Annotated in this window: 51 protein-coding genes, 1 tRNA gene and 1 riboswitch (2 of these 53 running past the window's edge); of the genes, 27 read left to right on the plus strand and 25 right to left on the minus strand. The window is 69.4% G+C overall.

Annotation, left to right across the window (positions count from 1 at the left end; genetic code table 11):
• From C3488_RS00295 to C3488_RS00315, 5 genes are all read left to right on the plus strand, one after another.
• Positions 1 to 1,586: the 3' portion of a copper resistance CopC/CopD family protein gene (locus C3488_RS00295; protein WP_258053236.1), read on the plus strand. It extends 475 nt beyond the left edge of the window; the window shows 1,586 of its 2,061 coding nt (coding positions 476-2,061); its start codon lies beyond the left edge, outside the window; the stop codon is at positions 1,584 to 1,586.
• Between the two features lie 8 nt (positions 1,587 to 1,594).
• Entirely contained in the window at positions 1,595 to 2,845 is a 1,251-nt protein-coding gene (gene efeB / locus C3488_RS00300; RefSeq protein WP_103837235.1) for an iron uptake transporter deferrochelatase/peroxidase subunit, read from the plus strand.
• A gap of 102 nt (positions 2,846 to 2,947) precedes the next feature.
• Positions 2,948 to 3,880, plus strand: coding sequence for a prephenate dehydratase (pheA, locus tag C3488_RS00305; protein ID WP_103837236.1), 933 nt, complete (start codon positions 2,948 to 2,950; stop codon positions 3,878 to 3,880).
• A gap of 520 nt (positions 3,881 to 4,400) precedes the next feature.
• On the plus strand, positions 4,401 to 5,678 hold the full coding sequence (serS, locus tag C3488_RS00310) for a serine--tRNA ligase (protein ID WP_103837237.1): 1,278 nt from the start codon (positions 4,401 to 4,403) through the stop codon (positions 5,676 to 5,678).
• The gene (locus tag C3488_RS00315) at positions 5,675 to 6,511 is read left to right on the plus strand and encodes an HAD family hydrolase (RefSeq protein ID WP_103837238.1); all 837 of its coding nucleotides are present in this window, start codon (positions 5,675 to 5,677) and stop codon (positions 6,509 to 6,511) included. The genes serS and C3488_RS00315 overlap by 4 nt, the downstream gene beginning before the upstream one ends.
• 16 nt (positions 6,512 to 6,527) lie before the next feature.
• Here the strand turns inward: C3488_RS00315 and C3488_RS40335 are convergent.
• The 6 genes from C3488_RS40335 to C3488_RS00340 form a co-directional block, all read right to left on the minus strand.
• Positions 6,528 to 6,631: transfer RNA gene (locus tag C3488_RS40335), tRNA-OTHER, on the minus strand.
• Positions 6,632 to 6,908: 277 nt separating this feature from the next.
• Positions 6,909 to 7,124: a hypothetical protein gene (locus C3488_RS00320; protein ID WP_103837239.1), complete on the minus strand. Its 216-nt coding sequence runs from the start codon at positions 7,122 to 7,124 to the stop codon at positions 6,909 to 6,911.
• Between the two features lie 139 nt (positions 7,125 to 7,263).
• Positions 7,264 to 7,983: an ABC transporter permease gene (locus C3488_RS00325; RefSeq protein WP_103837240.1), complete on the minus strand. Its 720-nt coding sequence runs from the start codon at positions 7,981 to 7,983 to the stop codon at positions 7,264 to 7,266.
• A 10-nt stretch (positions 7,984 to 7,993) separates the two neighbouring features.
• Positions 7,994 to 8,905, minus strand: a complete 912-nt coding sequence (locus C3488_RS00330; protein ID WP_103837241.1) for an ABC transporter ATP-binding protein — start codon at positions 8,903 to 8,905, stop codon at positions 7,994 to 7,996.
• On the minus strand, positions 8,902 to 9,810 hold the full coding sequence (locus C3488_RS00335; RefSeq protein ID WP_103837242.1) for a hypothetical protein: 909 nt from the start codon (positions 9,808 to 9,810) through the stop codon (positions 8,902 to 8,904). The genes C3488_RS00330 and C3488_RS00335 overlap by 4 nt, the downstream gene beginning before the upstream one ends.
• Positions 9,800 to 10,762 carry an ABC transporter ATP-binding protein gene (locus C3488_RS00340; RefSeq protein ID WP_103837371.1) on the minus strand — a complete coding sequence of 321 codons (963 nt, stop codon included), beginning with the start codon at positions 10,760 to 10,762 and terminating at the stop codon, positions 9,800 to 9,802. Before C3488_RS00340 ends, C3488_RS00335 begins: the two co-directional genes overlap by 11 nt.
• Before the next feature lie 260 nt (positions 10,763 to 11,022).
• On the opposite strand from C3488_RS00340, the gene C3488_RS00345 reads away from it, so the two are divergent.
• The 4 genes from C3488_RS00345 to C3488_RS00365 all read left to right on the plus strand — a co-directional run bounded on the left by C3488_RS00345 (position 11,023) and on the right by C3488_RS00365 (position 15,494).
• Entirely contained in the window at positions 11,023 to 12,777 is a 1,755-nt protein-coding gene (locus C3488_RS00345) for an SDR family oxidoreductase (protein ID WP_103837243.1), read from the plus strand.
• A 213-nt stretch (positions 12,778 to 12,990) separates the two neighbouring features.
• Entirely contained in the window at positions 12,991 to 13,551 is a 561-nt protein-coding gene (locus C3488_RS00355; protein WP_103837245.1) for an RNA 2'-phosphotransferase, read from the plus strand.
• Positions 13,552 to 13,626: 75 nt separating this feature from the next.
• On the plus strand, positions 13,627 to 14,529 hold the full coding sequence (locus tag C3488_RS00360; RefSeq protein WP_103837246.1) for an LLM class flavin-dependent oxidoreductase: 903 nt from the start codon (positions 13,627 to 13,629) through the stop codon (positions 14,527 to 14,529).
• A 77-nt stretch (positions 14,530 to 14,606) separates the two neighbouring features.
• A complete protein-coding gene (locus C3488_RS00365) occupies positions 14,607 to 15,494 on the plus strand; it encodes an HAD hydrolase family protein (protein ID WP_103837247.1) in 888 nt (295 codons plus the stop codon).
• Between the two features lie 64 nt (positions 15,495 to 15,558).
• On the opposite strand, the gene C3488_RS00370 is transcribed toward C3488_RS00365, so the two are convergent.
• From C3488_RS00370 to hisC, 5 genes are all read right to left on the minus strand, one after another.
• Complete coding sequence (locus C3488_RS00370) at positions 15,559 to 16,614, minus strand: M23 family metallopeptidase (protein ID WP_103837248.1); 1,056 nt, start codon at positions 16,612 to 16,614, stop codon at positions 15,559 to 15,561.
• 91 nt (positions 16,615 to 16,705) lie between these two features.
• Positions 16,706 to 20,209, minus strand: a complete 3,504-nt coding sequence (cydD, locus tag C3488_RS00375) for a thiol reductant ABC exporter subunit CydD (protein WP_103837249.1) — start codon at positions 20,207 to 20,209, stop codon at positions 16,706 to 16,708.
• Between the two features lie 53 nt (positions 20,210 to 20,262).
• Positions 20,263 to 21,282, minus strand: a complete 1,020-nt coding sequence (cydB, locus tag C3488_RS00380) for a cytochrome d ubiquinol oxidase subunit II (protein ID WP_103837250.1) — start codon at positions 21,280 to 21,282, stop codon at positions 20,263 to 20,265.
• 20 nt (positions 21,283 to 21,302) lie between these two features.
• On the minus strand, positions 21,303 to 22,811 hold the full coding sequence (locus C3488_RS00385; protein WP_103837251.1) for a cytochrome ubiquinol oxidase subunit I: 1,509 nt from the start codon (positions 22,809 to 22,811) through the stop codon (positions 21,303 to 21,305).
• 258 nt (positions 22,812 to 23,069) lie between these two features.
• A complete protein-coding gene (hisC, locus tag C3488_RS00390; RefSeq protein WP_103837252.1) occupies positions 23,070 to 24,149 on the minus strand; it encodes a histidinol-phosphate transaminase in 1,080 nt (359 codons plus the stop codon).
• Between the two features lie 591 nt (positions 24,150 to 24,740).
• Here hisC and C3488_RS00395 point away from each other — a divergent pair.
• The 3 genes from C3488_RS00395 to C3488_RS00405 all read left to right on the plus strand — a co-directional run bounded on the left by C3488_RS00395 (position 24,741) and on the right by C3488_RS00405 (position 28,246).
• Positions 24,741 to 25,853 (plus strand): LacI family DNA-binding transcriptional regulator, encoded by a 1,113-nt coding sequence (locus C3488_RS00395; protein ID WP_103837253.1) that lies wholly within the window; start codon positions 24,741 to 24,743, stop codon positions 25,851 to 25,853.
• 242 nt (positions 25,854 to 26,095) lie between these two features.
• Positions 26,096 to 27,187, plus strand: coding sequence for a metallophosphoesterase (locus C3488_RS00400; RefSeq protein ID WP_103837254.1), 1,092 nt, complete (start codon positions 26,096 to 26,098; stop codon positions 27,185 to 27,187).
• A gap of 192 nt (positions 27,188 to 27,379) precedes the next feature.
• Entirely contained in the window at positions 27,380 to 28,246 is an 867-nt protein-coding gene (locus tag C3488_RS00405) for a hypothetical protein (RefSeq protein ID WP_103837255.1), read from the plus strand.
• A gap of 244 nt (positions 28,247 to 28,490) precedes the next feature.
• On the opposite strand, the gene thiC is transcribed toward C3488_RS00405, so the two are convergent.
• Positions 28,491 to 30,275 carry a phosphomethylpyrimidine synthase ThiC gene (thiC, locus tag C3488_RS00410; protein WP_103837256.1) on the minus strand — a complete coding sequence of 595 codons (1,785 nt, stop codon included), beginning with the start codon at positions 30,273 to 30,275 and terminating at the stop codon, positions 28,491 to 28,493.
• Positions 30,268 to 30,424, minus strand: a riboswitch (TPP riboswitch). (Overlaps the previous gene by 8 nt.)
• A 71-nt stretch (positions 30,425 to 30,495) precedes the next feature.
• Between thiC and C3488_RS00415 the strand changes: the two genes are divergently transcribed.
• Positions 30,496 to 31,938 carry a YibE/F family protein gene (locus C3488_RS00415; RefSeq protein ID WP_103837257.1) on the plus strand — a complete coding sequence of 481 codons (1,443 nt, stop codon included), beginning with the start codon at positions 30,496 to 30,498 and terminating at the stop codon, positions 31,936 to 31,938.
• Between the two features lie 97 nt (positions 31,939 to 32,035).
• On the opposite strand, the gene C3488_RS00420 is transcribed toward C3488_RS00415, so the two are convergent.
• The 4 genes from C3488_RS00420 to C3488_RS00435 form a co-directional block, all read right to left on the minus strand.
• Entirely contained in the window at positions 32,036 to 32,473 is a 438-nt protein-coding gene (locus C3488_RS00420; protein ID WP_059127372.1) for an SsgA family sporulation/cell division regulator, read from the minus strand.
• 99 nt (positions 32,474 to 32,572) lie between these two features.
• Entirely contained in the window at positions 32,573 to 33,424 is an 852-nt protein-coding gene (locus C3488_RS00425) for a helix-turn-helix domain-containing protein (RefSeq protein ID WP_181138831.1), read from the minus strand.
• Positions 33,425 to 33,665: 241 nt separating this feature from the next.
• A complete protein-coding gene (locus tag C3488_RS00430; protein ID WP_103837259.1) occupies positions 33,666 to 33,878 on the minus strand; it encodes a DUF5326 family protein in 213 nt (70 codons plus the stop codon).
• Between the two features lie 182 nt (positions 33,879 to 34,060).
• Positions 34,061 to 34,378, minus strand: coding sequence for a cupin domain-containing protein (locus C3488_RS00435; protein WP_103837260.1), 318 nt, complete (start codon positions 34,376 to 34,378; stop codon positions 34,061 to 34,063).
• Positions 34,379 to 34,437: 59 nt separating this feature from the next.
• Between C3488_RS00435 and C3488_RS00440 the strand changes: the two genes are divergently transcribed.
• The 6 genes from C3488_RS00440 to C3488_RS00465 all read left to right on the plus strand — a co-directional run bounded on the left by C3488_RS00440 (position 34,438) and on the right by C3488_RS00465 (position 39,302).
• Entirely contained in the window at positions 34,438 to 34,818 is a 381-nt protein-coding gene (locus C3488_RS00440; RefSeq protein ID WP_103837261.1) for a phage holin family protein, read from the plus strand.
• A gap of 9 nt (positions 34,819 to 34,827) precedes the next feature.
• Positions 34,828 to 35,319 carry a low molecular weight protein-tyrosine-phosphatase gene (locus tag C3488_RS00445; protein WP_103837262.1) on the plus strand — a complete coding sequence of 164 codons (492 nt, stop codon included), beginning with the start codon at positions 34,828 to 34,830 and terminating at the stop codon, positions 35,317 to 35,319.
• Positions 35,316 to 36,470, plus strand: a complete 1,155-nt coding sequence (locus C3488_RS00450) for a cystathionine gamma-lyase (protein ID WP_103837263.1) — start codon at positions 35,316 to 35,318, stop codon at positions 36,468 to 36,470. The genes C3488_RS00445 and C3488_RS00450 overlap by 4 nt, the downstream gene beginning before the upstream one ends.
• Before the next feature lie 259 nt (positions 36,471 to 36,729).
• A complete protein-coding gene (locus C3488_RS00455) occupies positions 36,730 to 37,635 on the plus strand; it encodes a LysR family transcriptional regulator (protein WP_103837264.1) in 906 nt (301 codons plus the stop codon).
• 166 nt (positions 37,636 to 37,801) lie between these two features.
• A complete protein-coding gene (locus C3488_RS00460) occupies positions 37,802 to 38,284 on the plus strand; it encodes an NUDIX domain-containing protein (protein ID WP_103837265.1) in 483 nt (160 codons plus the stop codon).
• Between the two features lie 151 nt (positions 38,285 to 38,435).
• Positions 38,436 to 39,302 (plus strand): GNAT family N-acetyltransferase, encoded by an 867-nt coding sequence (locus tag C3488_RS00465; RefSeq protein WP_103837372.1) that lies wholly within the window; start codon positions 38,436 to 38,438, stop codon positions 39,300 to 39,302.
• Between the two features lie 63 nt (positions 39,303 to 39,365).
• On the opposite strand, the gene C3488_RS00470 is transcribed toward C3488_RS00465, so the two are convergent.
• Positions 39,366 to 40,574 (minus strand): MFS transporter, encoded by a 1,209-nt coding sequence (locus C3488_RS00470; protein ID WP_103837266.1) that lies wholly within the window; start codon positions 40,572 to 40,574, stop codon positions 39,366 to 39,368.
• A 139-nt stretch (positions 40,575 to 40,713) separates the two neighbouring features.
• Here C3488_RS00470 and C3488_RS00475 point away from each other — a divergent pair, with 139 nt between their 5' ends.
• A complete protein-coding gene (locus tag C3488_RS00475; protein ID WP_103837373.1) occupies positions 40,714 to 41,172 on the plus strand; it encodes a MarR family winged helix-turn-helix transcriptional regulator in 459 nt (152 codons plus the stop codon).
• A gap of 54 nt (positions 41,173 to 41,226) precedes the next feature.
• The gene (locus C3488_RS00480; protein WP_103837267.1) at positions 41,227 to 41,679 is read left to right on the plus strand and encodes a GNAT family N-acetyltransferase; all 453 of its coding nucleotides are present in this window, start codon (positions 41,227 to 41,229) and stop codon (positions 41,677 to 41,679) included.
• Between the two features lie 63 nt (positions 41,680 to 41,742).
• Here the strand turns inward: C3488_RS00480 and C3488_RS00485 are convergent, their stop codons facing one another.
• Both C3488_RS00485 and dnaB read right to left on the minus strand, forming a co-directional pair.
• Positions 41,743 to 43,128, minus strand: a complete 1,386-nt coding sequence (locus C3488_RS00485; protein ID WP_103837268.1) for a serine hydrolase — start codon at positions 43,126 to 43,128, stop codon at positions 41,743 to 41,745.
• Between the two features lie 75 nt (positions 43,129 to 43,203).
• The gene (dnaB, locus tag C3488_RS00490; protein ID WP_103837269.1) at positions 43,204 to 44,679 is read right to left on the minus strand and encodes a replicative DNA helicase; all 1,476 of its coding nucleotides are present in this window, start codon (positions 44,677 to 44,679) and stop codon (positions 43,204 to 43,206) included.
• 459 nt (positions 44,680 to 45,138) lie between these two features.
• On the opposite strand from dnaB, the gene C3488_RS00495 reads away from it, so the two are divergent.
• Positions 45,139 to 46,476 carry an MATE family efflux transporter gene (locus C3488_RS00495; RefSeq protein ID WP_103837270.1) on the plus strand — a complete coding sequence of 446 codons (1,338 nt, stop codon included), beginning with the start codon at positions 45,139 to 45,141 and terminating at the stop codon, positions 46,474 to 46,476.
• 118 nt (positions 46,477 to 46,594) lie between these two features.
• On the opposite strand, the gene rplI is transcribed toward C3488_RS00495, so the two are convergent.
• From rplI to rpsF, 4 genes are all read right to left on the minus strand, one after another.
• Complete coding sequence (gene rplI / locus C3488_RS00500) at positions 46,595 to 47,041, minus strand: 50S ribosomal protein L9 (protein ID WP_030786327.1); 447 nt, start codon at positions 47,039 to 47,041, stop codon at positions 46,595 to 46,597.
• An 18-nt stretch (positions 47,042 to 47,059) separates the two neighbouring features.
• Entirely contained in the window at positions 47,060 to 47,296 is a 237-nt protein-coding gene (gene rpsR, locus C3488_RS00505; RefSeq protein WP_003949403.1) for a 30S ribosomal protein S18, read from the minus strand.
• Positions 47,297 to 47,339: 43 nt separating this feature from the next.
• Positions 47,340 to 47,912: a single-stranded DNA-binding protein gene (locus C3488_RS00510; RefSeq protein ID WP_103837271.1), complete on the minus strand. Its 573-nt coding sequence runs from the start codon at positions 47,910 to 47,912 to the stop codon at positions 47,340 to 47,342.
• 76 nt (positions 47,913 to 47,988) lie between these two features.
• Positions 47,989 to 48,279 carry a 30S ribosomal protein S6 gene (gene rpsF / locus C3488_RS00515; RefSeq protein ID WP_009189556.1) on the minus strand — a complete coding sequence of 97 codons (291 nt, stop codon included), beginning with the start codon at positions 48,277 to 48,279 and terminating at the stop codon, positions 47,989 to 47,991.
• Between the two features lie 276 nt (positions 48,280 to 48,555).
• On the opposite strand from rpsF, the gene C3488_RS00520 reads away from it, so the two are divergent.
• The 3 genes from C3488_RS00520 (at position 48,556) to C3488_RS00530 (ending at position 51,309) form a co-directional block, all read left to right on the plus strand.
• Entirely contained in the window at positions 48,556 to 48,876 is a 321-nt protein-coding gene (locus C3488_RS00520) for a hypothetical protein (protein ID WP_103837272.1), read from the plus strand.
• Positions 48,877 to 49,035: 159 nt separating this feature from the next.
• Positions 49,036 to 50,154, plus strand: a complete 1,119-nt coding sequence (gene femX / locus C3488_RS00525; RefSeq protein WP_103837273.1) for a peptidoglycan bridge formation glycyltransferase FemX — start codon at positions 49,036 to 49,038, stop codon at positions 50,152 to 50,154.
• Positions 50,155 to 50,277: 123 nt separating this feature from the next.
• The gene (locus C3488_RS00530) at positions 50,278 to 51,309 is read left to right on the plus strand and encodes an alanine racemase (RefSeq protein ID WP_103837274.1); all 1,032 of its coding nucleotides are present in this window, start codon (positions 50,278 to 50,280) and stop codon (positions 51,307 to 51,309) included.
• Between the two features lie 81 nt (positions 51,310 to 51,390).
• Here the strand turns inward: C3488_RS00530 and C3488_RS00535 are convergent, their stop codons facing one another.
• Both C3488_RS00535 and C3488_RS00540 read right to left on the minus strand, forming a co-directional pair.
• A complete protein-coding gene (locus C3488_RS00535) occupies positions 51,391 to 52,899 on the minus strand; it encodes a glycosyltransferase family 87 protein (protein WP_103837374.1) in 1,509 nt (502 codons plus the stop codon).
• A gap of 128 nt (positions 52,900 to 53,027) precedes the next feature.
• Complete coding sequence (locus C3488_RS00540; RefSeq protein ID WP_103837275.1) at positions 53,028 to 55,685, minus strand: transglycosylase domain-containing protein; 2,658 nt, start codon at positions 55,683 to 55,685, stop codon at positions 53,028 to 53,030.
• Between the two features lie 374 nt (positions 55,686 to 56,059).
• Between C3488_RS00540 and C3488_RS00545 the strand changes: the two genes are divergently transcribed.
• Together C3488_RS00545 and C3488_RS00550 are read left to right on the plus strand one after the other, a co-directional pair.
• Positions 56,060 to 56,740, plus strand: a complete 681-nt coding sequence (locus C3488_RS00545; RefSeq protein ID WP_103837276.1) for a PadR family transcriptional regulator — start codon at positions 56,060 to 56,062, stop codon at positions 56,738 to 56,740.
• Between the two features lie 43 nt (positions 56,741 to 56,783).
• Positions 56,784 to 57,092: the 5' portion of an inositol-3-phosphate synthase gene (locus C3488_RS00550; protein WP_103837277.1), read on the plus strand. Its footprint extends 774 nt past the window's final position; only the first 309 of its 1,083 coding nucleotides appear in the window; it begins with the start codon at positions 56,784 to 56,786; the stop codon falls past the right edge of the window.

Here is a 57,092-nt window from a genome sequence, read left to right on the forward strand (position 1 = left end):
TGCTGATCGGTGGGGGGGCCTTCGTGCTTGCCTGCTGGCAGCGGGGCGCCGGGGTGCGGGCCGTGCAGCGGCTCGTAGTCTCGGGGTGGGTGGCGCTCACCTCGGCCACGCTCACGCTGCTGCTCCTGCGCGGCTCGTACACCGGCTCGGGCAAGGTCGCCGACATCTTCGACCTGTCCCTGATCGGGCAGGTGCTGCAGACCAAGGCGGGGGCGGCGCTGGTGTCCCGGCTCCTGCTGCTCGCGGCCGCGGCACTGTTCATCGCGGTGCTGTTCGGTGCCTATGTGAGGCGGGACACGGAGGAGGCGGCCGCCGAGGCGGATTCCGGGCAGGGCGCGCCCGATGCGGATGTCGGGGCCGGCACTGTCGCCCCGTCCGCCGAGAAGCGGGACCTCACCTTCGGGCTCGCCATCGGCGGAACCGTGATCGCGGCGGGGCTGGCCGCGACCTGGGCCATGGCCGAACACGCCTCGACCGGCATCCAGACGGGCGTCGCCATGCCCGTCGACGTCCTGCACCTGCTGGCGGTCGCCGTCTGGCTGGGCGGACTCGCCACGCTGCTCGTCGCGCTGTACCGGGCGCCGTCGATCGGGACGGCAGCCGTACGGCGCTTCTCGCGCCTGGCGTTCGGCAGCGTCGTGACGCTGGCCGCGACCGGGGTCTACCAGTCCTGGCGCCAGGTCGGCTCCTGGTCGGCGCTGACCGGGACGACGTACGGGCAGCTGCTGCTCGTGAAGATCGGCCTGGTCGCCGTCCTCATCGGGATCGCGTGGACCTCGCGGCGGTGGACGGCACGGCTGGCGGACGCACCGGCCGACGTCGCGGAGGACACGGCTCAGAAGAAGCGGACGACGGTCGCGGCGCAGACGTCGGCGTCGGCGCAGACATCGGCGTCGGCGTCGGTGCCGGCCGAGCAGACATCGGCCAAGGCCACCGGAGCGGAAGACTCCCGCGCGGAAGGCGCCTCCGATCCGGCCGGAGCGTCCGGCAGGGCGTCCACGGGGTCCGGTGGCTCCGAGCGTGCCGCCCAGCTCGCCCGGCAGCGGGCCGCCGTGGCCGCCACACGCGCCAAGCGGGTCCGGGACGCCGACCCCGCCCGTGCCGGGCTGCGGCGCTCCGTCCTCGCCGAGGCGGCCGTCGCCGTCGTCCTGCTGGCCGTCACCACCGTGCTGACCACCACGGAACCCGGACGCACGGAAGAGGCGGCCAAGGCGGTCACCGCCTCCTCCGCATCGCAGCGCTCCGGGTCCCTGTCGCTGAAGATCCCCTTCGACACGGGCGGCCAGGACGGCAAGGGCACCGTGCGGCTCACCCTCGACCCGGCCCGCGTCGGTGGCAACGTGCTGCACCTCTACGTGACGCGCCCGAACGGCAAGGCGTTCGACGTCCCGGAGGTGAAGGTCGCCTTCACCCTTCAGGCCAAGAGCATCGGACCGCTGCCCATCGCGCCCGACCACGTCGCCACCGGCCACTGGTCGGCGAGCGGTGTCCAGATCCCCATGGCGGGCGACTGGAAGATCGAGGTGACCGTGCGGACCTCCGACATCGACCAAGTGACCGTGAACAAGAACGCGCAGATCGGCTGAACCCCACGATGGCTGACCAGTCCACCGACACCACCACCCCCAGAGCGGCCATCACACGGCGCCGGCTCCTCGGCACCGCGGGCGCCACCGGCCTCGCGCTCGGGGCCGCGGGCGGGGCCGCCGGATACGCCGCCGCCCCCGCCGAGAAGAGCGCTCCGCTCACCTCGCTGGGCGCGGACCGGGTGATGTTTCACGGGAAACATCAGCCCGGCATCACCGACGCCCTCCAGGCCCGCGGCCACCTCGTCGCCTTCGACCTGGCGGCGGGCGCCGGCCGCAAGGAGGCCGCCGCGCTGCTGCGCCGCTGGTCCGCCACCGCCGAGCGGCTGATGGCGGGAGAACCGGCCGCGCACGACGACACCGACGTCGCCCGTGACGCCGGCCCCTCCTCCCTGACGATCACCTTCGGCTTCGGACACAGCTTCTTCTCCCGTACGGGACTGGAGAACCAGCGCCCGGACGCACTGGACCCGCTGCCCGACTTCTCCTCCGACCACCTCGACACGTCCCGCAGCGAGGGCGACCTGTGGGTGCAGATCGGAGCCAACGACGCGCTCGTCGCCTTCCACGCCCTGCGCGCGATCCAGAAGGACGCGGGCGGCGCGGCCCGGCTGCGCTGGCAGATGAACGGCTTCAACCGCTCGCCGGGCGCTACCGCGCATCCCATGACCGCCCGCAACCTCATGGGCCAGGTCGACGGCACCCGCAACCCCAAGCCCAGCGACACCGACTTCGACCGGCGCGTCTTCGTGCCCGCGTCCGGCGACCCGGCGTGGATGGCGAACGGCTCCTACGCCGTCGTACGCCGCATCCGCATGCTCCTCGACGACTGGGAGAAGCTCTCGCTCAAGGCCCAGGAGGAGGTCATAGGCCGCCGCAAGTCCGACGGGGCACCGCTCAGCGGCGGCACCGAGACCACCGAGATGGACCTGGAGAAGACCGGCGCCGACGGCAAGCTGGTCGTCCCGATCAACGCCCATGCGCGGATCACCAGGCCCGATCAGAACGGGGGCGCGGCGATGCTCCGCCGCCCGTTCTCCTACCACGACGGTTTTGACCCGAACGGGACACCGGACGCGGGCCTGCTCTTCATCTGCTGGCAGGCGGATCCGCTGCGCGGCTTCGTGACCGTGCAACGCAAGCTGGACCGGGGGGACGCGCTGTCGCAGTACATCCGCCACGAAGCGAGCGGCCTGTTCGCGGTGCCGGGCGGCGCGGCGTCGGGGGAGTACGTGGGGCAGCGGCTGCTGGAGGGGTAGGGCCTGTCCTTCTCGGATCCGGTCGGCTGGGGCGGGCCCTCGATGGGGTGCCCTTTCCTCAGGTGCGAGCCTCGCGTCGGCAGGGCGCATTAGGGTGAGGGCATGCCAGCCAGCTATGCGTATCTCGGTCCCGAGGGCACCTTCACCGAGGTCGCCCTCCGTACGCTGCCCGAGGCCGCGACCCGTGAGCTCGTCCCGATGGTGTCCGTCCCCGCGGCGCTCGACGCCGTCCGCAGCGGCGAGGCGGAGGCCGCCTTCGTGCCGATCGAGAACTCGGTGGAGGGCGGCATCACCACCACGCTCGACGAACTGGTCGCCGGTGAGCCGCTGATGATCTACCGCGAGGTGCTCCTGTCGATCACCTTCGCGCTGCTCGTCCGTCCCGGCACGAAGCTCTCCGAGATCAAGACCGTCACTGCGCACCCCGCCGCCCAGCCCCAGGTGCGCAACTGGCTGAAGGCCAACCTCCCGGACGCCGTCTGGGAGTCGGCGGCGTCGAACGCGGACGGCGCCCGTCTGGTCCAGGAAGGCCGCTACGACGCGGCGTTCGCGGGTGAGTTCGCCGCCGCCCGCTACGGCCTCGAGGCGCTGGAGACCGGCATCCACGACGCGGAGAACGCGCAGACACGGTTCGTGCTGGTCGGCCGGCCCGCCCGGCCGGCGGCACCGACGGGCGCGGACAAGACCTCCGTCGTGCTGTGGCAGCGCGACGACCACCCCGGTGGGCTGCGCGACCTGCTGGGCGAGTTCGCCGTGCGGGGCATCAACCTGATGCTGCTGCAGTCCCGCCCGACGGGAGCCGGCATCGGGAACTACTGCTTCTGCATCGACGCCGAGGGCCATATCTCGGACCGCCGGGTCGCCGAGGCGCTGATGGGGCTGAAGCGGATCTGTCTGCAGGTGCGGTTCCTCGGCTCGTACCCGCGGGCGGACATCGAGCCGGACGCCGTGCGTGCCCCGCTGCCGGGGACGTCGGACGACGAGTTCGCCACGGCCGCGGACTGGGTGGCGCGCTGCCAGGACGGCCGGTTCTAGCGTCTCGTCCTACCTGCGGATTTTCATTGTCCACAGAAGTTATCCACAGGCGGCCTTCTCGATCTGGGGACAAGTCGACAGCGCGGCGTCTGCGAGTCGACAAATCGCTCTACGGGTCCCCCGTCCGTCCACCATCGCGTACACCACAGTTGTCCACGCGTTTCTTTCGATCAACCCATTGGAGCGACCCTTTCCACCCGAAAGTGCGGATGACGGCGGTTTGAACCTGGAATTCCCCGCCTCCCGCAGAGCTTTCGGAATGATCACCTCCGGTATCCACAGATCTTCCGCACAGCCTGTGGATAACCCTTCGGGGCCTGTGGACGCCTGTGGACGATCGAACCCGAAATCCGGGCCGGCTCAAGGAAGTCGGGTCAACGGCCCGGTCGCTAGCTGCCCCTTTCCGGCGACCGGCGCTCTTTTATTGCCACCTGACGTAATTGCCCCATAACGGAACCATTGCCCTGCGGATCGGAATACGCGGTCGTGTCGCGGAACTCCGCACCGGTAGCCTTGAGGGGTGATTGACCTTCGCCTGCTCCGTGAGGACCCCGACCGTGTTCGCGCCTCCCAGCGCGCCCGTGGTGAGGACGTCGCGCTCGTCGACGCCCTCCTCTCCGCCGACGAGCGGCGCAGGTCCTCCGGCGTCCGCTTCGACGAACTCCGCTCCGAGCAGAAGGCGCTCGGCAAGCTGATCCCCAAGGCCACCGGCGACGAGAAGGCCGAGCTGCTGCAGAAGGCCGAGCAGCTCAAGGCCGACGTCAAGGCGGCCGACGCCGAGCAGCACGAGGCCGACGAGGAGACCAAGCGGCTCCTGCTCCAGCTGGGCAACCTGGTCCACCCGGACGTCCCGCTCGGCGGCGAGGAGGACTTCGTCGTCCTGGAGACGCACGGCACCATCCGCGACTTCGCCGCCGAGGGCTTCGAGCCCAAGGACCACCTGGAGCTCGGCGAGGCGCTCGGCGCGATCGACGTGGAGCGCGGCGCGAAGGTCTCCGGCTCGCGCTTCTACTACCTGACGGGTGTCGGCGCCCTGCTGGAGCTGGCGCTCGTCAACGCGGCCATCGCGCAGGCCACGGAGGCCGGGTTCACCCCGATGCTGACGCCGGCCCTGGTCCGCCCGCGCGCCATGGAGGGAACGGGCTTCCTCGGCCAGGCCGCCGAGAACGTGTACCACCTGGAGAAGGACGACTTCTACCTGGTCGGCACCTCCGAGGTCCCGCTCGCGGCGTACCACATGGACGAGATCATCGACGCGGACAAGCTGCCGCTGCGCTACGCGGGCTTCTCGCCGTGCTTCCGCCGCGAGGCCGGCACGTACGGCAAGGACACGCGCGGCATCTTCCGCGTGCACCAGTTCGACAAGGTCGAGATGTTCTCGTTCGTCGACCCCGAGGACGCCGAGAACGAGCACAAGCGGCTGCTGGAGTGGGAGAAGCAGTGGCTGACCTCGCTCGAGCTGCCGTTCCAGGTCATCGACGTGGCGACCGGTGACCTCGGCGCGTCGGCGTCGCGGAAGTACGACTGCGAGGCCTGGATCCCGACCCAGGGCAAGTACCGCGAGCTGACCTCGGCCTCCAACTGCGACACCTTCCAGGCGCGCCGGCTGGCGGTCCGCATGCGCGACGGCAAGAAGGTGCAGCCTCTGGCGACGCTGAACGGCACGCTGTGCGCCGTACCGCGCACCATCGTGGCGATCCTGGAGAACCACCAGCTGGCCGACGGCTCGGTGCGGGTGCCCGAGATCCTGCGCCCGTACCTGGGCGGCCGGGAGCTGCTGGAGCCCGTGGCCAGGTGAGCACGGGAGAACATGCCGGTTATCCGTCCACGTTTCCCTACAAGCTGATCGCGACCGACCTCGACGGGACGCTCCTGCGCTCCGACGAGACGGTCTCGGAGCGCACACGTGAGGCGCTCGCCGCGGCCACCGCGGCGGGCGCCGCGCACATCGTCGTCACCGGGCGGGCGGTCCCGTGGACCCGCCCCGTCCTCGACGACCTCGGCTACCGGGGTCTCGCCGTGTGCGGCCAGGGCGCGCAGGTCTACGACGCGGGCGAGCACCGTCTGCTGACGTCGGTGACGCTGGACCGGCAGATAGCGGCTCTGGCCCTGGCCAAGATCGAGGCGGAGGTGGGCCCGCTGCTGCTGGCGGCGAGCCGGGACGGCCTGGAGGGGGAGGTCCTGGTCGGCCCCGGCTACCGGGTCCATGACGGGCCGCTGCCGTACCAGCCGATCAAGGACGTGGCGGACCTGTGGTCGGCGCCGCTGAACAAGGTCTACCTCCAGCACCCGACCCTCAGCGACGACGAACTCGCCGAGGCGGCGCAGCAGGCCGCCGGTGGCCTCGTCGGGGTCACCATGGCGGGCGAGGGCATCGTGGAGATCCTCCCCCTCGGCCTGAGCAAGGCGACGGGTCTGTCCCTGGCGGCACGCCGACTCGGTGTGAAGGCCGCGGAGACGATCGCCTTCGGCGACATGCCCAACGACATACCGATGTTCGCGTGGTCGGCGCACGGTGTGGCCATGGCCAACGCGCACACGGACCTGAAGGAGGTCGCGGACGAGGTGACGCTGACCAACGACGAGGACGGCATCGCGGTGGTGCTGGAGCGGTTGCTGGTGCCGGCGTAACCGCAACAGCTTTGCGCGGAGGATGCGCGGATCGAACGCGCGCGGGGGTCGACCCCGACCACGACTTGCTTGTGATCAAACACAGCGCAAGACGGTGCCTTACCACTCGGCCAATCCTCCGGGTGGGCGGCCCACGCGATGCTGATCGCGTGCTCGAAGCGGCCGCCCCGGGCAGCTCCCCGTGCGGGGCGGGCTCGACGGAGTGGGTAACTACTCCGGAGCCCGCCGCGGGCTGCCCTGTCGGGAGCTCGGCGTACTGTCGTGCATGGACATCGCCCAGCTCCTCTCCCAGAACGTGGCGCCGGCGTGATCCGGCGTCGTGGTCATCACCACTGTGCCCGTTCGCCGAATCGGGCGCCACCGAATAAAGGCCGTGGGGGTCGGCGTCCTGCGAGCGCTAGCGGCGCCGCCACCTACGGCGCCGCGCCTTGCTGAAGAACCAGCCGGCGGGCGGCTCGTCCGAGCGCCACGGCTGGGGGGCGGGCGCCTCGTTGCGCCAGCGCGCTGCCAGCATCCGGGCGCGCGCGGACGGTTCCCTGGTCGACGCGGACCGTATGAAGTCCTCGTCGAACTCGACGCCGTCCCAGGTCTCCCCGGCCTCGTCCGCAGTCATCCCCGGTCCTTTCCCGCTGCTGTGCGTCCCCTTTGCCCAGTGTGCCGAGGCAGGTGTGAAGCCCCCGTCAAAAAAGGCTCCGAAAAGAGAAAGAAGACCGGGGCCCCGCCAAGGCCCCGGCTCCCGCCCACGGGGACTGTCACTCCTCGCCCGCCAGCGTCAGCGTCCGCAGCTTCTGCCCCGCGTACCAGGTGGCGGCCACGGTCACCACGATCAGCAGGACCGTGGCGGTGGGCAGCCCCACGTCCGAGGTGACCAGTGAGCTGTCGGAGACCTTGTGGGCCACGGCCAGCGACCACTGCTGGACGCTGAGCGTGCGCGCCCCGGAGACCAGCGAGCCGAAGAGCGCCTCCCAGACCAGCGCGTAGACGAGGCCGAACACCACCGCGTGCCGGCTCACCGTGCCGAGCAGCAGGAACAGCGCGGCGTAGGCGATGGAGGAGACCAGCGCCGCCACGGTGTAGGCGACCGCTATCTGCTGGCCGTTGCCGTTGAGGATCAGGCCCGCGACGAACGTGGGCAGCGCGGAGAACGCCATGGTCACGGCGATGGCGACGATCAGCTTGGTGAAGATGATCGTGGGCCGCTTCACCGGCTTGGCCAGCAGGTACACCACCGAGCCGTCGTCGATCTCGGGCCCGATCGCGCCGGTGCCCGCGATGACGCCGATGATCGGGACCATGGTGGCCAGGGCGAATCCGCCGAGGACGTCGTGGGCGACCTGGTCGTCGGCGCCGGTCAGCGCCCGGACGACCGCGGAGATCACGATCAGCAGGACGGGCAGCGCGCCGAGGATCAGGGCCCGGCGGCGGCCGAGCAGGCCCCGGTAGGTGAGGCGGGCGACTGTGGGGTCGTACATCTTCGGCCTCCTACGCCGCGACCAGGTACGAGAAGACGGACTCGAGGGACTCGTCGGACGGCGAGACCGTGAGCAGCCGGATGCCGTGCTCGCGAGCGACCTTCGGCAGCAGCGTTGTGAACCGGCCGAAGTCGATCGCCTGGATACGCAGGGCGCCTTCGGTGAGGTCGACCTCGATACCGGAGGTCGACGGGTCGGCGATCAGCGCGGCGGCCAGGGCCCGGTCGTCGCTGGAACGCACCAGATAGCGGTGCGGGCGGTCGGTCATCAGGCGGCGGATCCTGCGGAAGTCCCCGCTCGCCGCGTGCCGTCCGGCGACGATCACCTCGATGTGCGAGGCCAACTGCTCGACCTCTTCGAGGATGTGGGAGGAGAACAGCACGGTGCGGCCCTCGGCGCCCATACGCCGCAGCAGCTCCATGAGTTGCATGCGCTGGCGCGGGTCCATGCCGTTGAACGGCTCGTCGAGCAGCAGCAGCGACGGGTCGTGCACGAGCGCGGACGCCATCTTCACGCGCTGCCGCATGCCCTTGGAGTACGTGGAGATCTTCCGGTCCTGTGCGTATTCCATCTCGACCGTGGCCAGGGCCCGCTGGGCGGCCTTGGCGCCGAGGCCGTGCAACTCGGCGTTGGCGACGACGAATTCGCGGCCCGTGAGGAAGTCGTACATCGCCTCACGCTCGGGGACGATGCCGATGTGCCGGTAGATCTCCTCGTTGCGCCACACCGGCTGTCCGTCGAGGGTGACGGACCCGGTGGAGGGGGCGAGGAAGCCGCCCATCATGTTGATGAGGGTGGACTTCCCGGCGCCGTTCGGGCCCAGCAGGCCGGTGACTCCGGGACCGATGGTCATCGTGACGTCGTTGACGGCGACCACGTTGCCGAACCAGCGGGAGACATGGTCGATGGTGAGCGTTGTCACAGTCCGACCTTTCGGTAGCGGCGCGTCAGCAGGCCGTAGCTGCCGGCGACGAGCCCGAGGGCGACGAGGAGGAAGACGATTCCCTGCGCGGTCGAGGGTCCGTGCCCACCGGGGTAGGAGGAGGTCGCGCCGAGGAAGGCGGTCTGCACTCCGTCGATGAGCGTGATGGGCGAGAACAGGCCCATCCACACCAGCGCGGTGGAACTGCCCGAGTGGACCTCCGCTATCGCCTGGATCGTGGAGACGGCTCCGTAGGAGATGGTCAGGACGGCGATGACGGCCGCGATGCCGAAGCCGCGCCGGGGCGTGGCCGCCGCGATGACGAGGCTGATTCCGGAGAACAGCAGGGAGAGCAGCGCCACGGAGACCAGTCCTTCGGCGAATCCCTTGGTCTGGTGGGCGAAGTCCAGCTTGGCGAGCAGTGCGCCCACGTAGAGGACGAGCAGGGGGGCGGCCGTCAGGATGAACATCGCCGAGGCCAGTGCCGCGTACTTGGCGCGGACGTAGTCGGCGGTCTCGATGGGGCGGGAGAAGTACAGCGGAACGGTCTTGAAGCGCAGGTCGCGCGAGACCGCCTGGGGTGCCTGCGAGGCCACGTAGAGGCCGATGAGGGCCTGCATGATGATCGCGTAGCGCGTGTACTCGACAGGCAGGTCCTTCGCCTTGGTGGCGACCGCGACCGCGACCATGATCAGCGCGGGGGCGCACATCACGACGAACAGCAGCATCGGCAGCACCTTCGACTTCACCGAGCGGCCGAGGCCGTAGGCGCCGCGCAGGGACTGCGAGTACAGCGAGCGGCGGGCGTAGGCGCGGCCCAGGCGGGGGCCGTCGTACGAGCGGTAGCCGATGTTGTGGATCCGGGTCTGTTCGGCCGCGTGGGCCAGGGGCTGCTCAACCGCCATGACCGACGGCCTCCTTCCGCTCGGCGTCGCTGTCCTTGAAGACCTCCGCGATGTGGTGCCTGCGCTGCTCCATACGGATGAGGCCGAGACCGAGGTCGGCGACGACGTCCCGGACGAGGTCGTACGTCTGCTCGCCCTCCGCGGTCAGCAGCAGGATGTGGCCGGAGCCCGGCAGGCCGCTGCCGTCCTGTGTGGTCACCCCGCGCGCGTGGAGCGCGTCGCGCACCGCGCGGGTGCCGTCGGGGTGCTCGTCGGAGTCGGTCACCTCGATCGCGAGGGTCGTGGTGGTCTGGGTGAAGTCACGGGTGGAGCTGGACCGCAGCAGCTTGCCGCCGTCGATGATGACGACGTGGTCGCAGGTGCGTTCGAGCTCGCCCAGCAGGTGGGAGGTGACCAGGACCGAGATGCCGAAGTCGGTGTGCACGCGACGGATCAGGCCGAGCATCTCGTCGCGGCCGACCGGGTCGAGACCGTTGGTCGGCTCGTCCAGGAACACCAGCTGCGGGTCGTGGACCAGGGCCTGGGCGAGCTTCACGCGCTGCTTCATGCCGGTGGAGTAGCCGCCGATGGGGCGGTAGCGCTCCTCGTAGAGGCCGACGTGGCGCAGGGTGTCCGCGGTGCGCTCGCGGGCGGCGGCCGGGGGCAGGCCGGACATGCGGGCCATGTGCACGACGAACTCGGTGGCCGACACGTCGGGCGGCAGGCAGTCGTGCTCGGGCATGTATCCGACACGCTCACGGATGGCGCCGCCCTTGGTGGCGACGTCGAGGCCGAGCACCTCGGCGCGGCCCTCGGTGGCGGGGGACAGACCCAGCAGGATCTTGATCAGAGTGGACTTGCCGGCTCCGTTCGCTCCGACGAGCCCGGTCACGCCGGGTCCCACGTCCACGGAGAGCCGGTCAAGCGCGGTCACCCTCGGGAACCGCTTGCTCAGGCTTTCGGTCGCGATCACAGTCACGACATCGACGGTAGTGACGTCGACCACTGCCGTCGTCAGACCGCAGAGCTGTCTGGGGGTCCGACTCGAGTATTACAGGCCCGTAAGGGTCACCCTCAGGTCGAACGGCGACGAGCTCGAGACGGGTGGCGCATTGTCCACATCACGGTGGTTTTCCACAGGCTGCGGGACCGCTGTTGACGCGACCTCTAACAACTGTCACATTCGCCGGTGTGACGTGACACGCCAGGGGCAGTGACGGGAGAGGGGGACGAGTGGCTCTGACGGGGGCGCGCGAGCGCCGGGTGCGGACGGACGGGATCGAGCTGTGCGTGGCCGAGCTGGGCGACCCGGCGCGGCCCACGGTGGTGCTCGTGCACGGCTACCCGGACAGCAAGGAGGTCTGGTCCGAGGTGGCACCCCGCCTGGCCGACCGCTTCCACGTCGTGCTCTACGACGTCCGCGGCCACGGCCGGTCGACGGTGCCGAAGCCGCTGCGCGGCGGATTCACGCTGGAGAAGCTGACGGACGACTTCCTGGCGGTCGCCGACGCGGTCAGCCCCGGCCGGCCGGTGCACCTGGTGGGGCACGACTGGGGCTCGGTGCAGGGCTGGGAATTCGTCACCGCCCGGCGCACCGAGGGCCGGGTCGCGTCGTTCACATCGATGTCGGGACCGTCCCTCGACCATCTCGGTCAGTGGATCAAGCGGCGGGTCCACCGGCCGACCCCGCGCCGAGTCGGTCAGCTGCTGGGCCAGGGCGCCAGGTCCTGGTACGTCTACCTGCTGCACACCCCCGCCCTGCCGGAGCTGGCCTGGCGCGGACCGCTCGGCAGACGCTGGCCCGGCATGCTGCGTCGCGCCGAGCGGCTGCCCGGCGGCGACTACCCGACCCCGTCGCTCCCCTCGGACGCGGCCAACGGCGCCTGGCTGTACCGGGACAACGTACGGCCCAGACTGCGCCACCCGCGCCCCGACGCGTACGCGCACGCGCCTGTCCAGCTCATCACGCCGCTGGGGGACGCGTTCCTGTCGGAGCACCTCTACGACGAACTGGAGCGGTGGGCACCGCGGTTGATCCGCCGTACTCTGCCGGACAAGCACTGGGTCCCGCGCACCCGGCCCGACCAAGTCGCAGCCTGGATCGCTCAGTTCGTGACGGACGTGGAGAACGGCCGTTCGGCGCCCGTCGGGAGCGGGCGGTACGCCGAGCGGTTCGGTGGGCAACTCGTGCTGGTGACGGGCGCGGGCAGCGGCATCGGACGGGCCACGGCGGTCGCGTTCGCCAAGGCCGGAGCGCGCGTGGTGGTGGTCGACCGGAACGGCGAAGGCGCCGCCCGGACAGCCGAGTTGGCCCGGCGCGGCGGTGCCCTTCAGGCCTTTGCCGAGACGGTCGATGTCTCCGACGAGCAGGCGATGGAGGAGCTCGCCGAGAAGGTCTCCGCCGCGTACGGGGTGGTGGACGTCCTGGTGAACAACGCCGGGATCGGTCTGTCCGGCTCCTTCTTCGAGACCACCGCCGAGGACTGGCGCACGGTCCTCGACGTCAACTTGTGGGGTGTCATTCACGGTTGCCGGCTGTTCGGCAAGCAGATGGCCGAGCGCGGGCAGGGCGGCCACATCGTCAACGTCGCGTCGGCGGCCGCGTACCAGCCGTCGAAGGTGCTGCCGGCCTACAGCACGTCCAAGGCGGCCGTCCTGATGCTCAGCGAGTGTCTGCGCGCGGAGTTGGCCGGGCGCGGCGTCGGAGTGTCCGCGATCTGTCCCGGCTTCGTCCACACGGACATCACGACGACGGCGCGGTTCGTGGGCGTGGACGCGGAGGAGGAGAGGCGACTGCGGAAGAGGACCAACCTGCTGTACGGACTGCGTGGTTACCGACCGGAGAGGGTCGCCGACGCGGTTCTGCGGGCGGTGGTCCGCAATCAGGCGGTCGTACCGGTCACCCCGGAGGCACGGAGCGCGCGATTGCTGTCCCGCATCGCCCCGGGGCTGTTGCGCGCGATCGCACGGATCGATCCGCCACTGTGACCTGATGACAAGCAAGTTGGCGAACCACCGTCGGTCGCAGGACGGTTGGGCAAGTCGGCTGTATGTACGAGGTACTTGCCGAACACTCCCAAGACGAAGAGAAGTTGTCCACAGAGTCGCCAATTTCCTTGTGGATAACTCGGGTTGGTTGTGGATCAAACATCGGGAACGAAATCAAGTGCGTGATCCCCGTCTCTCCCGCAGGCTGGAAAGATGACGGAAAGGAATGACGACAGACGTACCGTGACGGTGTCGAAGTACCTCTCGAAGCACCTGCGGCACCGGCCGGATCGCATCGGGATCACGCTGGAGGACGGCGGCTGGGTGGAGATCGACACGCTGCTCGCCGCGGCGGCCGCCCACGGCTTCCCGATCACCCGCGAGGAACTGGACCGGGTGGTGGCCACCAACGACAAGAAGCGCTTCGCGGTCGAGGGCACCCGCATCCGTGCCAGCCAGGGCCACAGCGTCGACGTCGACCTGGGACTGCCCCCGGCGGCCCCGCCCTCGTACCTCTACCACGGGACCGTGGCCCGCAACCTGGACGCGATCCGTGCCGAGGGCCTGAGGCCCATGGGCCGGCACGACGTGCACCTGTCCCCGGACCGCGAGACCGCCACCCGCGTCGGCGCCCGACGCGGCCGCCCGGTGGTGCTGGCCGTGGACGCCGGCGCCATGCACCGCGACGGCCACGTCTTCCACGTCAGCGAGAACGGGGTCTGGCTCACCAAGGCCGTACCGCCGCAATACCTGCGTTTCCCAGAGAGACACTGACTCGTGGCTGCGATTCCCGGGCCTTTCCGATCAATCTCGGCCACGACCACTCCCCGGCTCCCTTACGCTCGAGGCATGAGTCTGCGTCTGAGCACCGTGATCCTGCCGTACGTCCGCTGGCACGAGGGCGGGCGTTCCGCCTGGGAGCGTGCGGAGCAGCTCGGGTTCCACACCGCGTTCACCTACGACCACCTGTCGTGGCGGTCCTTTCGCGACGGCCCCTGGTTCGGAGCCGTACCGACGCTGACGGCCGCGGCCGCCGTCACCGACCGGCTGCGCCTCGGCACCCTGGTGACCTCGCCTAACTTCCGGCATCCGGTGACCCTCGCCAAGGAGCTGATCTCTCTGGACGACATATCCGGCGGCCGGATCACACTGGGCATCGGCGCGGGCGGCACCGGCTTCGACGCCACCGCGCTCGGCCAGGAGCCGTGGACGCCGCGCGAGCGGGCCGACCGGTTCGGCGAGTTCGTCCCGCTGCTCGACCGGCTGCTCACCGAGGACTCCGTCACCCACCAGGGAACGCACTACTCCGCGCACGAGGCGCGCAACATCCCGGGCTGCGTGCAGCGCCCCCGGCTGCCCTTCGCGGTCGCCGCGACCGGCCCGCGCGGCCTGAAGCTCGCCGCCCGCCACGGTCAGGCGTGGGTGACGACCGGCGACCCGAAGCTGTTCGAGACCGGCACCCCGGAGGAATCGCTGCGGGCTCTGCGCGCGCAGACCGAGAAGCTGGCCGACGCCTGCGCCGCGGTCGGCCGTGACGTCGCTGAGCTCGACAAGGTCCTGCTCACCGGCTTCACTCCGGATCGCGGCCGTCCGCTCCAGTCCCTGGACGCGTTCGTCGACTTCGCCGGCCGGCACGCGGAGCTGGGCTTCACCGACCTCGTGATCCACTGGCCCATCCCCGACTCCGACTTCGCGGCGGACGAGAAGGTCTTCGAGCAGATCGCCCTGGAGGCCCCGGCGCAGCTGGGCTGAACATGACGCGATGTGACGGCGCTGGTGAGCAGGGTCACCACTCAAGTGTGCGGGGTCTCGCACGGCCGTGCGGGCATATGCGCCAGAATGGGCCGGTGACCTCAGCGACCCGACAGTCCGAGACCCCGGCCTCCGCCCTCCAGCCCCGGCTGATCGCGACCGACCTCGACGGCACTCTGCTGCGCGACGACAAGTCGGTCTCCGAGCGGACCGTCGCCGCGCTGGCCGCCGCCGAGGAGGCCGGCATCGAGGTGTTCTTCGTCACGGGCCGGCCCGCCCGCTGGATGGACGTGGTCAGCGACCACGTCCACGGTCACGGACTGGCCATCTGCGGCAACGGCGCGGCCGTGGTCGACCTGCACGGCGGCCCCGGCGCCCACCGCTTCGTCAAGGTTCGCGAGCTGGCCCGGGACAACGCGCTCGACGCCGTACGACTGCTGCGGGACGCCGCACCCGGCACGGTGTACGCCGTCGAGCAGACGTACGGCTTCTACCAGGAGCCGACGTACCCGAAGCTGCACATGGAGATCCCGGACCTGCTCGCACCCGCCGAGGAGCTGCTGGCCCCGGACGCACCCGGCGCCCGTGAGCCGGTGCTCAAGATCCTCGCCTACCACCCGCAGCTGGACCCGGACGCCTTCCTCACCCTGGCCCGCCTCGCCGTCGGCGACCGCGCCACCATCACCCGGTCCAGCCCCAGCGCCCTGCTGGAGATCAGCGGCCCGGGCGTCTCCAAGGCGAGCACCCTCGCGCTGTGCTGCGCCGAGCGCGGCATCTCCCACGAGGAGGTCGTCGCCTTCGGTGACATGCCCAACGACGTGGAGATGCTCACCTGGGCGGGACAGTCCTACGCGATGGGCAACGCCCACCCGGACGTGATCGCCGCCGCGTCGGGGCGGACGGTCGCCAACAACGACGACGGCGTTGCCGTGGTGATCGAGCGGATCCTCGCGGAGCGGTCGTAGGTCGCCCAGCGGTCGCCTATCGCCAGGACCGTCCATCGGGCGCCGATCTCCTCGCGCACGGCTCTCAGAGTCGTACGCCCCGTGCCGTCAGCCACGGCACCGGATCGATGCCCGACCCCCATTCCGGAGTGACCCGGACCTCGAAGTGCAGGTGTGGTCCGGTCGAGTTGCCCGTCGTGCCCGACTGCGCGATCCACTGGCCCGTGGCCACCGGTTCTCCCTGGTCCACGGTGACGGCGGCGAGATGGGCGTACTGGGTGAAGTAGCCGCCCGGGTGCTGGATCACGACCTCGATCCCGAAGGCGCCGCCGCACGCCACCCGCACGACCTTCCCGGCGCCGACGGCCCGCACCGGTGTCCCGATGGGAACCGCGAAGTCCTGGCCGGTGTGCCGGTGCGCCCAGTGGTCGCCTCCGCTGCCGAACGGAGCGGAAAGTCTGTACGACTCCACCGGCGCCCCCCAGGCGCGGTGGGTACTCTGCCGCGGCCGGCCCAGATGGACGGCGCCCCGGCACGATCCCGTGGCGGCGGTCGCGTCGGCCTGCCTCTGCAGGACCTGCCGTGCCGCCTCGAGCTTCGCCTGAAGGGTCCGCCTTCTGTCCGCCAGTTCGGCTTTCCGCTTCTGCAGCAGCCGCGACTGCGCCGACGCCTCGGCCAGATCTGCGGCGAGGCGGTCCTCCACCCTGTGGATACCGACGACAGCGTCCGCAGAGGCGCGGTCCCCGCGCGTGAGGGAGTGCTGACTTCGCATCAACTTCAGCGTGGTATCGGGGAGGAGCGTCTGTGGCACATAGGGGGGAGCGACGCTCTGGTGGTACTGGGCGCGCGCTATCAGGCCCGGGTCCTTGCGGAGGGCCGCGCCCAGCCGGCGCTGCCCTATGAGGAGTCTCTCGTCGCGCCGTGCTCGGGCGCGCTGCCTCTCGGCTTCCCGTAGCCCGGTCTCGTACTGCCGCGCCACCACGGCGGCTTCGTCGTACAGGCGCGCCACCCGTATGGCGGCGGAGGAATCGGCGCCGTCGCCCACCGGCGCGCTCCCGGCCACGGCGGACCAGCCCGGAAGCGTCGTGAACGCGGACAGCACGACCGAAACGAGCAAGGCTTGCCGAGGGGATGAATGCATGTCAACGATCGTGGCCCGTGTCGCGGGCCCAGTCCTGTTGACGTCCTACGGCTGGAGGAACGGGCGGCCACGAATGGCCCAGCCGCATCCCTCATCCGGCTCCCAGCAGGTCCCCCCGGGCCTCCCGCTCCAGCATCTCCCGCAACGGCCCCTCCACCGCCGCCAGCTCGGCATGGCCACCCCGCTGGACCACCCGGCCCTCCGCGAGGACGATCACCTCGTCGACCCCCTCGAGTCCGGCCAGCCGGTGGGTGATCAGCAGGGTGGTACGGCCCTCGGTGGCGACGAGCAGGTCGGCGACGAGCGCGTCCGCCGTCGGCAGGTCGAGGTGTTCCGCGGGCTCGTCGAGGATCAGGACGGGGAAGTCGGCGAGCAGGGCGCGGGCCAGGGCCAGCCGTTGCCGCTGACCACCGGACAACCGGGCGCCGTGCTCGCCGATCAGGGTGTCCATGCCGTCGGGCAGCCCCTCCGCCCAGTCGAGGAGCCGGGCCCGTGCGAGCGCGTCCCGCAGTTCCGCCTCGCTCGCGTCCTTCCGCGCGAGCAGCAGGTTCTCCCGCACCGAGCTGTCGAAGAGGTGGGCGTCCTGCGCGCAGAGTCCGACCAGGCGCCGCACGTCGTCGCCGTCGAGCGCGTCGGCGTCCGTGCCGCCCAGCGTGTACGAGCCGGCGGCCGCGTCCAGGAACCGCAGCAGGACCTGCGCCAGTGTCGTCTTGCCCGCGCCCGAGGGGCCGACCACGGCGACCCGGCGGCCTTGTTCGAGGGTGAGGTCGAAGCCGCTGAGCGCGTCCCGGCGCTGCCCGTCGTACCGGGCCGTGAGCCCCTCCAGCACGAGCGGGAAGGGCGACGAGGGAGCCTGCTGCGGCTGCTCGGGTTGCCGCACGGGCTCCGGGGCGTCCAGCACCTCGTGGACGCGCTCGGCGCTCCGGCGCACCCGCTGGCGGTGCTGCACGGCGAGCGGCAGCCCCAGGACCGCCTCGAACGCGGCCAAGGGCGTGAGCACCACGACCGCCATGAGCACCCCGCCGAGCCGTCCCTCGGCGACGGCCTGTGCTCCCACGAGGGCGGAGGCCGCGACGGTCAGCCCGGTGACCAGCGCGGTGAGCCCGTCGCCGATCGCGGTCGCGGTGGCGGCGCGGGAGGCGATGCCGGTCAGTACGGCGTCGGCCTGCCGCGTCTGGGCGGTCCGCGCCGGAAGCACACCGGCGACCGTCAACTCGTCCGTTCCGGTCAGCAGTTCGGTCACCCGGGTCGCCAGTACACCCCGGGCGGGCGCCAGCCTCCGTTCCGCCCGGCGCGCCACGGCCCCCGTCACCAAGGGCACACCCACCCCGGCCGCGAGGAGCCCGACGGCGAGGACGGCACCGGCGTCGGGCAGCAGCCAGGCGGTGAAGCACACGGAACCGGCCGACACGACGAACGCGGCCCCTGCGGGCAGCAGCCAGCGCAGCCAGTAGTCCTGAAGCGCGTCCACATCGGCGACCAGCCGGGACAGCAGGTCGCCCCGCCGGGTCGTGCGCAGCCCCGCCGGAGCCAGCCGCTCAAGGCGCCGATACACGGCGACGCGGGTGTCGGCCAGCATGCGCAGGACGGCATCGTGGGACACCAGCCGTTCCGCATACCGGAACACGGCCCGTCCGATCCCGAACGTCCGCGTGGCCGTCACGGCCACCATCAGATACAGCACCTGCGGCTGCTGGGAGGCCCGCGAGATCAACCAACCCGAGGTGGCCATCAGCCCCACCGCACTGCCGAGCGCGAGACTCCCGAGCACCAGGGCGAGGACGAGCCGCCCACGACAGGGTCCGGCCATGGCGCGGACGCGGCCCAGCACGCCACCACCCCTGACCGGAGGCGGGACGTGGGCCGGCTCGCCTCGGGCGGCAGGCGTGCTCACCGGCTCCCGGCGGCGCAGCGACTCGAGGCCGGCCTGCGCGATGAGGCCCGACGTGACGTGGTGCTCCGCCTCCAGCCGCACCACTCGGTCCGCCAGCCGGAGCAGTGCCGGCCGGTGCACCACCAGAAGGACCGTCCGGCCGACGGTGAGACGGCGCACCGCTTCCACGATCTCTGCCTCGGTCGCCCCGTCCAGGGACGCTGTCGGCTCGTCCAGCAGCAGCACCGGCCGGTCGGCGAGGAACGCCCGCGCCAGGGCGAGCCGTTGCCGCTGCCCGGCGGAGAGGCCCGCTCCGTCCTCGCCGAGCACCGTGCGGATCCCCTCGGGCAGCGCGTCCACGAACGGAAGTGCCCCGGCGTCGGCCAGCGCCCTCCGTACCGCCGTGTCGTGCGCATCCGGTCGCGCCAGCCGTACGTTGTCGGCGATCGTGCCCGCGTACAGATGGGGACGCTGGGGCACCCAGGCGATCCGTGAGCGCCACTCCTCCAGATCGGCCGAGGCGAGATCGGCTCCCCCGACCCGTACGCACCCCTCGGTGGGCGGCACGAATCCGAGCAGGACGCTGAGCAGGGTCGACTTGCCCGCTCCGCTCGGTCCGACGAGGGCCACCGTTTCACCGGGCGCGACCGTGAGCGACACGTCGGACACCGCGGCGGACGACCGTCCGGGATAGCGGACGGTCACCTCTTCGAAGACGATCGGCCCGTTTGGGACGCGCCGCGCACCGGAAACCGGTACCGGATTCTCCAGCACCGCGAAGATCTCCTCGGCCGCGGAAAGCCCCTCCGCGGCCGCGTGATACTGCGTCCCCACCTGCCGCAACGGCAGATACGCCTCTGGGGCCAGCACCAGGATGACCAGCCCGATGTACAGGTCCATGTCGCCGTGGACGAGCCGCATACCGATCTCGACGGCGACGAGCGCGACCGAGATCGTGGCCAGGAGCTCCAGCGCGAAGGACGACAGGAAGGCGATGCGCAGCGTCCGCATGGTCGCCTGCCGGTACTCGCCGGTGATCCGCTTGATCGACTCGGCCTGGGCCTTGGCCCGGCCGAACACCTTGAGCGTCGGCAGTCCGGCGACCACGTCGAGGAAGTGCCCGGACAGCCGTGACAGCAACCGCCACTGACGGTCCATCTGGGATTGTGTCGCCCAGCCGATCAACATCATGAAGAGGGGAATCAGGGGCAGCGTGCCGGCGATGATCGCCGCCGACATCCAGTCCTCGGTGACGATCCGCGCCAGCACCGCCACCGGCACCACCACCGCGAGCCCCAACTGCGGCAGATAGCGCGAGAAGTAGTCGTCGAGGACGTCGATTCCCCGCGTGGCCAGAGCGACCAGCGAACCGGTCTGCTGCCCGCTGAGCCACCCGGGACCGAGCGCCCCGGCTCGCTCCAGCAGCCTCGCCCGCAGTTCCGACTTCACCGCCGCGCTCGCGCGGTGGGCGGAGAGTTCGGTGAGCCAGGACACCAGGGCCCGTCCGACCGCCACGCCCACCAGAAGAAACAGAGGGGTGCGAAGTTCGGTGATCGAGTGGTGGTGCTGGAAGGCGCCCACCACCACCTCGGCGATCAGCATCGCCTGAGCGATGACCAGGGCCGCGCCGATGGCCCCCAGGCCGATGACCGCGCCGAGGAAGAAGCGTGTGGCCCGCGCGTAACGGAGCAGTCGTGGATCGATCGGTTTCACGTGAAACATGCCCTTCGGCCTGGGGCGGGATGTTTCACGTGAAACACCCCGTCCCATCAGATTCAGTGCACGGCACCGACGGAGGTGTCAGCCGCGATGTGCTGGGTGCCGATGCGCTTGCGGAACACCCAGTAGGTCCAGCCCTGATAGAGAAGGACGATCGGCGTGGCGATCCCGGCGCACCAGGTCATGATCTTCAGGGTGTAGGGGCTCGACGAGGCGTTTGTCACCGTCAGGCTCCAGTCCCCGTTGAGCGTGGACGGCATGACATTCGGGAACAGCGTCAGGAACAACATGGTGACCGCGGCCACGATGGTGACGCCGGAGAACGCGAACGACCATCCCTCGCGCCCTGCCTGGTTGGCCACGAGCGCCGCGACGAGCGCGGCCACCGCCACGACCAGGGCGACGAGGCTCTTGCCGTCCCCTCGGTCGATCTGAGCCCAGGCGAGGAAGAGAAGTGCCAGCCCGGCGGTCACCAACCCGACGCCCAGGGCCAGCTTCCGCGCCCGCTGCCGGATGTCCCCGACGGTCTTCAGTGCGGTGAACACCGTCCCGTGGAAGGTGAACAGGGCCAGCGTGACCAGGCCGCCGAGGAGCGCGAACGGATTGAGCAGATCCCAGACGGTGCCCACGTACTCCAGGTGCTGGTCGATCTTCACACCCCGCACGATGTTGGCGAAGGCCACACCCCACAGGAACGCCGGGATCAGCGAGGTCCAGAAGATCGCGTTCTCCCAGTTCCGCTGCCAGTTCTCCTCGGGCCGCTTCGCCCGGTACTCGAAGGCGACACCGCGCACGATCAGACAGACCAGGATGACCAGCAGCGGCAGATAGAAGCCGGAGAAGAGCGTGGCGTACCAGTCGGGGAAGGCGGCGAACGTGGCGCCGCCCGCGCTGAGCAGCCATACCTCGTTGCCGTCCCAGACCGGACCAATCGTGTTGATCAGTACCCGCCGCTCGGGGCGGTTGCGGGCCAGCAGCTTGGTGAGGATGCCGACTCCGAAGTCGAAGCCCTCCAGGAAGAAGTAGCCGATCCAGAGGACCGCGATGAGGACGAACCAGACGTCGTGAAGTTGCATGGTGTGAGCGCTCCCTCGGCCTAGTACGAGAAGGCCATCGGCTTGTCGGCGTCCCTTGAGTCGCCGCCGAGCCTGGTGGGCGGGTTGAGATCGGACTCGGTGAGCTCGGGCGGTCCGGCCTTGACGTACTTCGTCAGCAGCTTCACCTCGACGACGGCGAGGATCGCGTAGAGCACGGTGAACACGGTCATCGACGTGATGACCTCGCCCTGCGATACACCGGGGGAGACGGCGTCACGGGTGCGCAGCACGCCGTAGACGACCCATGGCTGACGGCCCATCTCGGTGAAGATCCAGCCCCAGGAGTTGGCGATGAGCGGGAAGGCGAGCGTCCAGATCGCGATGCGCCAGTACCAGGTGGTGAGCGTCGGGCCGAGCGGCTTGTTCCTGAACAGGACCAGATGCGGCACCTCGTCCTCACCGACCCGCAGATGCTGCGGCAGCAGGAACTTCTTGCGGGTCAGCCAGAGCCCGGCCAGGCCGATGGCGAAGGACGCCATGCCGAAGCCGATCATCCAGCGGAAGCCCCAGAAGGTGACGGGAATGATCGGGCGGTAGTCGCCGGGGCCGTACTTCTGCTCTTCGGCCTTGTTGGTGTCGTTGATGCCGGGGACGTACGAGGTGAAGTCGTCGTCGGCCAGGAAGGACAGCAGGCCGGGAACGGACAGTTCGACCGAGTTGTGTCCCTTGCTGACGTCGCCGTAGGCGAAGATCGAGAAAGGTGCCGAGTTCTGACCGTCCCACAGGGCCTCGGCGGCGGCCATCTTCATCGGCTGCTGCTTGAACATGACCTTGCCGAGGACGTCGCCGCTGACCGCGGTGAGCAGGCCGGCGATGACGACGGTGACCAGTCCGAGCCGCAGCGAGCTCTTCATCACGGGGATGTGCTTCTTGCGGAGCAGGTGGTAGGCCGCGATGCCGACCATGAACGCGCCGCCGGTGAGGAAGGACGCGGACAGGGTGTGGAAGACCTGGGCGAGCGCGGTGTTCTGGGTCAGGACGTGCCAGAAGTCGGTGAGTTCGGCCCGGCCCTTCGCCTTGTTGATCCGGTAGCCGACGGGGTGTTGCATCCAGGAGTTGGCCGCGAGGATGAAGTACGCCGACAGGATCGTGCCGATGGAGACCATCCATATGCAGGCCAGGTGGAGCTTCTTCGGCAGTTTGTCCCAACCGAAGATCCACAGCCCGATGAAGGTGGACTCGAAGAAGAAGGCGATGAGGGCCTCGAACGCGAGCGGGGCACCGAAGACGTCGCCCACGAAGCGGGAGTAGGCGGACCAGTTCATGCCGAACTGGAACTCCTGGACGATGCCGGTCACGACACCCATCGCGATGTTGATCAGGAAGAGCTTGCCCCAGAACTTCGTCGCCCTGAGGTGCCTCTCCTTCTCCGTCCGTACCCACGCGGTCTGCAGGCCGGCCGTCAGCGCGGCGAGAGAGATGGTGAGCGGGACGAACAGGAAGTGGTAGACGGTGGTGATGCCGAACTGCCATCGCGCCAGGGTCTCCGGCGCCAAAGCTATGTCCACGTCGTCCTTCTCCTTACGTCGCCACGGTCACGCGGCAGTTTGCCCGGTGTGCCCCACTCATCGCGGGAACAATCGGGCCCGCTTGTGAACGCGTTCACATTCACAAGCAATTATGGCGCATGGCAGTCGCAAGCCGGAGGGGTGGGGGGTCCTAAGGCGGGCCTGTTCGGCATCTGGCACAATCCCGCCCCGGCCCGGGCCCCACGCCACTCGCGCGGGACCCGGGAGGACTCCACTGGGCTGGTCCGAAGGCCGGGCCTAGAGCTCCTTGTGGAAGCCCTCCGCGACCTTCATGAAGATGTCGTTCGCCTCGGCCTCGCCGATCGTCACGCGCACCCCCTCGCCCGGGAAGGGCCGCACGACCACACCGGCCTGCTCACAAGTGGCCGCGAAGTCCATCGTGCGCTCCCCCAGCCGCAGCCACACGAAGTTCGCCTGCGTCTCGGGCACCGTCCAGCCCTGGGCGCGCAGCGCGTCCACCACGCGCGTCCGTTCGCACACCAGCGAGCCGACCCGGCCGAGCAGCTCGTCCTCCGCGCGCAGCGAGGCGATCGCCGCCTCCTGCGCCAGCTGGCTGACGCCGAACGGCACCGCCGTCTTGCGCAGCGCCGCGGCCACCGGCTCATGCGCGACCGCGAAGCCGACACGCAGCCCGGCGAGGCCGTACGCCTTGGAGAAGGTGCGCAGCACGCACACGTTCGGCCGCTTGCGGTACAGCTGGATGCCGTCCGGCACCTCGACGTCACGGACGAATTCGCGGTACGCCTCGTCGAGGACGACCAGAACATCGCCCGGCACACGGTCCAGGAAGCGCTCCAGCTCCTCCCGGCGCACTACGGTGCCCGTCGGGTTGTTCGGGTTGCAGACGAAGATCAGCCGGGTCCGGCCGGTGATCGCGTCGGCCATCGCGTCCAGGTCGTGCACGTCGCCCTCGGTCAGCGGCACCTGCACCGCTGTCGCACCACTGATTCGGGTGATGATCGGGTATGCCTCGAAGGACCGCCAGGCGTAGATCACCTCGTCGCCCGGGCCGCTCGTGGCCTGCAGCAGCTGCTGCGCCACACCGACCGAGCCCGTCCCGGTCGCGAGGTGCGACTGGGGGACCCCGAAGCGCTCCGACAGCTCGCTCATCAGCCCCGTGCACGCCATGTCCGGGTAGCGGTTGAAGGACGCGGCCATCGTGGTCACCGTCTCCAGCACACCCGGCAGCGGAGGGTACGGATTCTCGTTCGAGGACAGCTTGTAGGCCACCGGGCCGCCGGCCGCGGCAGGCTTGCCGGGCTTGTAGGTGGGGATATCGTCCAGCTCGGCACGCAGCCTCGGGCTCGTCTCGCTCACCGCAGTCCTCCTCGCGCACACCACCGGCTCGTGACCGCCACCGGCGTCCAATGCTTCTCACCTTATGAGGATTCGAGGCCGCTGCGAATGGGCTGTGGACAACCGCTCCGCCCTGTGGATCACGGCATGGAAGGGCGGCGGCCGGGCGGGTGGCCGTACGGAGACGGCGGGTGGCCGCGCGGAGGCAGGCGGGTAGCTGTACAGAGGTGAGGCGGGCGGCCGTACAGAGGCAGGCGGGCGGCCGTACCAACTCGGACGGATCGCCGTACCCACCCGGACAGATCGCCACAGGAGCCCGCGTACATCACCGCGGGAAGGCGCGTGAAGCCAGGGGCGCGTCGCCCCATGTGGCACGCGCCGGTGGCTCACGCCGTGGCGCGCATCCCTCGTGAAGGTGAGTTGAGACCTCTTCGCAATATGGCCACCTCGACAGGCCCACGCGGGCCGTCACGCCATCTATTGACCTTGGATCGTTCAAGCCCCTTGCATTCGCAGGCACTTGGCTTTTTTCGATCATGCAGAAACGTATCTGTCAACGGGTGCATATGCGTCCGCACTACCCCACCACATGAGCCCTACTATCGGCTCGCCATGACAGCAGCAGGGAAGCACCAGGTGAGCCGGGCCGAGACCTCCCGCCGAGGCAGCCGGCCGGGCCGGGCGGGCATCAGAGACGTGGCCGCCGCCGCCGGGGTCTCCATCACGACCGTCTCCGACGCCCTCAACGGCAAGGGCCGGCTGCCGGACGCCACCCGGCGCCACGTCCGCGAGGTCGCCGACCGGCTGGGCTACCGCCCCTCGGCCGCGGCCCGCACCCTCCGTACCGGCAAGTCGGGCCTCATCGGCCTGACCGTGACGACGTACGGGGATGAACCTTTCACCTTCACCGAATTCGCGTACTTCGCGGAGATGGCCAGGGCCGCCACCTCCGCCGCGCTCGCCCGGGGATACGCCCTGGTCATCCTGCCCGCCACCTCGCGGCACGACGTGTGGTCGAACGTCGCCCTGGACGGCACGGTGGTCATCGACCCCTCCGACCACGACCCGGTGGTCACCGAGCTGGTCCGGCAGGGGTTACCGGTCGTCTCCGACGGCCGCCCGGCCGGCTCCCTCCCCGTCACCGCCTGGGTCGACAACGACCACGAGGCCGCCGTCCTCGGCATCCTCGACCACCTCGCGGAAGCGGGCGCCCGCCGCATCGGGCTGCTGACCGGCACGACGACGGACACGTATACGCACCTGTCCACGACCGCGTACCTCAACTGGTGCGAGCGCGTAGGACAGGACCCGGTCTACGAGGCCTACCCGGCACACGACCCGTGCGCGGGCGCCGTCGCCGCCGACCGGCTGCTGGCCCGTCCGGACCGCCCCGACGCGGTCTACGGGCTCTTCGACCCGAACGGCACCGACCTGCTCGCCGCAGCCCGCCGCTACGGCCTGCGCGTCCCGGACGACCTGCTGCTCGTGTGCTGCAGCGAGTCCGCCGTGTACGCCAACACCGAGCCTCCCGTCACCACGCTCTCCCTCAAACCGCGCCGGATCGGCACCGCGGTGGTCCAGCTCCTCATCGACGCCATCGAGGGTGTCCAGCCGGAGCAGCCGGTCGAGCAGGTGATACCGACCGAACTGATCGTGCGTACGTCGTCCGAGCGACGCCCGCACCGCACCACGGTCAGCCCGCCCCGGTCGCCCGACCAGAGGTAGCCCGCACGGGGCCCGCGGGTGACGCACCAGTCGCCCACGGGCGCCCGACGACCGGAGCACCGGCGGGAAAGCCCCGCCCATTTAGGGCGAATGCCGCGGTGAACTGGAGGGCTTCCCCGATTCACCACCCCTGGGTCATCACATGGCGCGATCCGCATTCCTATGATGGGCCCACGACACCGCGGGCCGCTGCGACCAGGCAGTCCGATGCGGTGCAGATGCGGCGCGAGGTGGAGGGGTCGATGACTCAGGGGGCCGGTCAGGGACCCGAGGTGGAGCGGACGGCGACGTTGCGCGACTTCCGGGTGCCCGCGTACGTCCACGACGCCGGTCCGTACGCGCAGAGCACGCCCCAGGACCAGGTCACCGGACCCGCCGCCCCGGAGGCCTACCCCCGCGGCTACTCCGACGCCTACACGCCCACCGAACGGGATCTCCCGGTCGTCAACCGCGGTGACACGCTCCAGGTGAACGTCGCTCCCACGTCCGCGCCCGCTCCGCAGTCCTCGGAGGGTCCCGGTCCGCTGTTCGTCGTCGGTGACGTGCACGGCTATCTCGACCAGCTCGTGGCGGCGCTCCAGGAGAAGGGCCTCATCGACGCCCAGGGGAGCTGGTGCGCGGGCACGGCGCGGCTGTGGTTCCTCGGCGACTTCACCGACCGCGGGCCCGACGGCATCGGCGTCATCGACCTGGTGATGCGGCTGTCGGCGGAGGCGGCGGCGGCCGGCGGCTACTGCAAGGCGCTCATGGGCAACCACGAGCTGCTGCTGCTCGGCGCCAAGCGGTTCGGCGACACGCCGGTCAACTCCGGCGCGGGCACCGCCACCTTCCAGGCGGCCTGGCTGCTCAACGGCGGCCAGAAGACCGACATGGACCGCCTGCAGGACCACCACCTGCAGTGGATGGCCCGCCTCGACGCGGTGGAGGAGGTCGACGGGCACCTGCTGGTCCACTCGGACACCACCGCCTACCTCGACTACGGCGACTCCATCGAGGCGGTCAACGACACCATCCGCGAGACGCTCACCCGCAACGACGCGGACGAGGTGTGGGACCTCTTCCGCAAGTTCACCAAGCGCTTCTCCTTCCGCGACGAAGGCGGCGCCGACGCCGTACGGTCCCTGCTGGACACGTACGGCGGCAGGCGCATCGTCCACGGCCACAGCCCCATTCCCTACCTCCTCGGAGAGGTCGGCTCGGAGGACGGCGAGGACAGCACGGGTCCGATGGTCGAGGGACCGCACATCTACGCGGACGGACTGGCGATCGCGATGGACGGCGGCGTGACCATGGCCGGAAAGCTGCTGGTCCAGCAACTGCCCCTGGATATCTGACCTTTCCCCGGACAGACATCCCCCGACGGAGGACCGCGCAGAGGAGCGCAGGCCGGGGCCATTTTCCGGAAAGCCCCTGTCACCGCGCGCCGTCACCGCTCTACCATCGGCTTATCCGTAGCAGGCTCCCCTCCGTTTCTGCCCGACGGCTCGTCAGCATGCCGAGTCCCAAGCCCTACGGAGCATCGGGGGATGCACATGAACAGCGTTCCGCAGCACCTGCTGAGCGAGGACCGCCAGGACTACGAGCGGGTCCTCGATGAGGCGCTGCGCTCCGCACCACACCGTCCGGATCTGGCCGCTGTGGGTCAGCGGCTGAACCCCGAACAGTTGCGCACCATGGCGCTGAACGCCACCGCCCTCATCACCGCGGCGGCGGCCACCGAGTACCAGCACTACGTGATGGTCCGCGAGGAACTGCGCCGGCCGGCGCCGTCCACCCCGATCGTCCAGGACAGCGCCCCCGGTGCCCCGGAGGCGGACCTGGACGCCCTGGGGCTCGCGGCCACCGTGGGAGAGGCCGCCGCGAGCGCCGGGACCGGTGCCGTCATCGCGGTCCTCGCCCCCTTCCTCGCGGGCGCCGCCGCGGCGATCTTCCTGCTCGTGGGGTACATCCTGAAGATGGTCAATCCCGATCAGGCGTTCGCCCGGACGCTCCTGACCACCGGGTGGGTCTTCGGCGCGGTGACCGCGGCGTCGATCCTGGTCGCCGCGATCGGCCTGCTGCTCACCGCCCTGCGCAACAGCTCATCGGCACAAGAGGCGGACGCGTCGGGCGCCTTGACGGCGGAGGTGTCCCGGGCCAGGGACGCCTGGCACGAGGCGCTGCTGGAGCGCGGCATCCTGCCGTTCCTCCGTGAGGCGCTCAGCGATCCGGGCACGGCCGCGATGACCCGGAAGGCGCCGGAGGCGGCCGCCGGCCGTATCCCGCACCTCGGCTACGACCGTCCGGGGTTCACCAGCCCCGACAGCGGCCCGGCCACCGGTACCCGCCCCAGCTTCACCAGCCCCGACTTCACCAGCCCGGATTTCGGGGGGCCGGAGCACACGCCGGAGTGACGGACCCGGCCGACGTCCGGTCACCCGCGAAGTGCGCAAGGCCGGGGCGCCCATCTCCGGACCATCCCCGGAGTGGCACCGCCCCCGGCCGGCAACCGGCGTCCGGCCCGCTCATTGAAGACGCGGGCTCGTCGTGGTCTTTCCGTTCCGCGCTCGGGCGAGAGCGAGTCGGCCCCTCCGGCCTGCGCAGCGACGGCACAGGCCGGAGGGCACCGCTTGACGGAACGCCGGCGGCACTGCCAGGTCAGTCGGCGATCGGCAGGTACACCCGGTTTCCCGCCTCGGCGAACTCCCTCGACTTCTGTGCCATGCCCTCCGCGATCTGCTCCCGGCTGCCGCCGTGTTCGCGGCGGATGTCCTGGGAGATCTTCATCGAGCAGAACTTCGGACCGCACATCGAGCAGAAGTGGGCGGTCTTGGCCGGCTCCGCCGGGAGGGTCTCGTCGTGGAAGTCGCGGGCCGTGTCCGGGTCGAGGGCCAGGTTGAACTGGTCCTCCCAGCGGAACTCGAAGCGCGCGTCGGACAGCGCGTCGTCCCACGCCTGCGCACCCGGATGCCCCTTGGCGAGGTCGGCCGCATGCGCGGCGATCTTGTAGGTGATCACGCCGGTCTTGACGTCGTCGCGGTTGGGCAGGCCCAGGTGCTCCTTGGGGGTGACGTAGCAGAGCATGGCCGTGCCCCACCAGGCGATCATCGCGGCGCCGATACCGGAGGTGATGTGGTCGTACGCCGGCGCGATGTCCGTCGTCAGCGGGCCGAGCGTATAGAACGGCGCTTCATCGCAGATCTCCTGCTGAAGGTCGATGTTCTCCTTGATCTTGTGCATCGGGACGTGTCCCGGGCCCTCGATCATGGTCTGTACGTTGAAGCGCCTGGCGATCCGGCCGAGTTCCCCGAGCGTGCGCAGTTCGGCGAACTGTGCCTCGTCGTTGGCGTCCGCGATGGAGCCGGGCCTGAGGCCGTCGCCCAGCGAGTACGTGACGTCGTAGGCGGCGAGGATTTCACACAGTTCTTCGAAGTGCTCGTACAGGAACGACTCCTTGTGGTGGGCGAGGCACCACGCCGCCATGATCGAGCCGCCACGCGAGACGATGCCGGTCTTGCGGTTCGCGGTCAGCGGCACGTACGGCAGACGCACCCCCGCGTGCACCGTCATGTAGTCCACGCCCTGCTCGGCCTGTTCGATGACCGTGTCCTTGTAGATCTCCCAGGTCAGTTCCTCGGCCTTCCCGTCGACCTTCTCGAGGGCCTGGTAGAGCGGCACCGTGCCGATCGGCACGGGGGAGTTGCGCAGCACCCACTCGCGCGTGGTGTGGATGTTGCGGCCGGTGGACAGGTCCATGACCGTGTCGGCGCCCCAGCGGGTCGCCCAGGTCATCTTCTCGACCTCCTCCTCGATTGAGGAGGTCACCGCGGAGTTGCCGATGTTGGCGTTGACCTTCACCAGGAACCGCTTGCCGATGATCATCGGCTCGATCTCGGGGTGGTTGACGTTGGTCGGGAGGACCGCACGGCCTGCCGCGATCTCTTCGCGCACCACCTCCGGGGACACGTTCTCCCGGAGGGCGACGAACTCCATCTCGGGCGTGATCTCCCCACGGCGTGCATACGCCAGTTGCGTCACCGCCTTGCCGTCGCGGCCGCGGCGCGGCTGACGCGGCCGCCCCGGGAACACCGCGTCGAGGTTGCGCAGTCCGCCCCGAGGCGAGGTGTGCTTGATGCCGTCGTCCTCCGGGCGGACGGGACGGCCCGCGTACTCCTCGGTGTCGCCGCGGGCGGTGATCCAGTTCTCCCGCAAGGGGGCCAGGCCCCTGCGGACGTCCGTCTGGACAAGTGGGTCGGTGTACGGGCCGGAGGTGTCGTACAGCGTGACCGACTGCCCGTTGGTGAGGTGCACCCGCCGGACCGGCACTCGCACATCGGGGCGTGAGCCCTCGATGTACGCCTTGTGCCAGCCGATGGACTGTCCGGCCTCCTGGGACTGTTCGCCCTGAACGGAGGCAGGGGTGCGTACGTCCTTGTTGGTCATGAGACCTACTCCCTACGCCGGCATTACCCGGTAACAGGTTCAGCGGTCGACGCAGCGGTTTCCGCCCGCCGATGTTCCACGTGAAACATCGCGTCAGCGGAGGTCAGCGCCCTCTCAGCCCGGTGCTCCGAGCTCCCGCGTGTGCAAAGGTCCTCCCACGCTAGCGTCTCTTTGCGCGAGCTGAACAGTGGGCCTCACACCTTCTTGCGATGATGCCTCGGTGACCACGACACAGCATCCACCACCGTACCCACCGCCCGACCCACCCCACGGCCACGGCCAGGGCGACGCACGTGGCCATGGGCCGAGCGGCGAGCACGGGCAGGGAGCGCACGGCGGGCACGGGCACGGGAAGAGCGGGCACGGGCACTCGCACAGCCACAGCCATGGCCCGGCGGCTCCCGTGTCGCGGCACCTGCGCAGGGTCATCGCCGCGATCCTCATCCCCTTCACGGCAGCCGTGGTGGTCGGTCTCGTCGTGCTGTGGCCCGGTGGAGTGCCGTCGCACAAGCGCACCGGCGTGGGGTTCGACCGGCAGACCCAGCAGGCCACGGTCACCAGGGTGGTGGAGGTGGACTGCAAGTCCGTGAACGCCTCGGGTGACACCCCCACCGGCGACACCTCCACGGCCGAGGGCTCCTCGGCCCAGCAGCAGTCGACCGGCACCTGCAAGAAGGCGACGGTGCGCGTCGACACGGGCAAGGACCAGGGCCGGACGTTCACGGAGATCGTCCAGCCGGACCAGTCACGTCAGTTGCATCAGGGCGAGAAGGTCGTGGTCGCTTACGAGCCGTCCGCCCCGAGGGACCTGCAGTACTCGGTGGCGGATGTGAACCGCAAGGTCCCCATGGCGTTGCTGGCCGGCATCTTCGCCATCGCCGTGGTGGTCGTCGGCCGGATGCGCGGTGTGATGGCCCTCATCGCACTGGCCGTCAGCTTCCTGGTGCTGAGCCTGTTCATCCTGCCGGCGATCCTGCAGGGCTCGAATCCGCTGCTCGTGGCCGTGGTCGGGTCCAGCGCCATCATGCTGATCGCCCTCTACATGTGCCACGGACTCTCGGCACGCACGTCGGTGGCGGTGCTCGGCACGCTCATCTCCCTGTCCCTGATCGGCGTGCTGGGCTCCCTGTTCATCGGCTGGGCCGCGCTGACCGGCAACACCGACGACAACACCGGCCTGATTCACGGCCTTTACCCGGGTATCGACATGAGCGGCCTGCTGCTGGCCGGCGTCATCATCGGCTCGCTCGGCGTCCTCGACGATGTGACGGTGACGCAGACCTCGGCGGTCTGGGAGCTCCACGAGGCGAACCCGTCGATGGGCTGGCGTGGTCTGTACCGTGCGGGCATCCGCATCGGGCGCGACCACATCGCGTCGGTCGTCAACACGCTCGTCCTGGCCTACGCGGGTGCCGCTCTGCCGCTGTTGCTGCTGTTCTCGATCGCGCAGAGCAGCGTGGTCACCGTTGCCGACAGCGAGCTGGTCGCGGAGGAGATCGTGCGCACGCTCGTCGGTTCGATCGGCCTGGTCGCCTCGGTGCCGGTGACCACGGCACTGGCCGCCCTGGTGGTCTCCGCCGACCGCTCGGACCGCTCCGACCGGTCCGCCGCTCCGGCCGCCGTCCCGGCCCGCGGCGGGCGCGGGCGGCGCCGCAGGCACTGAGGCGCCCGCGCCGCAGGGACGCACCGCAGAAGCGTTACAGCACCCACCGCGCCCCACACGGCTCCGCGAGGAACCGTTACGGCACCGAACCGCGGCCTCAGCCCGCGCTCTGCTCCTCGGCCAGGATCCGGTCCAGCGCCTCGTCCAGATGTGCGTCGAAGTCGGCGAGGGAGCCCTCCTGACCGAGCGGCACCAGCTTGTCCGTACGGTCAAGGAACGCGACCAGCGGCACCGCCCCGGACCGGAACAGCGCCCGGTCGGCACCCACCTGGAGCCGGATCAGCACATCGCCGAAGGTGTCCGGCTCGGCGGGTGCGATGTGCACATCTCCGTCGCCGCACGGCCGGCCCACTCCGTCGACCAGCAGCTCGCGCCCGAACGCCCAGGTCACGGGCGCGTCCCCGGGCAAGTGGAAGGTCAGCCGGACGGCATAGGGATCACAGGTCTCATAACACAGCTCCACCGGAATGCGGAACGAGAGCTCCTCCGAGACGAGAAAGCTCATCATCACCTCTGCCTGTACCGACTCGCGCATCGTCTACCCCGTCAGTAGCCGTGGACTGGCCAGGAAGCATCCCCTGACACCTGCTGGAAGTTTGCTGAACGTACATGGCAGATCACAAGGAGTGAGTTTTCAGATGCTGATAGAGAGGGCGAGTGTCCCGAGCATCCGTCCGATCTCCTCCTGGAGTCGGCCTGCCACCGGCAGCAGCCGATCAGCCTCACAGGACGGCAGGGAGATCGCCATCGTCGCGGCCGTCGACCCCACGGTCAGGGGAATCGCGGCACAGACCGTCCCGATCGCGTACTCCTGGCGCTCGATGACGGGTTCTGTGCGCTGCAAGCCCTTCAGTCGCCTGAGGAACACGCGCTCGTCATGAACGGTGTACGGCGTGATCGCCCGAACGGGGTAGCGGTCGAGGTGGTCTCGGCGGGCCTCGTCGTCGAGCTGGGACAGCAGGCACTGGCCGATCGCATGGGCGTGGCCGGTCTCCCGGAAGTCGGCCCACTCCTCCACCGCCGGGTTGCCGGGGGTGTCGGCGACGCCCAGGACGTCGATCTCTCCGTCGCGATAGACCGCGTAGTAGACGGGGACGCCGATGGAATCACGCCATTGTGCGAGCGCGTCGTCCACCATGCTGCGACGTTTCTGCTGGGCTGCGCCGGCGCTCAGCCGCTCGGCCGCCTCGCCGAGGAAGAACAGGCCCTTCTCGCGGCGCAGATAGCCCTCGTGAGTCAGGGTGCGCAGCAGGTGGTAGGCCGTGGGAAGCGCCAGGCCGACCTCGCGGGCCAGTTGTTTGGCGGTGGCTCCGTACGGGCGTCCGGCGACGGCCTCGAGCAGGCGCATCGCGCGCTGTACGGATCCGATGAGGGTGGTGGAGGACGGCTGCGCGGGCGGGAGTCGGGGGTGTGCCTCCGCCGGTGAGGTCCGTCGCTGTGCGGGCGGAGCGGTTGACTCTGCGGATGCGGTACCAACCGTGGCCAAAGATCACTCCCGGAGCGCGAGGGCGGCCTCCCGTGCGGGGACACGAGAGGGGATGCGCCGCGCGCGGGGACTGCCGCGCGCGAGTTCCGGACTTTAACGGTCCGTCACCGCGCTCCGGCGGTGTCGCCGGGAAAACTTCCCTCCCCCGAGGGAACGTCCTGTTCCGTGTTACCGCTGAGCCCCCGCCCTCAGGGAGCACCTCGCCGTCGAGCGCCCTTCGTCCTGGCGCGCGCCGGACGACTCACCAGTCGCCGCGGGATGTGGAGCTCGACATGAACTTCCGTACGACGTAGATGAGTCCGCCGACCAGCGCGACGAAGAGCAGCACCTTGAAGAGCAGCCCGATCACGAAGCCGATGACGGACGCGATCACGCCGCCGAAGACGACCAGGGCGATGACCGGCACCGCGATCCACTTCACCCACCACGGCAAACCCGCGAAGATCTCTCGCATCGCCCTTGTCCTTCTCTCTCGACGTCTGTGTGCGTCTTCGGGCCCGCGTCCTGTCCGGCGACGGCGCTCGCGGGTCCTTCGATGTCCTGCCCTCGATGCTAGGTCCGCCGAGGGAAGAGGCGGGCGTCTCGCATCCCTTGTCCTCCCCTGATTCCTCCCCTGACGGAACCCCTAGACGCGCCTCAGCTCTCGGGTGGAGAGAACACCACCAGCACCCTCAGGTCCTCCGTGATGTGGTGGAACTTGTGCGGGACTCCGGCAGGCACATAGACGACGCTGCCCCGCCCGACCTGGGTCGTCTCCATGCCGACGGTGATCGAGGCGCGTCCGCTGACGACGAAGTACACCTCGTCCTGCCGGTGCGGCTTCTGCGGGTCCAGGTCGCCCGCGTCGAGCGCGTACAGGCCGACCGACATGTTCCGCTCCCGCAGGAACTGCAGGTACGCACCCTCGTTGGCGGCGCGCTCCGCCTCCAGTTCGTCCAGCCGGAATGCCTTCATCGCCCTTGTCCGCCCTTGCTCGGTACTCGCCTGTGATCCGGTCTGCCACGATCAGACACATGAAGAATTTCGTAGTCAAGACGATCGCCAACGCGGGGGCCCTCGCCGTCGCCGTCTGGCTCCTCGACAAGATCACCCTGACCGGGTCGAGCACCGGCCGGAAGATAGGCACGCTCATTGTCGTGGCACTGCTGTTCGGCCTGGTGAACTTCCTGGTCAAGCCGATCGTGAAGGTGCTGACCTTCCCGCTGTTCATCCTGACGCTCGGGCTGATCACCCTGGTCGTCAACGCGCTGATGCTGCTGCTCACCTCGTGGCTGGCGGGCAAGCTGGACCTGAGCTTCCATGTCGAGGGCTTCTGGACCGCCGTCCTGGGCGGCCTGATCATCTCGATCGTCTCCTGGGCCCTGCACGTCGTGCTGCCCGACGACAAGGACTGAGAGAGCCGCATGACCTACCGCGTCTGTTTCGTCTGCACCGGCAACATCTGCCGTTCCCCGATGGCCGAGTCCGTCTTCCGCGCCCGCATCGAGGAGGCCGGTCTCGACGACCGGATCGAGGTCGACAGCGCCGGCACAGGCGGCTGGCACGAGGGAGACGGCGCCGATCCGCGCACCGTGGCCGTCCTGGAGGAGAACGGCTACGACAGCGATCATGTCGCACGGCAGTTCCAGCCCTCCTGGTTCTCCCGCCTGGACCTGGTGATCGCCCTGGACTCCGGACACCTGAAGGCCCTGCGCCGCCTCGCGTCCACTCCAGAGGACGCGGCCAAGGTTCGGCTCCTGCGCTCCTACGACCCGGCCGCCGACGGCGATCTCGACGTGCCGGACCCGTACTACGGGGGGATGGACGGCTTCGAGGAGTGCCTTGAGATGGTGGAGGCGGCGAGCCTCGGCCTGCTCGCCGCGGTACGCGACACGGTGGAGGGACGGGCAGCATGAGTTCAGGGGACGCCGGCACGGCCGGCGCGGGATACGGCGACGGCACACGCGCGGTCCGCGCGGGACTGCCCGAGCCGGTCAAGCACGAGCCGACCCTGCCGGGTCCCGTCTTCGCCGCGCACTACCACCTGCCCGGGGAGCCGACCGGTCCGTACGCCTACGGGCGCGACGAGAACCCCACCTGGAGCCGTCTGGAGTGTGCCATCGGCGAGCTGGAGGCGCCCGGTGAGGACGGCGTGGAGACACTCACCTTCGCCTCCGGCATGGCCGCGATCTCGGCCGTCCTGTTCTCCCAGCTGCGCGCGGGCGACACGGTGGTGCTGCCCGCGGACGGCTACCAGGTGCTGCCGCTGGTGCGCGAGCAGCTCACGGCGTACGGCATCGAGGTGCGCACCGCGCCGACCGCCGGCGACGCCCAGCTCGGTGTCCTCGACGGCGCGAGGCTGCTGTGGATCGAGAGCCCCTCCAACCCGGGACTGGACGTCTGCGACGTGCGACGGCTCGTCGAGGCGGCCCACGCGCAGGACACCCTCGTCGCCGTGGACAACACCCTGGCGACACCGCTCGGCCAGCGGCCCCTGGAGCTGGGCGCCGACTTCTCCGTGGCCAGCGGCACCAAGATGCTCACCGGGCACGGCGACCTGCTGCTCGGATATGTGTCGTCCCGGAACGCCAGGCTGATGACCTCCGTACGGCGCTGGCGCAAGATCGTCGGCGCGATCCCGGGTCCCATGGAGGCCTGGCTGGCGCACCGGTCGCTCGCCACACTCCACCTGCGCGCCGACCGGCAGACTGCCAACGCGCTCGCCGTCGCCGAGGCGCTGCGCGGCCGACCCGAGGTGACCGGGCTGCGGTATCCCGGCCTGCCGGACGACCCGTCCCACAAGGTCGCCGCGCAGCAGATGCGGCGTTTCGGGTGTGTGGTGTCGTTCACGTTGCCCACACGCGCACGTGCCGAGCGTTTTCTGGACGCGCTGCGGCTCGTCGACGACGCGACGAGCTTCGGAGGGGTGCGGTCGACCGCCGAGCGGCGAGGACGCTGGGGCGGTGACGCGGTACCGGAAGGCTTCATCCGGCTGTCGGTCGGCGCCGAGGATCCAGAGGACCTGGTGGCCGACGTGCTCCGTGCGCTGGAGGAGTCGGCGCACTGACCGCGCGCCGGCCACCGGTCACCCTCTGGGCTACGTACCTCGGGGGAGCCGGTCCGTCGGCCAAGGCTGCCCTTCTACGTACGACGGACGGTCCGAGCCTCCCCCCTCATGGCTCGGACCGTCCCGGTTCCGCGCGCAAAGAACCGCGCGAACAAGGCTAGTTGACTGTGCGTCAGTGTCCAATCACGGTAGCGACAGAGACCTATCGACTTATTTATAGTTGGGCGCGTCCGGGGGTGCGGGGAGCGGAGGGATCACCATGGATCTGGCCCTGCTGCGCACCTTCGTCACGGTGCACCGGGCCGGCTCGTTCACCCGTGCCGCGGCGCTGCTCGGCCTCTCCCAGCCGGCGGTCACCTCCCAGATCCGCACGCTGGAACGGCAGCTGGGCCGCCCCCTGTTCCTGCGCCAGGCCCGCGGGGTGACGCCCACGACCATCGGCGACGAACTCGCGCACAAGGCCGCGCCCCATCTCGACGCCCTGGTGGAGATCGCCGAGACCGGGCTCGACGAGCAGGTGTCGCTGCGCACCCTGCATCTCGCCGGGCCGCCGGAGTTCACCGCGGAGCGCGCGCTGCCCGCGCTCGCGGAACTGACCGGTGACAACGGCCAGGGGTTCGCCCTGCGCGTCTCCTTCGGAACCGTGGACGAGACGCTGGAGGGGCTCGCCGCCGGGCACCACGATCTGGCCATCACCACGGCCAGACCGCGTGGCGCGCTGCTCACGGCGACTCCGTTGTGCGACGAGGAACACGTCCTGGTCGCCGCCCCGCGCTGGGCGTCCCGCATCGGCCCCGGCAGGCTGCGCCGCAAGGGCGCCTACGCGCTGGAGAGCCTTCCGGTGGTCGAGGTGCACGAGTCACTGCCGTTCGTCTCCCGGTACTGGGCCTCCGTCTTCGACTCCCGCCCGGCTGCCTCCGGCACGGTCATCGTCCCCGATCTGCGCGCCGTGCTCGGCTGCGCCGTCACCGGTGCCGGGCTCGCCGTGCTGCCGCGCTATCTGTGCGCCTCCGCATTGGAGCGGGGTGAGGTCGTAGCCCTGCACGAACCCGCGGTTCCCCCGCTGCGGACCTACTTCCTCGTCGTTCGGACCGGGACCCTTGCCATGCCGCCCATAGCCCGGGCTCACGAGTGGCTGCTGCGGGCTGCGGGCGAATGGGGTTGAGCGGCTACGATACGTGACGAGGATGTGGGCGCCGGTGACGGCGCGACGTCCGGTCCGGCGGCGAATGCGACGCCCGCCGTCCGCACCGCCCGGTGTTCCCCTGGGACGGGGTGCGCGGTGGGGCGGGCGATGTTTCACGTGGAACATGCTGGGCCACATTTCTCCCATGACCGTTCGTCCCGTGGTCAAGCGCACCGCCCGCGCCATCCTGCTGGATGGTGACGATCTGATCCTGATCAAGCGGACAAAGCCCGGCGTGGATCCCTACTGGGTCACCCCAGGGGGCGGAGTCGAGCCGTCCGACACGACCGTCATCGATGCGCTGCACAGGGAAGTCGACGAGGAACTCGGTGCCAAGATCACCGATGTCGTGCCCTGCTTCGTGGACACGGTGGAGCACATCGGCGAAGGCGGCGGCGCGACCGGCGTGAAGGTCCAGCACTTCTTCGTCTGCCGTCTGGAGTCGATGGACGAGCGCCTTCGGCACGGTCCAGAGGTCGAGGAGCCCACCGGGGAGTACGAGGTTGTGCGGGTGCCGTTCACACGGGTGGGCATCGCCTCGGTCCATCTTGTTCCGCTGTCGCTGCGGCACTACCTGGACGGGAACATCGAGGGCGTACGGGCCATGCACGCACCAGACCTGGGCTGAGAGCCGGCCGGCGTTTCACGTGAAACGTCCGGTCCCGTGCTGTGCGGTCGGGGTCCTGTGCCATGCAGTCGGGTGAGACATGGCCAAAAGCATGTGGGCTACACCTCAAACCGGTGGACGCCGGCGGCTCATGTCGGACAGCCTGACCAGCGTGTCGACACCTGCCCTCGCCGCTCTGCCCATCCGCCGCCTGACCCCTCGCGACCTCCATGCGTGCGCCGACCTGTCCGAGGACCGGGGCTGGCCCCGTGAGGAACACAAGTGGGGTCTGCTCCTGGCCGCCGGGAAGGGTTACGGCATCGACGATCCTGAGGGCGGTCTCGTCACCGCGTGCGTCATCACCGAGTACGGGTCCAGCTACCGTCCCGATCTCTGCGCCATCGGCATGGTGCTCGTCGCCGAGCGGCACGCCCGCCAGGGCGTCGGCCGCCGGTTGATGCGGCATGTGGTCGCGGAATCGGGCACTGCCCCGCTCACGCTGTACGCGACCCCGTACGGCCGTCCCTTGTACGAGGAGCTGGGCTTCAAGGCCATCGGCGGGTCCGAGATGGTGCGTGGGCACTTCACGGCCGGCGGACCGTCCCCCGCCGTCCCCACCCGTCCGGCCACCGGGGAGGACCTTGCCACCCTCGTCCGGCTCGACGAGGAGGTGTTCGGTGCAGACCGTACGCACATGATCACGCGATTGCCCGCCTTCGCCGACCAGTTGCGGGTGGCCGAGGACAAGGGACGGATCATCGGATACGCGGCTGCCTGGCCCAACATGGACACCCATGTCGTGGGTCCCCTCATCGCCCGCGACACGGAGACGGCGAAGGCACTCGTCGCCTCCCTCGCCGCGCACACCGACCGCCCACTGCGCACGGATGTCGATGTACGGCACGAGGGCCTGCTGACCTGGCTGAAGGAGCGGGGTCTCATCTCGGCGGGCATCAACGCGGTCATGACCTACGGCATCCCGGACCTGCCCGGCGACTGGGCCCGGCGTTTCGCCCCGCTGACGGTGGCGGCGGGCTGAACGGAGGCACAGCGCGACGCGTGTCCCCAGGGGCCGGGGCCCGCGTCGCGTTCGCAGAGCCACTCAGTGGCGCACGGCGGTGCGCCGTTCGCTGGGGGCGGCGCCCGCCACGACCGTGCTCGAGGCCGTCTCCCGGCGCTCCAGCGCGGCCGAGAGGAACGCCAGCAGCAGGGCGGACACGGCGAGCACGGCGCCGACCCAGTTGGGGGCGGTGTAGCCGAGTCCGGCGGCGATGACCAGGCCACCGAGCCAGGCCGACAGGGCGTTGCCGAGGTTGAACGCACCGATGTTCGCGGCCGAGGCGAGGGTAGGAGCTCCGTGCGCGTGGTCCAGCACCCGCTTCTGCAGGGGCGGCACGGTCGCGAACCCGAGGGCGCCGATCAGCACGATCGTGACGGCGGCGAGCGTCTTCGTGTGCGCGGTGACGGTGAACAGCGCGAGCACGAGGGCGAGACCGCCCAGTGACACGTACAGCATCGGCATCAGCGCACGGTCGGCGTACTTGCCGCCCAGGAGGTTCCCGCCGACCATGCCGAGGCCGAAGAGAACGAGCAGCCAGGTGACCGAGCTGTCCGCGAAGCCGGTGACATGCGTCATCATCGGCGCGATATAGGTGATGGCCGCGAACACACCGCCGAAGCCGAGTACGGTCATCGCCATCGCAAGCAGCACCTGCGCATTCTTGAAGGCGGCCAGCTCATGGCGCAGATGCACGCCCTCCGGCCTCGGCATCTCGGGCACGAGCTTCGCAACCCCCAGCAGCCCGACCACGCCGAGCGCGGCGACCAGTGTGAAGGTGACCCGCCAGCCTGCGGACTGTCCGACGAGTGTGCCGAGCGGGACACCGACGACGTTGGCGATCGTCAGACCGCTGAACATCATGGAGATGGCGCCGGCCTTCTTCTCTGGTGCGACCAGATCGGCGGCGACCACCGAGCCGATGCCGAAGAACGCCCCGTGAGCCAGGGAGGCCACCACCCGGCCCACCAGCATCAGCCCGAAGACCGGGGCGACGGCGGAGAGCAGATTGCCCACGACGAAGAGAGCCATCAGAAGCATCAGCATCCGCTTGCGGGGGACCTTGGTACCGAGCGCCGTCATGATCGGAGCCCCGAACATCACTCCCAGGGCATAGCCGGTCACGAGCAGCCCGGCGGTGGGGATGGAGACGCCGAAATCGCTCGCGACCTCGGGCAGCACACCCATGATCACGAACTCCGTGGTTCCGATCCCGAAGGCTCCGATGGCGAGGGCCAGAAGAGCGAGGGGCATGGGGACACCTTCCCAATGATTGTGTGAGCATCTTGCACGCTTCGACAATAATTGCAGACGCTCTATGTCTGCAAACGCGGTCTATCGCGCCGCGTGCTCTATCCTGGGGATGAGCTGCTCCGGGATGGAGGACAACGCCATGTCAGCGACGGACCCCCCGCTCACCGCCCTCGCCCAGGGCTGGTGCGCCCTGTCCCTGCTGCACGGGAGGATCGAGGCCCACCTCGAACGCGCGCTCCAGGCCAAACACGGGCTGAGCGTGCGGGAGTACTCCTTGCTGGATGTACTCAGCCGTCAGCACGACGGCGAGGGCGGACATCTCCAGATGAAGCAGGTCGCCGACGCGGTGGTCCTCAGCCAGAGCGCCACGACCCGACTGGTGACCAGACTCGAGGACCGCGGCCTGCTCTCGCGGTATCTCTGCCCCACCGACCGTCGCGGCATCTACACCAATGTCACCGAGGCCGGCCTCAAGCTCCTGGAAGAGGCCCGTCCCACCAACAACGCCGCTCTCCGCGAAGCCCTCGCCGAGGCGGCGAACAAGCCGGAACTGGCACCACTGGTCCGCGTCGTCGAGTCCTTGGGCGTGCCGGCCTAGCGCCCTCCCGTCCCGGCCACCCAGCACGTTCGAAGCGGCCCCTAGGGTGCGGGCATGGGAGAACTCGACATACGGCCCGCCGTCGCGGGCGATATCCCCGCGATCGTCGCCATGCTCGCCGACGATCCACTCGGCGCCCAGCGTGAGTCACCGGACGACCTGACGCCCTACCTGAACGCCCTGAAGCGGGTGAGCAGCGACCCGAACCAGCACCTCGTGGTCGCCGTACGCGACGGCCGGGTGGTGGGCACCCTCCAGCTCACCATCATTCCCGGACTGTCGCGCAGGGGCGCCACCCGCTCAATCATCGAGGCCGTCCGCATCCATGCCGACGAACGCGGCGGTGGCCTGGGAACACAACTCATTGAATGGGCGATCGACGAATCCCGGCGCCAAGACTGCCAGTTGGTACAGCTGACCTCCGACGCCACCCGCACCGACGCCCACCGTTTCTACGCACGCCTCGGCTTCCAGGCGTCGCACGTGGGCTTCAAACGGCCGCTCTGACACCACTCACCGGTGAAAGGGCCTGTTTCACGTGAAACAGGCCCTCCCGACCTCCAGTGGAACCTAGCGGATCCCCCTCCACCCGTCCTCGTCCACGCCACCGGGTACCGAAGCCCCCTCCTCGTACGGCTGGCGCGTGAACACGAACGACCCGAGGTCCAGATGGCTCACCGATCCGTCCGGCCGTCGCACCGTCTTCAGAACCTCGCCCGCGTAGTAGCCGTCCAGCCCCGTCCAGGTGCCGTCCCCGTTGGGCCGCAGACGCGCTCGCCGACCCGTACCGGACAACGGCTCGAGCGAGATACCCCCATCGGCTGTCAGCCGCAGGACGAATCCCTGCGTGCCCCAGTACCACTGCCCCACCAGTTCCAGCGCCGACCGGTCCACGTCGGCCAGCGGCCGCCACGGTTCGGGGATGCGCGGCTCCGCCTCCGCCACGATCGCCACGAGGTCGGCGGCAACAGAGGAGACAGCCGGCCCCGACGTGCAGTTGGCCAGCACGACGGCAGCCACGTCATCCTCCACGCTCAGCGTGAGATCGGCCAGGAACCCGGGCAGGGAACCGGAATGCCCGATCAGGAAACGGCCATCCAGGCGCTGAAGCCGCAATCCGAGACCGTACGCGGAACCCGCGACCACATCCGACGCCTCGGGCGGCGCGGCAGGCGTCCGCATCTCCCGTACGGACTCCGCGCTCAGCACCCGCTCGTCACCCTGCGCCAGGAAAACAGCGAAACGGGCCAAGTCGCCGGTGGTCGACCACAGTTGACCGGCCGGGGCCATCCGTCCAAGATCCTCGGCAGGCTCCGGCAGCATCACATCCGCCCACGGATGCACTGCCCACCCGCCCGCATGCGGTGCCTGCGGACGGCCGCCGGTCCGATGCAGCCCCAGCGGCTCCAGCACCTCACGCCTCAGAACGTCCTCCCACGGAGCCCGGCGCACCTCCTCGACCAGCGCGCCCAGGAGCGTGTAGCCGGGGTTGGAGTAGTGGAATCTGCGCCCGACCGGATGCCGCAAGGGATGCTCGCCCAGCACGTCCGCCAGCTCGGGCCGCAGCGTACCGGGCGTCCGTTCCCACCACGGACCGGGCGACTCCGCCGCGAGGCCACCGGTATGCGCGAGCAGATCGGCGATGGTCGCCTCCCCCACCCCTGTGCCGGGCAGATGCTTCTCCAGCGGATCACCCAGATCCAGAACCCCCTCGTCACGCAGCCGCAGTACGAGAACCGCCGTGAACGTCTTGGTGATGGACCCGATCCGGTACTGCACGTTCTCGTCCGGAGCATGGCCGTCCACGCAGGATCGCGCCCCGTGCCACACCGTCCGCCCACCCCGGACAACGGCCGCCACCAATGACGGTGCCCGCCCCTCGGCCTGCGCGACGGCGACCCGGTGCAGCAGAGCCCGGCGCGTGGTGGGAAGCAGCTCTTCCTGAGATGTCGTCATGGCCCCAGTCCACCCGGCACGGCATCCCCGCGTCGAGCCCATTTCCCTGGCGCCCCCTCATCAGGAGGCTAAGGATCAGGTCTGCGCCATGTCCACGAACCGGGAGTAGTGGCCCTGGAAGGCGACCGTGATCGTCGCGGTGGGGCCGTTACGGTGCTTGCCGACGATGATGTCCGCCTCGCCGGCGCGCGGCGACTCCTTCTCGTAGGCATCCTCACGGTGCAGCAGGATCACCATGTCGGCGTCCTGCTCGATCGAACCCGACTCACGCAGATCGGACACCATGGGCTTCTTGTCCGTCCGCTGCTCCGGACCACGGTTCAGCTGCGACAGCGCGATCACCGGCAGCTCCAGCTCCTTGGCCAGCAGCTTCAGGTTTCGCGACATCTCGGAGACCTCCTGCTGCCGGCTCTCGGACCGCTTGGAACCGGACTGCATCAGCTGCAGGTAGTCGATGACGACCAGTTTCAGATCATTGCGCTGCTTCAGACGACGACACTTCGCCCGGATCTCCATCATCGACAGGTTCGGCGAGTCGTCGATGTAGAGCGGGGCGGCCGAGACGTCCGGCATACGGCGCGCCAGCCTGGTCCAGTCCTCGTCCGTCATCGTGCCCGACCGCATGTGATGCAGTGCCACCCGAGCCTCGGCGGACAGCAGACGCATCGCGATCTCGTTGCGGCCCATCTCGAGCGAGAAGATCACGCTGGGCAGGTTGTGCTTGATGGCAGCCGCTCGGGCGAAGTCCAGAGCCAGCGTCGACTTACCCATCGCGGGACGCGCGGCGATGATGATCATCTGGCCCGGGTGCAGACCGTTGGTGAGCTGGTCCAGATCGGTGAAGCCGGTCGGCACACCGGTCATCTCCCCCGACCGTGACCCGATCGCCTCGATCTCGTCGAGGGCCCCCTCCATGATCTCGCTCAGCGGCAGATAGTCCTCCGCCGTGCGCTGCTCGGTCACCGCGAAGATCTCGGCCTGAGCGCTGTTGACGATCTCGTCGATGTCGCCGTCCGCCGCGTACCCCATCTGCGTGATGCGCGTACCGGCCTCCACGAGGCGCCGCAGTACCGCTCGCTCGTGCACGATCTGCGCGTAGTACTCGGCGTTCGCCGCGGTCGGCACCGTCTGCACCAGCGTGTGGAGGTACGAGGCACCGCCGACCTTGGTGATCTCACCGCGCTTGGTCAGCTCCGCCGCGACCGTGATGGGGTCGGCCGGCTCACCCTTCGCGTACAGGTCGAGGATCGCCTGGTAGATCGTTTCGTGCGCAGGCCGGTAGAAGTCATGGCCCTTCAGGATCTCCACGACGTCCGCGATCGCGTCCTTGGAGAGGAGCATGCCTCCGAGGACGGACTGCTCGGCATCCAGGTCCTGCGGCGGTACCCGCTCAAAAGCAGGGCCGCCCCCGTCCCACGCGCCGCTGTCCGGGCCCCTGTCGTGCTGCTCGTCGCGGCCCCGGCCGCCCTCGCCGCGTCGGCGGGAGGCGGGGACACGATCGCCGGGGCCGCTGTCGGCCCACTGATCGTCCAAGGGCTCGGAAATGCTCACCGGGCCGCCTCCTCCCGTCCGCCGCGCGGACCTCGCCGTGCACCCCAGTTCTAGGACACGACACTGACAAAGCGAGAAGCCCAGCTCCGGTTCAGACGCGTCGGCCGGGCGCGTTGTCCGAGGACGGAGAGGGAGTGGGCGCCGGACCACGTTAGGCCCCTGGGCACCGTCAGCCAATCTGGTTATCCACAGGCCATGTGGACGAGACGCCCAACGCTGTGGACAACTCCGCGAAACCTGTGCACGACACGGTGGACAGCTCTGTGAACAAGCCCTCAGCCGATTCGCAAGAACCCATGTGACCTGCGGGTTTCCCGTCCACCGCTTGTGCAGAAGAAAAACTTCCCCAGTCGGATCAAGATCGGCACCGACCGTGGACAGCGCGGCGGGACACAGCGTCTAAGGTAAGGGACGTAGCCCCGTTGCATCTCTTACCTGTGGACGATTAGATTGGTGGTCATGACACAGGCTCCCGCGATACCCCGCGCCCTTGGACGCCGGCACGACCGGGAGATCGTCGCACTGGCCGTTCCTGCCTTCGGCGCACTCATCGCGGAGCCCCTCTTCGTGATGGCCGACAGCGCGATCGTCGGCCATCTCGGCACCGCGCAGCTGGCCGGCCTCGGCGTCGCCTCGGCGCTTCTCACCACCGCCGTCAGCGTCTTCGTCTTCCTCGCCTATGCCACCACGGCCGCGGTCGCGCGCCGCGTCGGGGCGGGCGATCTACGATCCGCCATCCGCCAAGGCATGGACGGCATCTGGCTGGCGCTGCTGCTGGGAGCGGCCGTCATCGCCGTCGTCCTGCCCACGGCGCCCGGCATCGTGACCCTCTTCGGCGCCTCGCCGACCGCGGCCCCGTATGCGACGACGTATCTGCGGATCTCGGCACTCGGCATCCCCGCGATGCTGGTGGTGCTGGCCGCCACCGGCGTCCTGCGCGGACTGCAGGACACGAGGACACCGCTGTACGTGGCGGTCGCGGGCTTCATGGCGAACGCCGCCCTCAACGTGGGGCTCGTCTACGGGGCGGGCCTGGGTATCGCCGGATCCGCGTGGGGCACCGTCGCCGCGCAGTGCGGGATGGCGGCCGCGTACCTGTACGTCGTCGTCCGCGGCGCCCGACGGCACAGCGCCTCACTACGACCGGACGCGGCCGGGATACGTGCCTGCGCGCAGGCGGGGGCACCGCTGTTGGTCCGTACGCTCTCGCTGCGAGCGATCCTCATGATCGCAACGGCCGTCGCCGCGCGGCTCGGGGACGCCGACATCGCCGCGCATCAGATCATCTTGTCCCTGTGGAGCCTGCTCGCGTTCGCGCTGGACGCGATCGCCATCGCAGGGCAGGCCATCATCGGGCGCTATCTCGGCGCGGACGACGCGTGGGGCGCCCGCGCAGCATGCCGCCGTATGGTGCAGTGGGGGATCGTCGCGGGCCTGGTGCTCGGACTGCTCGTGCTCGTGGCCCGGCCGCTGTTCCTCCCACTGTTCACCGGCGACTCCGCGGTGAAGGACACAGCACTGCCCGCCCTGCTGATGGTGGCACTGTCCCAGCCCGTTTGCGGGATCGTCTTCGTTCTGGACGGAGTGCTGATGGGTGCGGGCGACGGCCCGTACCTCGCCTGGGCGATGGTCGTCACCCTGGCCGTCTTCGCACCGGTGGCCCTGCTCGTCCCGACGCTCGGCGGCGGACTCACCGCACTCTGGGCGGCGATGACGCTGATGATGACGATCCGCATGCTGACACTGTGGCTGCGCGCCCGCTCCGGTCGGTGGATCGTCACGGGCGCGACGCGCTGACCGTTTCACGTGAAACATGCTCCGTCAAACATGTCCGGTGACGACTTCGGCCATGAGAAAGGGGCCGCACCCGTCAGGGTGCGGCCCCTTTCAGAGCTGCTCAGACCGAGCGCAGCGATCAGGCCGCGACGACCTCGATGTTGACCTTGGCGGCCACCTCGGGGTGCAGACGCACGGACGTCTCGTGGGCGCCCAGCGTCTTGATCGGCGCACCGAGCTCGATGCGGCGCTTGTCGACCTCGGGGCCACCGGAGGCCTTGATCGCCGAGGCGATGTCGGCCGGGGTGACGGAACCGAAGAGACGGCCGGAGTCGCCGGAGCGGACGGCCAGGCGGACCTTCACGCCCTCGAGCTGGGCCTTGACCTGGTTGGCCTGCTCGATGGTCTGGATCTCGTGGATCTTGCGAGCACGACGGATCTGCTCGACGTCCTTCTCGCCACCCTTGGTCCAGCGGATCGCGAACTTCCGCGGGATCAGGTAGTTGCGGGCGTACCCGTCCTTGACGTCGACGACGTCGCCCGCGGCGCCGAGGCCGGAGACCTCGTGGGTAAGGATGATCTTCATGAGTCGGTCACCCTTCCTTTAGCGCGCGGTGGACGTGTAGGGCAGCAGCGCCATCTCACGGCTGTTCTTGACGGCCGTGGCGACGTCACGCTGGTGCTGCGTGCAGTTGCCGGTCACGCGACGGGCACGGATCTTGCCGCGGTCGGAAATGAACTTCCGCAGCATGTTCGTGTCCTTGTAGTCCACGTACGTGACCTTGTCCTTGCAGAAAGCGCAGACCTTCTTCTTCGGCTTGCGCACAGGCGGCTTCGCCATGGTGTTTCTCCTGTGTGATCAAGAAGTGTGGGGTACGGCCCGCCTAGAAGGGGGGCTCGTCCGAGTAGCCGCCACCGCCGCCGGAGCCACCGCCCCAGCCGCCGCCCTGGCCGCCTCCGCCCTGGCCGCCGGCGGGAGCGCCGGTCGCCCACGGGTCGTCGGCCGGAGCACCGCCCTGACCGCCGCCGGGGCCGCCGCCCCAGCCGCCGCCCTGGCCGCCACCGCCGCCGTACCCGCCCTGGCCACCGCGGCCGGCGGTCTTGGTGACCTTGGCCGTGGCGTTGCGCAGGCTGGCGCCGACCTCGTCGACGTCGAGCTCGTAGACCGTGCGCTTGACGCCCTCACGGTCCTCGTAGGACCGCTGCTTCAGCCGGCCCTGCACGATGACGCGCATGCCTCGCTGAAGCGACTCGGCGACGTTCTCCGCCGCCTGGCGCCAGACCGAGCAGGTCAGGAAGAGGCTTTCGCCGTCCTTCCACTCGTTGGTCTGACGGTCGAAGGTGCGGGGAGTGGACGCGATACGGAACTTCGCGACCGCCGCACCGGACGGGGTGAAGCGCAGCTCGGGGTCATCGACAAGGTTGCCGACGACCGTGATGACGGTCTCGCCTGCCATGGGGGAACCTCTCGGCGGGTTTGCTGCTGGCTGCTGGTGCTGCTACTCGAATCCCGGGATCAGCTGAGCGGGAGGCTCAGTGGGTCTCGGGACGGAGGACCTTGGTCCGGAGGACCGACTCGTTCAGGTTCATCTGGCGGTCGAGCTCCTTGACGACCGCAGGCTCGGCCTGCAGGTCGATGACCGAGTAGATGCCCTCGGGCTTCTTCTTGATCTCGTAGGCGAGACGGCGACGACCCCAGGTGTCGACCTTCTCGACCTTTCCGCCACCGTCACGGACGACGGAAAGGAAGTTCTCGATCAGCGGGGAGACAGAGCGCTCCTCGAGATCGGGGTCGAGGATGACCATCACCTCGTAGTGACGCATGTGGAACCCACCTCCTTTGGACTCAGCGGCCACGGTCGTTCCGTGGCAGGAGGGTTGTGATGCGTACGCAACCGTGCCTGTCAGTAAATCAGCCGCCACTGACAATCGGAGGCCAGTCGACGGTTGACCAGGCTGTGCCTGGGCAGACACCGGTGCAGACGGTACAGAGTACCCGCACACGTGCTTCCGGTTGAAATCCGGCCCCGGAGGCCGTCAATCTGTACACATCGGGTGTGTATGGCGCTACGATGCGCCGCCTTCCGCAGGAGGTGCCCCATGGCACAGGCATTGCGACCCAACACCACCGGTTCCCTCTTCGCCACGGACGGCAAGGCCCATCCCGTCCAGGACACCCTGCTCGCGGTGACCCTGGTGCTCGGTGTCACGGCCTTCGTGACGGCACTGGTGTCCAAGGACCTGCATCTGATCAGCTCCTGGACCGGCCTGGTGGGGATCTTCACCGGCGCCTACGGGCAGTACATCTCCGTGACGACCCGAGAGCGCTTCGGCCTGATCCTGGGGCTCGGTGCCTCGGCCGTCGGCTTCTTCCTGGGCATGGCCCACGGCGGTCTCTTCGGCGGGGTCGTCGGCCACTGACCGTCGGGCCGCTGCGCGGCCTGCGGGGCCGTGAGGCGACCCGCCGGACACACAGGTCGCGTAGGGCCAGTCGGGGCGCTCGCGGGGCGCAGTAGGCTTCGGCGCGAGAGCCGGAGCCCCTGTACCCATGGGGACACACCAGCCCGAGGAGCGCCCCGAATGAGCCTGACCCTGAGGACGATCAGTCGCGAGCAGCATCTGGCGTACATCCAGAGCCTGCCGGCGGCGAGCCACATGCAGGTCCCGGCCTGGGCAGACGTCAAGGCGGAGTGGCGCTCCGAGAACCTCGGCTGGTTCGACAAGAGCGGCGAACTGGTGGGCGTCGGCCTGGTGTTGTACCGACAGCTGCCCAAGATCAAGCGCTACCTGGCGTATCTGCCCGAGGGCCCGGTGATCAACTGGTTCGCGCCGAACCTGGAGGACTGGATCCAGCCGATGCTCGCGCACCTGAAGCAACAGGGCGCCTTCTCCGTGAAGATGGGACCGCCGGTGATCATCCGGCGGTGGAACGCGGAGACCATCAAGAAGGGCATCCAGGACCCGGACGTCAAGCGACTGCGTGACCTGGAGGCCGACTTCATCGAGCCGCGCGCGTTCGAAGTCTCCGACAAGCTGCGGCGGATGGGCTGGCAGCAGGGCGAGGACGGCGGCGCCGGCTTCGGCGACGTGCAGCCGCGGTACGTCTTCCAGGTGCCGCTCGCCAACCGGTCCCTGGAAGAGGTCCACAAGAACTTCAACCAGTTGTGGCGCCGCAACATCAAGAAGGCCGAGAAGGCGGGCGTCGAGGTGGTCCAGGGCGGCTACCACGACCTCGAGGAGTGGCAGCGCCTGTACGAGATCACCGCGGTGCGCGACCACTTCCGGCCCCGCCCGCTGTCGTACTTCCAGCGCATGTGGACGGCCCTCAACAGCGAGGACCCCAACCGTATGCGGCTGTACTTCGCGCGGCACAACGGTGTGAACCTGTCGGCGGCGACGATGCTGATCGTCGGCGGGCACGTCTGGTACTCCTACGGAGCCTCCGACAACATCGGTCGTGAGGTGCGGCCTTCGAACGCGATGCAGTGGCGGATGCTGCGCGACGCCTACGCGCTCGGTGCCACCGTCTACGACCTGCGCGGCATCTCCGACTCGCTGGACGAGACCGACCACCTCTTCGGCCTGATCCAGTTCAAGGTGGGCACGGGCGGGCAGGCCGCCGAGTACCTCGGCGAGTGGGACTTCCCTCTCAACAAGCTGCTCCACAAGGCGCTCGACATCTACATGTCGCGCCGCTGACGCCGGAGCCCCGCACCGGGCCGCACGAGCGGCCCGACCGGCCCGCCGGTTCGGCGGATCCGTCACAATTCCCTCTCAGACCTCTGACACACGGCAGCCACGAGAAAGGTTCCGGGACCGGCCATGGCGCTCACGCTCTACGTCGACACCGCGCGCTGGCGGGCACACCACAAGCACGTGCAGGAGCAGTTCCCGGGCCTCGTCCCCGTCTGCAAGGGCAACGGCTACGGGTTCGGCCACGAGCGGCTGGCGGAGGAGGCCACCCGCCTGGGCGCGGACATGCTCGCCGTGGGCACGACGTACGAGGCGGCCCGGATCAAGGACTGGTTCGGCGGCGACCTGCTGGTCCTGACGCCGTTCCGGCGGGGCGAGGAGCCCGTGCCGCTGCCGGACCGCGTCATCCGCTCGGTGTCGTCCGTGGACGGCGTGTACGGGCTCGTGGGCGCCCGGGTGGTCATCGAGGTGATGTCCTCGATGAAGCGCCACGGGGTCAGCGAGCAGGACCTGCCGCAGCTGCACGCGGCCATAGAGAACGTGCGTCTGGAAGGCTTCGCCATCCACCTGCCGCTGGACCGTACCGACGGCTCCGACGCCGTGGAGGAGGTCATCGGCTGGATGGACCGACTGCGCGCGGCCCGGCTGCCGCTGCACACGATGTTCGTGAGCCACCTCAAGGCCGACGAGCTGGCCCGGTTGCAGCAGCAGTTCCCGCAAACACGTTTCCGCGCCCGCATCGGTACCCGGCTGTGGCTCGGGGACCACGAGGCCACCGAGTACCGCGGGGCGGTCCTGGACGTGACGCGCGTGTCCAAGGGCGACCGCTTCGGCTACCGGCAGCAGAAGGCGGCCTCCGACGGCTTCCTGGTCGTCGTGGCGGGCGGGACGTCGCACGGGGTGGGCCTGGAGGCCCCCAAGGCCATGCACGGCGTGATGCCGCGCGCCAAGGGAGTGGCCCGGGCCGGCCTCGCAACGGTGAACCGGAACCTGTCGCCGTTCGTCTGGGCGGGCAAGCAGCGCTGGTTCGCCGAGCCGCCGCACATGCAGGTCTCCATCCTTTTCATCCCGGCGGACGCCACGGAGCCGAAGGTGGGTGATGAACTGGTGGCCCATCTGCGGCACACGACCACGCAGTTCGACCGGCTCGTCGACCGCTGAGCACAGAGCCGGAAGCACGACGAAGGCCGTACACGTAGCTCGTGTACGGCCTTGTCCGCGACGGCCTGGCGCCTCGTCCGCTCAGCGCGGACCGTCGTCAGCCGGCTGCCCGCCGCGGCTGCCCCACTCCACCTGCGGCCCCTCGAAATGCGCGGCGTGCCGCGGCGGATGGGCGGCGGCTCCGAGCGCGAAGACGTCCGGCGCACCGTCCAGTACACCTCCGGACGGGTCGTCGTCGCCGGCCCGGCGCACCACGTCCCGTTCCGGCAGGAAGATGTCGCGTACGACGACGGCGCACAGGTAGAGCGTCCCCAGCAGGTGGACGGCGATGGCGAGCTGGTACCCGTCCGTCGGCAGGCCCTTGTGGGCGTCTCCGCTGGTTGTGTACGCGAGGTACATCCAGATCCCCAGGAAGTACGCGACCTCGCAGGCCTGCCAGATCAGGAAGTCACGCCAGCGCGGCCGGGCGAGTGCGGCGAGGGGGACCAGCCACAGCACGTACTGCGGCGAGTAGACCTTGTTGGTGAGGATGAACGCGGCGACGATCAGGAAGACGAGCTGGGCGAAGCGCGGGCGGCGCGGAGCGGTCAGCGTCATCGCGGTGATGCCGACACAGGCAAGCACCATCATGATCATCGCGTAGGTGTTGGCGGTGTCCGCGGTGATGTCGATGTTGAACCAGCGCGAGACGAACAGGAAGACGGACCCGAAGTCCACCCCGCGCTCCTGGCTGAAGCGGTAGAACTTGGACCAGCCCTCGGGGGCGAGCCACATCACCGGCAGGTTGACCACGAGCCACGCGCCGACGGCGCCCAGGACGGCGGTCCCGTACGCCCGCCACCTGCCCGCCCGCCAGCAGAGCACGAGGAGCGGTCCGAGCACCAGGAACGGGTAGAACTTGGCGGCCGTGGCGAGCCCCACGAGGACGCCGAAGGCAAGGGCCCGGCCACGTGACCACATCAGCATCGCGGCGGCCAGCAGGGCCACGGCGAGCAGGTCCCAGTTGATCGTCGCGGTCAGTGCGAAGGCGGGCGCGAGGGCGACGAGAAGGCCGTCCCAAGGGCGCCTGCGGTGGATGCGGGCGGTGCACACGGCGATGACCGCTGCGCACACCATGAGCATTCCGGCGTTGACCATCCAGTAGGTCTGCTCGCGGGCCTGGATGCCGCCGCCACTCGGAGTCATCCAGGAGGCGACCTCCATGAACACACCGGTGAGCACCGGGTACTCGAGGTAGTCCATGTCACCCGGGAGCTTGTCGAAGTAGGGCACGAGCCCGTCGGCGAAGCCGCGCCCCTGGTAGAGGTGCGGAATGTCCGAGTAGCAGGCGTGCGTGTACTGCGAGCTGGCGCCGAAGAACCAGCCGCTGTCGTAGCAGGGCAGCTTCTGGACCATGCCGAGGGCGAACATGCCGATCGCGACGAGCGCCACGATCCGCACGGGCGTCCACCAGGACGTCCCGAGCAGGGAGCGCCGTCCGACGGGCCCGCCGATCAGCTCGCTGCCGGCCGCGGCGACCTCGTCTTCCCTGGTCGGCCGCACCACATCCGGCTGGGGCACGCTCACGCGCGTCGTCTCTGCACTGGGCATGAGGCTCATCCTGCCGTATCCGGCCAGGAAATCGCCGAGGGCCGCCACACCTCGTGGGTGTGACGGCCCCTCTGGGTCGACGTTTCACGTGGAACAGAGTGTTTCACGTGAAACACATTCGGTGACGACTATCCGTTCGGCCCCGCGAAGATCCCTCCGTTGCCGTTGCCCCGGGTGTTCCCGTTGCCGGTCGACTCCGTCGGCGATGTGGTCACTCCGCCCGTGCCGCCCGCGTCGGTGCCGCCCGGGCCCGTTCCGCCGTTCCCGTTGCCCCCTCCGTTGCCGTTGCAGGGGCTGTTGCCCCAGAAGCCGCAGGTGTCGCTCGGCGAGGGAGAGGGTGCGGTCAGCGACGGACTCGGTTTCGCGCTCGGTGTCGGGCTCTGGGTGACGCTCTGCGAGGGCGTGGGCGTCACGCTCGGGCTCGGGGTGTCGTTGACGACCGTACCGATGGGCTCCGGCGTCGGGAACGACTTCGCGGGCTGGCCCTTGAGCGCCTGTTCCATGTAGTCGTGCCAGATCTCGGCCGGGAACGAGGCACCGTGGATCTTCTTCTGCCCGCCCGTTCCATACATCTCCAGGAACGTGCGGTTCTTGTTGGACTCGTTGTCGTCCATCCGGAACATGCTGATCGCGGTGGACAGCTGCGGGGTGTACCCGACGAACCACGCGGACTTGTTGCCGTCCGTCGTACCGGTCTTGCCCGCCACATCACGTCCCGGCAGCTTCGCCGCGGTACCGGTGCCCTTGTCGACCACGGTCTTCAGGACGTCCGTGACGTTGTCGGCGACCTTTGGGGTGAATGCGTCCTTGGCCTGCTTGGTGTGCTGGAAGACCACCCCGTCCTTGCTGCTGACCTTGTCGACCGAGTACGGATCGTTCTGCTTGCCGCTGGCCGCGAAGGTGGCGTAGGCACCGGCCATGCGGATCGCGCTCGGGGAGGAGGTACCGATGGAGAACGAGGGGTAGTTCGAGCTGGCCAGGCTGCCCTCCAGGATGCCCGCATCCAGGGCCGTCTGCTTCACCTTGTCGAGGCCCACGTCCATGCCCAGCTGCACATAGGCGGAGTTCACCGAGAACTGCATCGCCTCACGCAGGTCGATCTTGTAGTCCGGCGGGTCGCCCACCGACTCGTTGCCGTCGTTCGTCTGCAGCCATTCCTGGCCCTTCTCGTTCTTCCAGACGGCCCCGTTGTACTCCTTGATCTTCAGCTTGTTCCTGCCGCTGTAGAGGCTCTTCGGTGAGACGACGGTCCGCTCGTCCTGCGCCTGCTCCGGCCCGAGGTCCGGGTTGCGGACGCCCCACTTCATCGCAGCCGCCAGCACGAACGGCTTGAACGTCGACCCCACCTGGGCACCGGTCGAGTCGGCGTTGTTGGTGAAGTGCTTGGTCGCGTCCTCACCGCCGTAGATCGCCTTGATGGCCCCGGTGCCCGGGTCCACCGAAGCCCCGCCGAACTGGACGAATTTATCCGTTTTCGGGTGCAGGTCGGGCTTGATGTTGGCCTTCTGGACGTTCTTGACCGCGGCCTCGAGCTCGTCGACCTTCTTCTTCTCGAAGGTCGTGTAGATCTGATATCCGCCCTGCTGCAGCTTTTCCTGGGTGATGTGCGTCGTGTCGCTGTGAGTGACCAGGTAGCTGTTGGCCAGGTCGACGAGATAACCGATCTGGCCGCTCAGCCGGGTGTTCGACCGCGGGTTCTGGACCTGGGGCAGTGTCGTGTACTTGGCCCGTTCCGCGGCGCCCAGATGCCCGTACTGCACCATCTTGTTCAGGGTGTCCTGCATCTGCAGGGTGGCGCGCCTGGTGTTGGCCTGGGGAGTGGCGTTCTTCGGGTCGATGGATGTGGCGCCCGCGGGGTCGTAGTACGTGGCGCCCTTCAGCATCGCCGCCAGGAAGGCGCACTCGCCGGGGTCCAGCTTGAGGGCGGGCTTGTTGAAGTACGCGTGCGCGGCGGCCTCGATCCCGTAGGCGTTGCGACCGTAGTACGCGGAATTCAGGTAGCCGGCCAGGATGTCGTCCTTCTTGACGGTGGCCCCCACCTTGATGGCGATGAAGATCTCCTTGAACTTCCTGGAGACCGTCTGTGACTGGTCGTCCAGCCTCGCGTTCTTCACGTACTGCTGGGTGATGGTGGAGCCACCCTGGGTCTGACCGCCCGTGGCCATGTTGAAGACGGCCCGGGCGATGCCCTTCGGGTCGATGCCACTGTCGGTGTAGAAGGTCTTGTTCTCCTGGGAGATGACGGCCCACCGCATCGCAGGAGGGATCTGCGAGAGGTTGATGATCTGGCGGTTGGTCTCGCCACCGGTGGCGACCATCTGGCTGCCGTCGGCCCAGTAGTAGACGTTGTTCTGGGACTGCGCGGTTTTGGCGACGTCCGGCACGCTCACCATCGCGTACCCGACGCCCGCCACGGCCACCAGGCCCCCGATGAAACCGATGAACAGCCCCGCGACCAGTTTCCACGAGGGCAGCCAGCGTGCGGCGCCGTACTTGCCCGCGCGCGGGTAGTCGATGAAGCGTTTCTTGGCCGGAGCCGCGCCCCTGCCGCGGCCCGCGCCGTCGGCCGCTCTGCGTCGGCCGCCCGCGTTTCTCCGGGCCGCCCGCCGGGCCTCGGCTCGGCCACCGTACGGGCGCTCCTCACCTCCCGCTCCGTAGGGGGCGGACGGAGACCCGGTGGCGCCTCGCGGTGCCGCGCGGCGGCCGGGGGACGCCGACTGGCCGCGTCGGGCCGCGGCACGTCCGCCTCCCTGCGGCTGCGGCGGTTTGCGACGGTGCTCGCTCATCGAACGATTACTCCTCGGGCAGGCGCATCCTGGCGCGCCTGGAACGGCGGCTGGTTTCCGGTCCCCCCGAAGTACGGATGCGGCCGTTTCGGCATTCACCCGTACCGCACCGAGGACCAGGACGTCCCCCATAGGTCACTAGGTTCCCGGTGGTTTGCATGCCGCACAGACTACGCACCGCCAAAACCGACCGAGCTCCGAACTTCACCCCAAACCAGGCAACTTGCGTCCTACGAATCGGTGATGTGACCCCGTTCACCGTGGTTCCTCTTGTCCCACTCGGAGACGCGTTCTATCGTCGTGATGTATCGAGTCGATACATCAGCGCGGCATAAAGGTCGTGCGGACGAGTCAGCGAGGGGAGGGAGGCGCACATGAGCCGGCGTTCCGGGATCCTTGAGTTCGCCGTCCTCGGCCTGCTCCGCGAGTCTCCGATGCACGGCTACGAGCTGCGCAAACGACTCAATACGTCACTGGGTGTATTCCGCGCGTTCAGCTACGGGACGCTCTACCCGTGTCTCAAGGCGCTGGTCGCCAACGGCTGGTTGACCGAGGAGCCTGGGAGCGCCTCCGACGACGCCGGCGCCGCTCCGCTCGCCGGGCGGCGCGCCAAGATCGTCTATCGGCTGACGCCCGAAGGCAAGGAGCACTTCGAGGAGCTGCTCTCCCAGACGGGCCCCGACGTGTACGAGGACGAGCACTTCGCCGCTCGTTTCGCCTTCTTCGGACAGACGTCCCGTGACGTGCGCATGCGCGTCCTGGAGGGCCGCCGCAGCCGACTGGAGGAACGCCTCGAGAAGATGCGTGCCTCCCTGGCGCGCACCCGGGAGCGCCTCGACGACTACACCCTCGAGCTCCAGCGCCACGGGATGGAGTCCGTGGAGCGCGAAGTGCGCTGGCTGAACGAGCTCATCGAGAGCGAGCGGGCCGGACGGGACCTCAGGGGTCCCACTGCCGACGGCTCCGCTCCTGACAGCACATCTGGAGCGACGGGCGGCCTGCCCCGGCACCGGGACAGCACCCGGCCGGATCCGTCCGACGACACCACCACGTGAGGCCCGGTCGGGGTCTCACACGTACACACAGGGAGCAACCGGAATGGGTTCGGTTCGCGTAGCCATCGTCGGCGTGGGCAACTGCGCCGCATCGCTGGTGCAGGGAGTCGAGTACTACAAGGACGCCGACCCGGCGTCCAAGGTCCCGGGTCTGATGCACGTCCAGTTCGGCGACTACCACGTGCGCGACATCGAGTTCGTCGCCGCGTTCGACGTGGACGCCAAGAAGGTCGGCCTCGACCTCGCGGACGCCATCGGCGCCTCGGAGAACAACACCATCAAGATCTGCGACGTTCCGTCCACCGGCGTGACGGTCCAGCGCGGCCACACCCTCGACGGTCTCGGCAAGTAC

The organism is Streptomyces sp. Ru72 (assembly GCF_002920635.1).
In the GTDB taxonomy this organism is placed as follows: domain Bacteria; phylum Actinomycetota; class Actinomycetes; order Streptomycetales; family Streptomycetaceae; genus Streptomyces.

Bases quoted from the DNA above. Each gene is read 5' to 3' on its own strand.
- efeB (WP_103837235.1), top strand. From the start codon at position 1,595: ATGGCTGACCAGTCCACCGACACCACCACCCCCAGAGCGGCCATCACA.
- pheA (WP_103837236.1), top strand. From the start codon at position 2,948: ATGCCAGCCAGCTATGCGTATCTCGGTCCCGAGGGCACCTTCACCGAG.
- C3488_RS00320 (WP_103837239.1), bottom strand. From the start codon at position 7,124: ATGACTGCGGACGAGGCCGGGGAGACCTGGGACGGCGTCGAGTTCGAC.
- C3488_RS00325 (WP_103837240.1), bottom strand. From the start codon at position 7,983: ATGTACGACCCCACAGTCGCCCGCCTCACCTACCGGGGCCTGCTCGGC.
- C3488_RS00335 (WP_103837242.1), bottom strand. From the start codon at position 9,810: ATGGCGGTTGAGCAGCCCCTGGCCCACGCGGCCGAACAGACCCGGATC.
- C3488_RS00355 (WP_103837245.1), top strand. From the start codon at position 12,991: ATGACGGAAAGGAATGACGACAGACGTACCGTGACGGTGTCGAAGTAC.
- C3488_RS00360 (WP_103837246.1), top strand. From the start codon at position 13,627: ATGAGTCTGCGTCTGAGCACCGTGATCCTGCCGTACGTCCGCTGGCAC.
- C3488_RS00365 (WP_103837247.1), top strand. From the start codon at position 14,607: ATGCGCCAGAATGGGCCGGTGACCTCAGCGACCCGACAGTCCGAGACC.
- C3488_RS00370 (WP_103837248.1), bottom strand. From the start codon at position 16,614: ATGCATTCATCCCCTCGGCAAGCCTTGCTCGTTTCGGTCGTGCTGTCC.
- cydD (WP_103837249.1), bottom strand. From the start codon at position 20,209: ATGTTTCACGTGAAACCGATCGATCCACGACTGCTCCGTTACGCGCGG.
- cydB (WP_103837250.1), bottom strand. From the start codon at position 21,282: ATGCAACTTCACGACGTCTGGTTCGTCCTCATCGCGGTCCTCTGGATC.
- C3488_RS00395 (WP_103837253.1), top strand. From the start codon at position 24,741: ATGACAGCAGCAGGGAAGCACCAGGTGAGCCGGGCCGAGACCTCCCGC.
- C3488_RS00400 (WP_103837254.1), top strand. From the start codon at position 26,096: ATGACTCAGGGGGCCGGTCAGGGACCCGAGGTGGAGCGGACGGCGACG.
- C3488_RS00405 (WP_103837255.1), top strand. From the start codon at position 27,380: ATGCACATGAACAGCGTTCCGCAGCACCTGCTGAGCGAGGACCGCCAG.
- thiC (WP_103837256.1), bottom strand. From the start codon at position 30,275: ATGACCAACAAGGACGTACGCACCCCTGCCTCCGTTCAGGGCGAACAG.
- C3488_RS00420 (WP_059127372.1), bottom strand. From the start codon at position 32,473: ATGCGCGAGTCGGTACAGGCAGAGGTGATGATGAGCTTTCTCGTCTCG.
- C3488_RS00430 (WP_103837259.1), bottom strand. From the start codon at position 33,878: ATGCGAGAGATCTTCGCGGGTTTGCCGTGGTGGGTGAAGTGGATCGCG.
- C3488_RS00435 (WP_103837260.1), bottom strand. From the start codon at position 34,378: ATGAAGGCATTCCGGCTGGACGAACTGGAGGCGGAGCGCGCCGCCAAC.
- C3488_RS00440 (WP_103837261.1), top strand. From the start codon at position 34,438: ATGAAGAATTTCGTAGTCAAGACGATCGCCAACGCGGGGGCCCTCGCC.
- C3488_RS00445 (WP_103837262.1), top strand. From the start codon at position 34,828: ATGACCTACCGCGTCTGTTTCGTCTGCACCGGCAACATCTGCCGTTCC.
- C3488_RS00450 (WP_103837263.1), top strand. From the start codon at position 35,316: ATGAGTTCAGGGGACGCCGGCACGGCCGGCGCGGGATACGGCGACGGC.
- C3488_RS00455 (WP_103837264.1), top strand. From the start codon at position 36,730: ATGGATCTGGCCCTGCTGCGCACCTTCGTCACGGTGCACCGGGCCGGC.
- C3488_RS00460 (WP_103837265.1), top strand. From the start codon at position 37,802: ATGACCGTTCGTCCCGTGGTCAAGCGCACCGCCCGCGCCATCCTGCTG.
- C3488_RS00470 (WP_103837266.1), bottom strand. From the start codon at position 40,574: ATGCCCCTCGCTCTTCTGGCCCTCGCCATCGGAGCCTTCGGGATCGGA.
- C3488_RS00475 (WP_103837373.1), top strand. From the start codon at position 40,714: ATGTCAGCGACGGACCCCCCGCTCACCGCCCTCGCCCAGGGCTGGTGC.
- C3488_RS00480 (WP_103837267.1), top strand. From the start codon at position 41,227: ATGGGAGAACTCGACATACGGCCCGCCGTCGCGGGCGATATCCCCGCG.
- C3488_RS00485 (WP_103837268.1), bottom strand. From the start codon at position 43,128: ATGACGACATCTCAGGAAGAGCTGCTTCCCACCACGCGCCGGGCTCTG.
- C3488_RS00495 (WP_103837270.1), top strand. From the start codon at position 45,139: ATGACACAGGCTCCCGCGATACCCCGCGCCCTTGGACGCCGGCACGAC.
- rplI (WP_030786327.1), bottom strand. From the start codon at position 47,041: ATGAAGATCATCCTTACCCACGAGGTCTCCGGCCTCGGCGCCGCGGGC.
- rpsR (WP_003949403.1), bottom strand. From the start codon at position 47,296: ATGGCGAAGCCGCCTGTGCGCAAGCCGAAGAAGAAGGTCTGCGCTTTC.
- C3488_RS00510 (WP_103837271.1), bottom strand. From the start codon at position 47,912: ATGGCAGGCGAGACCGTCATCACGGTCGTCGGCAACCTTGTCGATGAC.
- rpsF (WP_009189556.1), bottom strand. From the start codon at position 48,279: ATGCGTCACTACGAGGTGATGGTCATCCTCGACCCCGATCTCGAGGAG.
- C3488_RS00520 (WP_103837272.1), top strand. From the start codon at position 48,556: ATGGCACAGGCATTGCGACCCAACACCACCGGTTCCCTCTTCGCCACG.
- femX (WP_103837273.1), top strand. From the start codon at position 49,036: ATGAGCCTGACCCTGAGGACGATCAGTCGCGAGCAGCATCTGGCGTAC.
- C3488_RS00530 (WP_103837274.1), top strand. From the start codon at position 50,278: ATGGCGCTCACGCTCTACGTCGACACCGCGCGCTGGCGGGCACACCAC.
- C3488_RS00535 (WP_103837374.1), bottom strand. From the start codon at position 52,899: ATGCCCAGTGCAGAGACGACGCGCGTGAGCGTGCCCCAGCCGGATGTG.
- C3488_RS00540 (WP_103837275.1), bottom strand. From the start codon at position 55,685: ATGAGCGAGCACCGTCGCAAACCGCCGCAGCCGCAGGGAGGCGGACGT.
- C3488_RS00545 (WP_103837276.1), top strand. From the start codon at position 56,060: ATGAGCCGGCGTTCCGGGATCCTTGAGTTCGCCGTCCTCGGCCTGCTC.